This window comes from Streptomyces sp. L2 (genome assembly GCF_004124325.1).
Lineage (GTDB): Bacteria > Actinomycetota > Actinomycetes > Streptomycetales > Streptomycetaceae > Streptomyces.
The window spans coordinates 2114976-2172646 of record NZ_QBDT01000001.1; the positions used below are offsets into that span (position 1 = coordinate 2114976).

The 57671-nt window shown below is 70.1% G+C and carries 35 protein-coding genes and 1 pseudogene (1 of these 36 only partly in view); 22 read left to right on the forward strand and 14 right to left on the reverse strand.

All coding sequences use genetic code 11. The annotated features are described in order from the left end of the window. Window positions 1-805 precede the first annotated feature (805 nt). Both DBP14_RS08850 and DBP14_RS08855 read left to right on the forward strand, forming a co-directional pair. Window positions 806-1264: a winged helix-turn-helix domain-containing protein gene (locus tag DBP14_RS08850; protein WP_347239642.1), complete on the forward strand. Its 459-nt coding sequence runs from the start codon at window positions 806-808 to the stop codon at window positions 1262-1264. Further along, complete coding sequence (locus DBP14_RS08855; RefSeq protein WP_241740845.1) at window positions 1204-1821, forward strand: IS630 family transposase; 618 nt, start codon at window positions 1204-1206, stop codon at window positions 1819-1821. Before DBP14_RS08850 ends, DBP14_RS08855 begins: the two co-directional genes overlap by 61 nt. A 621-nt stretch (window positions 1822-2442) precedes the next feature. Here the strand turns inward: DBP14_RS08855 and DBP14_RS08865 are convergent. After that, window positions 2443-8517, reverse strand: a complete 6075-nt coding sequence (locus tag DBP14_RS08865) for a polymorphic toxin-type HINT domain-containing protein (protein WP_241740846.1) — start codon at window positions 8515-8517, stop codon at window positions 2443-2445. A 19-nt stretch (window positions 8518-8536) separates the two neighbouring features. On the opposite strand from DBP14_RS08865, the gene DBP14_RS36735 reads away from it, so the two are divergent. Continuing rightward, complete coding sequence (locus DBP14_RS36735) at window positions 8537-8848, forward strand: hypothetical protein (protein WP_241740847.1); 312 nt, start codon at window positions 8537-8539, stop codon at window positions 8846-8848. Window positions 8849-9555: 707 nt separating this feature from the next. Here DBP14_RS36735 and DBP14_RS08870 read toward each other — a convergent pair. Then, window positions 9556-13176: a LamG domain-containing protein gene (locus DBP14_RS08870; protein ID WP_129306469.1), complete on the reverse strand. Its 3621-nt coding sequence runs from the start codon at window positions 13174-13176 to the stop codon at window positions 9556-9558. A gap of 319 nt (window positions 13177-13495) precedes the next feature. On the opposite strand from DBP14_RS08870, the gene DBP14_RS08875 reads away from it, so the two are divergent. From DBP14_RS08875 to DBP14_RS08905, 7 genes are all read left to right on the forward strand, one after another. Then, window positions 13496-15361: an ABC transporter ATP-binding protein gene (locus tag DBP14_RS08875; protein WP_129306470.1), complete on the forward strand. Its 1866-nt coding sequence runs from the start codon at window positions 13496-13498 to the stop codon at window positions 15359-15361. Further along, on the forward strand, window positions 15358-17220 hold the full coding sequence (locus tag DBP14_RS08880; RefSeq protein WP_129306471.1) for an ABC transporter ATP-binding protein: 1863 nt from the start codon (window positions 15358-15360) through the stop codon (window positions 17218-17220). Before DBP14_RS08875 ends, DBP14_RS08880 begins: the two co-directional genes overlap by 4 nt. A 20-nt stretch (window positions 17221-17240) precedes the next feature. Then, window positions 17241-18974, forward strand: a complete 1734-nt coding sequence (locus DBP14_RS08885; RefSeq protein WP_129306472.1) for an ABC transporter ATP-binding protein — start codon at window positions 17241-17243, stop codon at window positions 18972-18974. Between the two features lie 38 nt (window positions 18975-19012). Beyond that, window positions 19013-20743, forward strand: a complete 1731-nt coding sequence (locus tag DBP14_RS08890; RefSeq protein ID WP_206739433.1) for an ABC transporter ATP-binding protein — start codon at window positions 19013-19015, stop codon at window positions 20741-20743. A gap of 333 nt (window positions 20744-21076) precedes the next feature. Continuing rightward, window positions 21077-23131, forward strand: a complete 2055-nt coding sequence (locus DBP14_RS08895; protein WP_129306474.1) for a M4 family metallopeptidase — start codon at window positions 21077-21079, stop codon at window positions 23129-23131. A gap of 232 nt (window positions 23132-23363) precedes the next feature. After that, window positions 23364-25022, forward strand: a complete 1659-nt coding sequence (locus tag DBP14_RS08900) for a M4 family metallopeptidase (RefSeq protein ID WP_129306475.1) — start codon at window positions 23364-23366, stop codon at window positions 25020-25022. Between the two features lie 74 nt (window positions 25023-25096). Continuing rightward, complete coding sequence (locus DBP14_RS08905) at window positions 25097-25618, forward strand: DUF1990 domain-containing protein (protein ID WP_129306476.1); 522 nt, start codon at window positions 25097-25099, stop codon at window positions 25616-25618. Window positions 25619-25720: 102 nt separating this feature from the next. Here the strand turns inward: DBP14_RS08905 and DBP14_RS08910 are convergent, their stop codons facing one another. Together DBP14_RS08910 and DBP14_RS08915 are read right to left on the reverse strand one after the other, a co-directional pair. After that, the gene (locus DBP14_RS08910) at window positions 25721-26467 is read right to left on the reverse strand and encodes a class I SAM-dependent methyltransferase (protein ID WP_206739233.1); all 747 of its coding nucleotides are present in this window, start codon (window positions 26465-26467) and stop codon (window positions 25721-25723) included. Continuing rightward, on the reverse strand, window positions 26464-27597 hold the full coding sequence (locus DBP14_RS08915; RefSeq protein WP_241740848.1) for an asparagine synthase-related protein: 1134 nt from the start codon (window positions 27595-27597) through the stop codon (window positions 26464-26466). Before DBP14_RS08915 ends, DBP14_RS08910 begins: the two co-directional genes overlap by 4 nt. 221 nt (window positions 27598-27818) lie before the next feature. On the opposite strand from DBP14_RS08915, the gene DBP14_RS08920 reads away from it, so the two are divergent. After that, window positions 27819-28655, forward strand: coding sequence for a transcriptional regulator (locus tag DBP14_RS08920; protein ID WP_241740849.1), 837 nt, complete (start codon window positions 27819-27821; stop codon window positions 28653-28655). A 173-nt stretch (window positions 28656-28828) separates the two neighbouring features. On the opposite strand, the gene DBP14_RS08925 is transcribed toward DBP14_RS08920, so the two are convergent. From DBP14_RS08925 to DBP14_RS08935, 3 genes are all read right to left on the reverse strand, one after another. Beyond that, the gene (locus DBP14_RS08925) at window positions 28829-29320 is read right to left on the reverse strand and encodes a SitI3 family protein (RefSeq protein ID WP_129306477.1); all 492 of its coding nucleotides are present in this window, start codon (window positions 29318-29320) and stop codon (window positions 28829-28831) included. An 84-nt stretch (window positions 29321-29404) separates the two neighbouring features. Further along, window positions 29405-30772 carry a lipase family protein gene (locus DBP14_RS08930; protein WP_129306478.1) on the reverse strand — a complete coding sequence of 456 codons (1368 nt, stop codon included), beginning with the start codon at window positions 30770-30772 and terminating at the stop codon, window positions 29405-29407. 157 nt (window positions 30773-30929) lie between these two features. Next, window positions 30930-33548, reverse strand: coding sequence for a glycosyltransferase family 1 protein (locus DBP14_RS08935; RefSeq protein WP_129306479.1), 2619 nt, complete (start codon window positions 33546-33548; stop codon window positions 30930-30932). Window positions 33549-34009: 461 nt separating this feature from the next. Between DBP14_RS08935 and DBP14_RS08940 the strand changes: the two genes are divergently transcribed. From DBP14_RS08940 to glgB, 4 genes are all read left to right on the forward strand, one after another. After that, window positions 34010-36193: an alpha-1,4-glucan--maltose-1-phosphate maltosyltransferase gene (locus DBP14_RS08940; RefSeq protein ID WP_129306480.1), complete on the forward strand. Its 2184-nt coding sequence runs from the start codon at window positions 34010-34012 to the stop codon at window positions 36191-36193. Next, the gene (treS, locus tag DBP14_RS08945; RefSeq protein ID WP_129306481.1) at window positions 36190-37890 is read left to right on the forward strand and encodes a maltose alpha-D-glucosyltransferase; all 1701 of its coding nucleotides are present in this window, start codon (window positions 36190-36192) and stop codon (window positions 37888-37890) included. Before DBP14_RS08940 ends, treS begins: the two co-directional genes overlap by 4 nt. Window positions 37891-38004: 114 nt before the next feature. Continuing rightward, the gene (locus tag DBP14_RS08950; protein WP_164992285.1) at window positions 38005-39429 is read left to right on the forward strand and encodes a phosphotransferase; all 1425 of its coding nucleotides are present in this window, start codon (window positions 38005-38007) and stop codon (window positions 39427-39429) included. Next, window positions 39426-41753, forward strand: coding sequence for a 1,4-alpha-glucan branching enzyme (gene glgB / locus DBP14_RS08955; RefSeq protein ID WP_129306483.1), 2328 nt, complete (start codon window positions 39426-39428; stop codon window positions 41751-41753). The genes DBP14_RS08950 and glgB overlap by 4 nt, the downstream gene beginning before the upstream one ends. 10 nt (window positions 41754-41763) lie before the next feature. Here the strand turns inward: glgB and DBP14_RS08960 are convergent, their stop codons facing one another. The 5 genes from DBP14_RS08960 to DBP14_RS08980 all read right to left on the reverse strand — a co-directional run bounded on the left by DBP14_RS08960 (window position 41764) and on the right by DBP14_RS08980 (window position 47243). Next, on the reverse strand, window positions 41764-43995 hold the full coding sequence (locus DBP14_RS08960) for an AAA family ATPase (RefSeq protein WP_129306484.1): 2232 nt from the start codon (window positions 43993-43995) through the stop codon (window positions 41764-41766). Between the two features lie 194 nt (window positions 43996-44189). Further along, complete coding sequence (locus DBP14_RS08965; RefSeq protein ID WP_129306485.1) at window positions 44190-44522, reverse strand: thioredoxin domain-containing protein; 333 nt, start codon at window positions 44520-44522, stop codon at window positions 44190-44192. Then, a complete protein-coding gene (locus DBP14_RS08970; protein ID WP_129306486.1) occupies window positions 44519-44947 on the reverse strand; it encodes a MerR family transcriptional regulator in 429 nt (142 codons plus the stop codon). Before DBP14_RS08970 ends, DBP14_RS08965 begins: the two co-directional genes overlap by 4 nt. Before the next feature lie 29 nt (window positions 44948-44976). After that, complete coding sequence (locus DBP14_RS08975) at window positions 44977-45747, reverse strand: DUF2127 domain-containing protein (RefSeq protein WP_129306487.1); 771 nt, start codon at window positions 45745-45747, stop codon at window positions 44977-44979. A gap of 104 nt (window positions 45748-45851) precedes the next feature. Next, on the reverse strand, window positions 45852-47243 hold the full coding sequence (locus DBP14_RS08980; RefSeq protein ID WP_129306488.1) for a cation:dicarboxylase symporter family transporter: 1392 nt from the start codon (window positions 47241-47243) through the stop codon (window positions 45852-45854). A 152-nt stretch (window positions 47244-47395) separates the two neighbouring features. Here DBP14_RS08980 and DBP14_RS08985 point away from each other — a divergent pair, with 152 nt between their 5' ends. Both DBP14_RS08985 and DBP14_RS08990 read left to right on the forward strand, forming a co-directional pair. Further along, window positions 47396-49090 carry a sensor histidine kinase gene (locus tag DBP14_RS08985; protein WP_129306489.1) on the forward strand — a complete coding sequence of 565 codons (1695 nt, stop codon included), beginning with the start codon at window positions 47396-47398 and terminating at the stop codon, window positions 49088-49090. Further along, window positions 49087-49785, forward strand: a complete 699-nt coding sequence (locus tag DBP14_RS08990; RefSeq protein ID WP_129306490.1) for a response regulator — start codon at window positions 49087-49089, stop codon at window positions 49783-49785. Before DBP14_RS08985 ends, DBP14_RS08990 begins: the two co-directional genes overlap by 4 nt. A gap of 566 nt (window positions 49786-50351) precedes the next feature. Here DBP14_RS08990 and DBP14_RS37255 read toward each other — a convergent pair. Next, window positions 50352-50882 (reverse strand): annotated as a pseudogene (locus tag DBP14_RS37255) (hypothetical protein); the annotation flags it as partial. Between the two features lie 26 nt (window positions 50883-50908). Here DBP14_RS37255 and DBP14_RS09000 point away from each other — a divergent pair. Together DBP14_RS09000 and DBP14_RS09005 are read left to right on the forward strand one after the other, a co-directional pair. Next, on the forward strand, window positions 50909-51769 hold the full coding sequence (locus tag DBP14_RS09000; RefSeq protein WP_129306491.1) for a 5'-methylthioadenosine/S-adenosylhomocysteine nucleosidase: 861 nt from the start codon (window positions 50909-50911) through the stop codon (window positions 51767-51769). A 116-nt stretch (window positions 51770-51885) separates the two neighbouring features. After that, entirely contained in the window at window positions 51886-52605 is a 720-nt protein-coding gene (locus tag DBP14_RS09005; protein ID WP_129306492.1) for a helix-turn-helix transcriptional regulator, read from the forward strand. Between the two features lie 66 nt (window positions 52606-52671). Here the strand turns inward: DBP14_RS09005 and DBP14_RS09010 are convergent, their stop codons facing one another. After that, window positions 52672-53697 (reverse strand): ATP-dependent 6-phosphofructokinase, encoded by a 1026-nt coding sequence (locus DBP14_RS09010; RefSeq protein ID WP_129306493.1) that lies wholly within the window; start codon window positions 53695-53697, stop codon window positions 52672-52674. 186 nt (window positions 53698-53883) lie between these two features. Between DBP14_RS09010 and pta the strand changes: the two genes are divergently transcribed. From pta to pyk, 3 genes are all read left to right on the forward strand, one after another. After that, the gene (gene pta, locus DBP14_RS09015; RefSeq protein WP_129306494.1) at window positions 53884-55998 is read left to right on the forward strand and encodes a phosphate acetyltransferase; all 2115 of its coding nucleotides are present in this window, start codon (window positions 53884-53886) and stop codon (window positions 55996-55998) included. Further along, a complete protein-coding gene (locus tag DBP14_RS09020) occupies window positions 55995-57206 on the forward strand; it encodes an acetate kinase (protein ID WP_129306495.1) in 1212 nt (403 codons plus the stop codon). The genes pta and DBP14_RS09020 overlap by 4 nt, the downstream gene beginning before the upstream one ends. Before the next feature lie 111 nt (window positions 57207-57317). Beyond that, window positions 57318-57671 carry the beginning of a pyruvate kinase gene (gene pyk / locus DBP14_RS09025; protein ID WP_129306496.1) on the forward strand. Its footprint extends 1077 nt past the window's final position, so the window shows 354 of its 1431 coding nt (coding positions 1-354); the start codon lies at window positions 57318-57320; the stop codon falls past the right edge of the window.

Genomic DNA, 57671 nt, shown 5'->3' on the forward strand with positions numbered 1-57671 from the left:
CCGGGGTGGCGCGATAGGAGAAATCGTTCCAGCTGGCCAGGATATCCAGCCCATGTCGAGCAGAGGCCCACCCCAAGCTGGCAAGCGCGGCAGCATCTGACGAGCCGCAGTTCCGTCAATCTCCATCGCCACGTGACTCCCGTTCCTGGCTGACGGCTTGACGATAGTCAGCGTAGATCGAAAACCTCGGCACCCTGCACAAGGTTTTCCACAAGAACTTCACTCTCGCCCCACTTGTCTTCGCCGTATAGCGCCATCTGTCGAAGTGGATTTCCTGGGGTCGGAAGAGAAATTCTGAGAATCACGCCCGGAGTTTCCCCGTCACGCACCCCCATGGCATACCTTCGCGCAACCTCAGGGCTGGTCGTCCACGAGGTGTATATGCTCTCCGTGTTGTTGTCATTGTGTTCCACCGATGTTGCCTTGCCGCCCCGCGGCGCTGCCCGCCCCTCCAGAGCGTTCTGAAAACCGGGATGCCCCTCAGGTACGCCTCGGTAAAGATATCGCCCGCCAGGATGCTCGGCTTTGAGGCTGCCGAACGTGTCACAATTGTGAACGAGGACCGGGGTATGGCCCGCAAGCACATAGCACGTGTGCTACGCGGCACGTCTCTACCTGCTTTTTCGCTGGTCAGCGCGGTGTTTGCGTTCCCCTGGCGTCCGTGGTTGTGCGGGGAAATCCGTGGCTGTTGCCGCTGACGTTGAAAGGGTGGGGTGACAGCGGGCGTTGGTGGTGCTACATCCTCGTCATGAGGTACGCGGATGGCGGCGGCTTGACCGCTGTGGGGCGGGCGAAGCGTGAAGCGGTGCGCTTCGGGGCCGCGGAGATGTTCGAGCAGGGGGTGCGGCCGCCGGAGGCGGCCCGCCGGTTACGAGTGTCGCGGAAGTCGGCGTACGCCTGGCACGCTGCCTGGCGCAAGGGCGGCAGAGCGGCTCTGGTGTCCAAGGGGGCCGGCGGCTTTCCGTGTCAGCTCAGTGACGGCCAGGCGGAACGCCTGCAGGTCGGGTTGGAGGCTGGCCCGGCCGCGCACGGCTGGATGGAGGATCAGCGGTGGACCCTTGCCAGGGTCGCGGAGCTGATCCATCGCCTGTTCGGCTACCAGTACACCCCGCGTGGGGTGTCGTATCTGCTGCACCGGCTGGGCTGGTCGCCGCAGGTGCCCGCGCACCGGGCGGTCGAACGCGACGAGCAACCGGTCGCGCGGTGGCGGACGGAGCAGTGGTCGCGGGTAAGAGGACGGCCCAGCTCCTGGGCGCGTGGATAGTCTTCGAGGACGAGGCCGGGCAGGACCTGAAGCCAGCGAAGGGCCGTACGTGGTCCCGGCGTGGCCGGACTCCGGTGATCAAGGTGACGGGGAAGGGCTCGGGCCGGGTCCTGATGGCCGGGATGATCTGCCTCAGACCGGGCCGCGAGACCCGTCTGATCTACCGGACGCAGACATATCGAGGCCGTACGGGCGAGAAGAAGGGCTTCAGGGCTCGCGAGTTCGCCGCCCTTCTCACCGATACCCACCGACGACTCGGGGCGCCGCTGATCGTGGTGTGGGACAACGCCAGCACCCACCACGCCAAGGCCCTGCGGGAGTTCTGCGACCGCAACAGCGACTGGCTCATCATCGTCAAGCTCCCGCCCTACGCGCCCGACCTCAATCCCGTCGAAGGTGTCTGGGCCCATGTGAAGAAGTCCCTGGCCAACCCTGCACCCCGCGCGATCGAAGACCTCACTCCGCTCGTGAAGAACCGACTACGCGGCATCCAACGTCGACCCGAGGTCCTCGACGGACTTATCGCCGAGACCGGACTGGCGCCGGAGCCCCCGTAACCCAGTCACCCCACCCTTTCAACGTCAGCGTCAACTACTGCCGTCAGACCGCCCTGAAAAGCCGCAGCAGCCCTCTCCGGAAAAACGGCGGGGGCTGCTTTCTTGCACACTCTTTGGTTAGCCGCCCGTACACCTCAGGCCAACGAGAAGACGGAATTCAGGCCCGGTTCCGCGATGAACCAAGAAACCCGAATAGACCATCATTAACCATTCCCCTCACCCGCAAGCAGGGCCCGGAGACGCCTAACCTCTTCCACGAGGCGCGGCACAGCCTCCCGCGCCATTACAATGAAGGCTGCGTTCTCATCCCAGCGTTCGTCGCCAGAATCGACGTATCGCGGATGCTGAACCAAAGTTGCGGCAATTATGTCTCGATGATCAAAATTCGGCCACCTCTCGGCAGCGCCAGTGTCGGGAGCCGTGCTCACCGCCACAAGATTCATGGCGGAGTCATCGTCCAAGGTCCTAACGAACCAAGGCGCCGGAGTGGCCGCAGAGCACAACTCCTCGATATCCTCGAGTTCATCTTCACGCATGTGGCCACCTTCTACCAGCCCGTTTACCCGGTCTGGGGTGCCCCGCAAGCTAGCAAGCGCGGGGCACCCCAAACAACATGATCAACTAATATCGCTCGCTCGAATATCCGAGTCTTTCGATATTCTTATAGAATCTCTTGTCGTTTGTAATGATCGGCAATCCATCCTGTATCGCCGAATGCAAGACCGAAGCATCGTCGTCGGCAATCATCGGATTGAATGACTTACCCTTCCACATGCCCCTGAGGCGAGCCTGGAGCGAAGCAACGCCTTCGCTGGTGGAAGCCGGTCCCATGCGTCCTCCCCGCTCCGACAACCAGCTACCAATGGCATCTGCCGAGTGTCCACCTTCGAGTAGTTCGCGATGAGCAGTCGGCGAAAGCACCGGGGCACGCCCCGCCAAGGCGGCATCTACTTCAGCGGTCCTTGCGCCCGAGAGGGCATCCGTCACCGCATTCGTGTCGACTGCCACCTCGCCGCAATTGTGAACCAGGACCGGCGTGGCCCCCGCCAGCACATAGTACGTGTGGAGGGTGTCAACGGTCAGGTTGTACATGTCACGGTCGCCGGGGCGGACCGTGACTGCGGCGACGCGTACATGGTGGTTGGTGGCGGTGTTGAGGGCGTGGCCAGGCTGGAGTTGGCCGGCGGGGACCCAGGTATGGAGGGTGTCGTCCCAGAAGGGGTGTTTGGCGTTGGTGTGGACGGTGGCGGTGGTCCCGTCCGTGCGGCGGATGCGGAGGTCTATGAGGTCGTAGTCATGGTTGACGTGGGTCGCGGTGACGGTGTGCGGGTTCCTGTGCTTGCCGGTGGCGGGGTCAGCGGCTTCTACCTTGTCGCCGGGTTTGATCTCGGCGATCGGTTTCGTCTTGCCGTGATCCATGAGGACCGGGGTGTCCGGGGTGAAGCTGCACCCGGTGCCCTCGGGCTCACCATGGCGTGCCGTTTTGCCCGCGTCGGCAACGTCGCCGGCCGCGTCCTCGACCGCCTCGCCTGCTTCCTCGGCTCGCTTCAGCTTCTTCAGCTTGAGCAGCTTGAGAGCTTTGAAGTACTTGGTGGGGAGCGGCAGGTCCGTCGCGGCCCAGCCGCAATGGGAATTCAGGCCGGGATTACCGGCGCATGCCTTCCACTCGCCGATGTCCGGGACGACCATCTTGATGGCCAGCGTGAGGGCCGTTACGGGGTAGTGGTTGTACGTGACCTTCGTGCCGACAGTTGGCTGGTCGCTGCCCCGCTTGACGATGCTGTGGACTCGGTTCTGCGAGTCGTAGAGGTAGTGGTCGTTCTCCCAGTGATAGCCCCAGGTTCCGTCGCTGTTCGGGCTAAACCAGTCCCGGTAGGTGTCGGTGCCGTCTGTACATCCCCTGTCGCAGGTGGAGACCGGCTTGAGTCCCGTGGGGTCGCTGGCGGTGGTGGGGTTGTTGGCGGCGTAGCTGTAGCCGTTGAGGCTTTGGACGTCGTTCGGGGAGAGGAGTGGGTCGGTGCTGAGGAATTGACCGATGGTGGGGTCGTATTCGCGGGCGCCGATGTGGGTGAGGCCGGTGTTTGTGTCGCGGGTTTTGCCGAGGAAGCCCTTGTCGTCGGGCCATGGGCCGTAGGCGGGCGTGCCTCGGTCGGCGCCGAAGGGGGTGGTGTAGCGCTTGGTGTAGGTCTGGGCGGTGTCGGGGGTGAGGGCGAGGCTGGAGGTGCCGTGCCGGTCGCCCGTGAGGAAGGTGAGCTTCTCGTGGCCGGTCTGGTTGGAGCGCATGGCCGCGGTGATGCCGGCGGCGGAGTAGTAGCGCTGGGCCCAGGTGGTGCCGTCGGCGCGGAGGTGGAGTTCGGTTGCGCCGTCGTAGAGGACGCGTTCGCCGTCCTGGGTGGAGCGGATCAGCAGGTTGCCGCCCGCGTCGTAGATGTAGTCGGTCGAGGTGCCGGCTTCAGTGAGCTTGGTCAGCTTGCCTTCGGGCGACCAGATGAGTTCTTGTCCGGCGGAGCTTCCGGGACGTGTCTTGGTGTTGCCCGTGGCGTAGTAGCTGTACGAGCGCTCGGGGCTGGTGCAGTCGCTCTTGGTGGTGGTGCCGGTGAGGGTGTGGGGCTGGGTGGTGCTGGTGTAGCAGTAGGTGGTGTGTTTGTCGCCGGTGCCGGTGTGGGCGGTTTCGGTGAGGCGTTGTCCGGCGGTGTTGTAGGTGTAGCTGGTCCAGTACGGGGCCGGGCCGGTCAGGGTGGCGGTGTCGCGGGTGTCGGTACAGTTCTGGGATGCGGGGGTCCAGGCTTCGGTGAGGCGCTGGTGGGCGTCGTAGGTGAAGCACTGGGTGTCGGCGCTGGTGTGGCCGCCGAGGGTGGTGGGGTCGTTGATCTCGGTGACGTTGCCGGTCTGGTCGTAGGTGTAGTTGAGGTCCTGCAGCATGTACGGGTGGGTCTGGTCCGTGACATGGCTGCGGGCCAGGCGGCCGGTGCCTGCTTCGTAGGTGTTGGTGACGTAGACGTCCTTGGTGCCCTCACCTCCGGTGCCCGAGGTGAGCTGTTCGGGCTGGCCGAGGGCGGAGTAGGTCGCATTCCGCAGGTAGCCGGGCATCGAGGTCAGATCACCCAGGTCGTCGTACCGGAACTCGATGATCTCCGACTCAAGGCCGCCGAGTGCGGGTTCCTTCTCGTACTGCTGAGTGCCGTCGATGTTGTAGTACGTCTCGTGCGCCAGTGTGGACGGCACGCCCGCCTTGACGAACGGGTCACTGTCCGGCAGACGCAGCTCGGTCGCGGTGGGCCGGCCCAGGGTGTCGTACTGGGTGATCTCCCGGGTGTAGGCGGCCCCGGTCTTGCCGCCGACGTAGCGGGTGGACGTGGTGGGTAGGCCCTTGAGGACCGTGTCGTAGGTGTAGGCGGTCTGCTGGTTGGCGTCCGTCTTCGAACCCGTCCAGGTGCCCGTGGGCCGGCCGAGTTCGTCGTAGGCGGTCAGGAGCGACGTGCCACGGGAGTCGGTGGTCTTGGTGACCTGGTCGAGCGCGTTGTACTCGGCGGTCGCCTTGCCCTTGTCGGGGTCGTCGGCGCTGGTCTGCCGACCGAACAGGTCATATCCGTAGGACCACTTCGCGCCGTCCGGGCCGGTGACCGACGCCTGCTTGCCGTCGGGCGCGTACGTGAACTTCACCGACGTGTACGAGGCCCCGGGGCCGGTGCCGAACGCAGTGTCCGCCGGACTCACCGACGCGTATTCGCGCGTCTCCGTAGCCTGGCCCCGCACGTCGGTGATCGTCCGCTTGGCCGAGCCGCCGTCCAGGGCTGTGGTGGCCGTGGAGTCACCGGTGTAGCTGGTGGTCGTGGACCACTTCTTCACCCCGAACACGTACAGAGTGCTGGACGTGGCACGGCCCGCCCCGTCGAACACGGTCTCCGTCTGTCTCGGGGCCTCACCGGAACTGACACGGGTGTAGGTGCCGTTCGGTGTACTGGTGGTGTCGAAGATGTCCGCGTGCGTCTCGTACGCCAGACCGCGAGTGTCGTACCGCCTGTCGGTCAGCAGACGGCCGCCCTGCGGGGTCGGCGACTGCGTCTGTATCGGGCGCAGGAGCGAGTCGTACAGCGCGTAGCCGGTGTTGTAGGTGACGCCGTCCTTCTTCAGTGTCGAGGTCGACACCCAGGACGGTTTGGTGTTGCCCGGGTGGTAGGTGAAAATCTCGCTGGCCGCGTCGCCGGCGCCTCGGCTCCGGTCTGGTGTCCAGACCGCTGTGAGGCGCCCCAGAGCGTCGTAAGAGTTTTCGGTCTTCTTCAGATTGATGTCGTAGCTGCGCAGGGCCAAGCCGCGCCGCGGATCGAGGAAATTGACCGACCGGTAGCCCTTGGCGTCGGTGGAGATGGTCTTGGTCAGCGGGCCCGCGTCGACCGGTGTGTACGCGATGGATGTAGTGTGACCCGCCGCATTCGTCTCCGACAGGAGGCGGCCGAGCGGATCGTACGAGGCATTGGCTACCGTCTGCCACCCTGTCGGCAGGCGCTCACCCGCGGTGTCCGCCGTGACCGCGTATCCGGTGACCCGGCCCATCCAAGTGAGCTCGTCCTTGGTCGGTTTCTGCGCCGCTGACCATCCCGCGGCCTTCGGGTTGTCGAAGACAGCGGCCACGTCCAACAGGACGTCACCGCGAGTGCTGGAAGACGCGGGAAGGCCGAGTTTGCTGTCGGTCACCGTGCACGGCTGTGCGACTGTCCGCTTACGGGAGACGAGGCTGGTGATGCCGAGGCCGGAGTTGCGGGCGTACCAGGTGCGGGTGCAGGTCTCGTCGCCGCCCTTGCCGACCTGCCCGTAGTCGTCGGACGAGGTGACCATGCCGAGGGTGTCGTAGTGCTGGTTGGTGGCCCGGCTGCGCCAGGTCTTCGAACCGGTCAGGTAGGTGCTGGTGTACGTCGTGGTCGGGCGGACCCACAGCGCGAGCCGGCCGGCCGCGTCCGGGACCGTCTGTACGGCCGTCTGCCGGTAGGTGTAGTTGTTGAAGGTGCTGGCGATGGGCTGGTTGCCGTTGTAGGTGACCTGCTGGCGCAGCACACCTTTGTAGCGGTCGCGGTCGACGGCGGGGCCGAAGTCGACGTCCGTGTCCAACAGCGGGGCCACGCTCACCGACTTGGTGGTGCCGTCCTTCTTCTTGTCGCCGTCCATGCCCTGCATGTACAGAGAGACCGTCTTGGAGCGGGTCACCGCGGTCGCACCGGTCCAGGCGGTGACCTTCTGGTAGCCGCGCCAGTCCGACCAGGTCCGCTCGTCCTTCGGGGTGAACGGGTCGTCGCTGTAGTGCCAGGCCGCGCCGCTGTAGTCATATGCGTACTCGACCGCGTCATTGCCCGCCGCCTGATCGGCGACGTCGACGGCCAGCACCCGGTACTTGTTGAACCAGTCGATCGCCGCGTCTTCGGCGCCGTTGATGTGCCAGAACTGCGGATAGCACGAACGGGCGTTTGAGTCCGGGGCCGCGTCCAGAACCTTGCTGCGCGTGCACTCCGGCGACGACAGGGTCACCGTCGTGATCGCACCGGTCTCCGAGGTGACCGTGGAGATCCTCGGGCGGGTCAGCGGCAGGATGTCGTCCGTAGCGTCGACCCGGTTCGGGCGCATCTGATACGTGAAGGACACCGGGTCCAGTACGACGCTCTTCTCACCGGCCTTCCCGGTGTGTTTGATCGACGTCAGCGTCAGTACCTGGTCGGAACTGTCACCGATGTCCCCACCATCGAGATACCGCTGGGTCAGGACCCAGGAGTCCACCGGATCATAGGCAGCCGTGGCGGCGTTGTACGAGTAGGTATTGATCCCCGTCAGACGCTTACGAGAAAAGAACGAGGGGGTCTCGGCACGGCAGTCAGTGTCGTCCTTGGAGCAGATCGCGTCGAACGGCACGTCCGGCCAGTTGTCCGCCGTGTCCTTCGTCAGACTGGAACAGTCCGAGGCCGTGCACCGCTCGGCGTGGTCGAAGGTGACCTTCGCATCCGCCTTGTCCGTGAACAATGCGCCCTTGCGCAGCCCGTACTCGATCCGGGTCAGATACCCGCCCCGCGTGTACGAGGCGCTCGCCTTGGCCGCCTTGTTCTTCTTGTAGTAGTTCGACTCCTTCGTGTACCAGTACGTGGCCGCGTTCCCGCGGGTGTCCTCGACATAGTCCAGGTTCCACCGCCATGCCTGCGTCAGGGACCGGTCCGCGAAGGTGTCGCCCTTGGAATAGCCGGGCTCGCCGGAGTCGTCGCCGAACACCGGGACGGTCCACACCGAGTTGGTGCGCTGCGTGGTCGCGCCGTCCAGCTTGTCCAGACCGAACACGTACTTCGTGCCGTCCCCGGTGATGACGGTCCAGTACTCGCCGTCGTCGTCGCCGTTGTCCGCGCCCGTGGACCGCGTCACAGTTGATGCGTCGTCATCGGCGAGGTGCCACGTGCCGGTCTTGTCGTCCTTGATCAGCTGGGTGGAACTGCCGTTCAGGACCAGACTGGCGTTGTCGTACTTCCAGCACTGATCGAAGACATCCGCGTGACCGTCGTCGTCACACGAGCCGTAACTGCGCTCGATGTAGGACTCCGTGAGACCGAAGCCCTCACCGACGGACGTGCCCTGATTGTTGGTCGTCGCCGTCTGGCCGTCAATGCTGCCGGAGTCGTACGACAACCCCAGCGACGGCGTCGGGCCGGCTGCAGCCGGCGGCATGGTGAACCCGTAGGACCAGGTGAACGAACCCGAGTTACCACCCGCCTGCCACGACGACGACGGCGACAAGGGAGTTGCCGAGAAGTCCCCGGAACCGTTGGCCGACTCGCCTGAACCCGAGCCGGACGCGGTGACCGCGAGAACCGTCACAGCCTCGTTGGAGGAACCGAACGACCTTGTCAGGCGCGTCGACGGGCCACCGTTTGAGGTGTCGGCCAAGTGGACCCTGGCCGACACCGACTGGTGTTCCATGTCATTGCCAGAGGCCAGCGGAGTTTGCTTGCGGCAGCGTGCCTTCTCGGGCGTGGTCAGCGCACATGCCGGAAGCTGAACCAGGCGCAGCCGCTGCGACCAGCCGCCCCCGACTGCCGACGCGAAACCGCTGTAGTCAACACTCACGTCTGCCGCGCCCGGCCGGTCGGCCGAGGCGGTCAGCAGCACACCCGTGATGCCCGCCCTGCGGGCGACCTTCTGATCCAGCACGCTGATCCGCGCCGTCCCTGCCGCCGAAGCCTCCCGCTTCGCAACGGTCCCGGACAACGGGCTCATCGCCATCGGGAGACCGCCCGGCGAAGCCTTGCCCACCCGGCCCGGCTTCAGACCGACCGCGACTTCGCCGTGCTTGGGCCAGCCGGCCCTCCGTTCCGCCCGAGCCCGCCGCGCCTGAGCCGCGTTGGTCCTCTCGTCCTGGGCGACCCTCTGCCGCGCGTTCTTCGCACCCGGACCCTCGAACGCCTTCACCTTGCTCACCGGGGTCCCCGGTACATCCGGTCGCCCCAGACCGTCCGGCGACTGCGCGTGCGCCGCCTGCGCCAGGCCTAGGGGCACCACCAGAGCCAACGCCAGCGACTGCACCAGCAGCCGACGCCGTCTGTCTCGCAACACGCCAATGCGGGACTTTGTTGTGCCTATGCCAAAGACCATGCCCTGCGCTCCGCCCAGTCCCAAAAGAAAGGTCAGCAATTTCGTGCGTGAACGGTCTGCCTGATCTTCACGGATAGAAGGCGGCGTCGTCTCGACTGCCGCTACGTCCGAGTGTCAGTCGCCCACGGTTTCCTCGACCTGGTCAATGCCGGCCATGGCGCCGGCCCACAGACGCACGTCCCAGACCCTGGCCGGCACGTAGTGCTGCCAGGCACCGTTGGTGAAGCCCTTGCCAACGGCGAAGTCGCCGCTGCCGAGCTTGACTGTGAACGCCTGCGCGTCGCCGTCCTGATGGTGACCGAGATACAGACTGATCTTCCCGTTCAGGGAGTTGTAGATGCCAGTCAGGCGCACGGGGCTGTCCAGTACCGCTGTCCCCGCAGAAGCTACCGCGGACAGGGTTCCGTCGTCGTTCAGACGACCGAACTGCCACTTACCGATAGGGACCGTGCGTTCCTCGCCGGTGACGTCATCAAGAAAGGACTCTTTCCCAGTCAATTTGTACCACAGCCCCCATGACGACCCGTCCGCTGTGCGCTGACCCAACACCTGTCCTATATAGCCGACGTCTTTGGACAGGAGTTTCGCCGAGTCCAGTTGCACCAGTGTTGTGACGGTGAACGAGGCGTGCTCCGACACCAGCGGGCCGCTCGTGCTCGCCGTACCGTCGTTGCCGTCGAACAGCATGGCGCCATCGTCCAGCGTGGAGCCGCCGGTCAGTGTCAAGTTCTTGCCGTAGCCAGAAGTGGTGTCGGGAACCGTGGTGCCACTGCCCTGGTCTGGGCTCCAGTCAGCCACCAGTTCCACACCCGCGAATGAGTCGGAACTGAACAGCTGAGCCTCACGCGCGATCTCTTCGGGTGTCAGAACACGTTGCCAGACCGCCACCTCGTCGATCGAGCCTGGGAAGTAGTTCGTGTAGCTGCTGGTGCCGGTCTGGGTGCGCCCGAACTGGAGAGGCTCGGTCGACGGCCATGAGCCTTCCGTCGTGACAGCTTTGTACTGCAATCGGCCATCGACGTAGAACTTCAACTGCTTCGTGGCCGGATCATACGAACCCGCAAGAAATGTCCACACACCTGTTTGCGCCGGGAAGACGGCGGGCGTCCCCCAGTAGCCGCTGCCGTCGGCCTTGCGAATGCCGAAGTACCAGTTCTTCAGAGCGCCCGAATACCAGAACGCGAACGGATCGCCGTCGGGTCCCCGCTGAGACAAGACGGTCGCATAGCCAGCCTTCTTTTCCAGCCTCACCCACGCCGACAGCGTGAACGCCGACCGGGTCTCCAGTACTGGCGCCCCGGTCTGGGCATACCCGGTGGTCCCGTTCAGGGAGAGACCCCGATCAGTGACCGGCGTTCCCAGAGGGAGCCCCTGGGAATCGTGGGTGATCAGCCCACGCCGGCCCCGGTCGTCCCGTACAGCGCCGCCTCCCAGCGTGGCGTCGTGCCTGTCGCCGGCGGTTGCCGAATCCACAGCAACACCACTGGACTCGCCGAAATGCCATCGGCCTACCGGCCCTTGACCCGCCGCAACCAGGAAATCCACCACGCTCTGCGTACCCGGACGACCCAAGCCAACGTCATCCACAGCCAGTACGTACAGCCTGTGCGTACCCGCCACCTGCGGAGTGATCACGACATTCACTGTCGAACCCTTGAGCGTGGACCAGGCCGCGCCATCGGTCAGCTTGTACTTGTAGGCAACGACGTTTCCATCTCCGGCCGCCGCCTTGAACGTGAACGTCCCCGCCACACCCGGCCCACCGTGCGGCGCGCACGCATTGGTCGTACACTCCGTGTATGGAGCACCGAAAGTCACTTGAGGTGCTTTGGGCGCGCTCGCATCTATCTTGAAGTAGCACCAGCCGTTGACAGTCTCGCTGGACGGCCCCTCCAAGTAGCTCTTGGCGCCGTTGTAGTATGACAGCACCCACGCGCGGTACCGGTACAGCTTTCCCTCGGTGAGCGCCGACCACGTCAGGGTCCGGTTGGAGCCGTCACCGACATAGCCGGTCGAAGGACTCGTGTCCCCGCCGGACTCCGCGGCGTCCGCCCAGGTCGTGCCCGACTTGACATCGACGTCGAAGTACATCCGCAGCTGGGCGTCCTTCTCCCCGCCCGGCTTCGTCTGCGTCGTAGCCATCAGCTGCGGCCTCACCGTGTCCACGATCTGAGGATCCGACTCGTGGTGCTCGCACACCGGCTTCTTGTTCACGTTCAGGCCGACCCCGGTCGCCTTGTCCGGCAGACCAACGAACGTGACCGCGAGGACCGCGTCGTTCCTGAACCGCTTCCACGCCGAGGTGTCCGACTCGTCATGCGCACGCAGCTCCAGCGTCAGGCGGGAGAACTTGCCCGCCGCGAAGTCGGCCACCGTCGGCGTCAGGTTCTCGTTCGGCTCCTTGGCGCTGTCGTTGAACTCGATCGGCGCCTTCGGCGAGTCCGGGTCGCACAGCGAGCCGCGACCGGCCGACACATACCGGTCCACCATCCAGTCCAGCTCCTTCGGCCGCGACGACCACGTCGTGGACGAGGAGATGTTGTTCGTCCGCACCAAATCCACCCAGCGCGGATCACACTGGAACGCCCACGGCTCCGTCACCCGGAACGTGGCATCCAGCACCTTCTTCCCCTTCAGACTCGACGGGGAGAACTCGAAATACAGCTTCTGCACATACCCCGGCCCGCAGTAGTAGCCGCTCCAGGACCCGCACTTGCCCGCGCCCTTGCCCTGGTCGTCGTCGCCGTTGCCCCACCCGTAGGACTCATAGCCGTCACTGCGCAACAAGGTGCGCTCCGACTCGCCCCACGTCACCGTCGGGTCGATGAACACCGGGAACGCCGATGCATCCGTCGAGTCGAGCATCCGCGCGTCCGGGACCACGGTCAGCGAGTTCTTGCCGACCTCCACGTCCATCCGGGCCACCGTGTCGCCCTGGCCGGGTTCCACACCCTCGTCCGCCAACGCCGCCCCCGTCGCCGACGTACCGGACGGTCCGGAACCATTCGTACCAACAGCCTCGGTCCGCATCAGTTTTGTCTGTGTCCCCGTCGCCTGGCCGGCCGAGTCCCACATCCGGGCCGGCGGGGCCTTGAACACCGTCTGCCCACTGGCATCCACCGCCACCAGGTTCCCCGACGGGCCCTCACGCACCTGAAGCCCGTCCGCCTTCAGCCCGAACGTCAGCTTCTTCAGCTGATCGTTCGCCGCCGCCTCGGCCGTCTTCACCACGAACACCGGCTGGAAACTCTCCGGCGTCGCGTTCAGCTGAAGATCCACGCCCGGCAGGACATCCGGGTACAGAGCGCTCGTGCCGTCCAGCGTGGGAGCCGGCAGGCTGCCCGGCCAGGACAGCTCCATAGACCGGCCCCGATCGGTGATCCTCGCCAGCGGCGTCCTGTCCCCGCCACCGGAGAACGTCATCCCCACGGCTGCGGCCTTCGGCGCCACCGACCCGTCGGACCGCCTAACCAGCGTGGCATCAGGCGCCTGCCAGCCACCCCCCGCCGTCCCCACCCGGACCGGGACAGCCGACTCCTGCAACGTGAACGAATAGCCGTCCGGGTTGGCGAACACCGTCGTCCGGTCCGTGCGCTGACTCATCACCTCGACCTGATGACCGGACTGCCGCGCATCCGCCAACGCCTGCTGCCCCTCCGACAACGGCGCCGGATCCGACTCGCCCAGCGCCGCAGACGCCTGCTGCGCGGGCAGCGACAACACGGCCGCGAACACGGCGAAGGCGGCAACCGAAGCCCTCAGACCCCGACGCCGCCCAGATCTGCCAAAACCGGCCGAACCACGTCTTCCCCACCCTGCCCACACAGAACCCAACCCCCCACAACACAAGATCTACATGGCGCCAGCATTAAAACTTCCTTAAGAAGACCCGTTCAAGAGTGATTTTCGGACTACAAGGTGTGACCAGGGCATCGGAGCCCTCAGAAGAAGGTCGTACGACCGGTCGAACGTGCTGGTCGTAGGACCAGCGACCGAGCCGGGTCCGGCCAAAACTCGGTGGGCGTTGTCAGTGGCGGTCCGTACGCTCGCGATGATGGCCACGACAGACGCACCCACCCAGAAGCGGTCCGCCGTACGCACCCTGCTGCGGCTGTGGCCGTATGTCCGGCCCGTGCGGGCGCGGCTGTTCGGCGCCGCGTTCGTCGCGGTCGTCGCCTCCTGCACGGGGCTGGTGATCCCGCTCGTGCTGAAGTGGATGGTCGACGGCCCCGTAGCCGACCGGGACCCGGCGGGGGTCTGGCTCGGGGCGCTGTACCTGCTGCTCCTCGGGATCGCCGAGGCGGTGCTGTTCGGGATACGGCGCTGGCTGGTCGCGAGGCCGCTGTCGCACGTCGAGGCGGAGCTGCGGGCCGACCTCTACCGGCATCTGCAGCGGCTGCCCGTGGCCTTCCACGACCGCTGGGCGTCGGGCCAGCTGCTCTCCCGGGGCACGACCGACCTGATGCTGCTGCGCCTGTTCCTCGCCTTCCCGATGACGTTCCTGCTGGTCAACGGGGTGACGATCCTGGTCGGCGTGGCCATCATGCTGGCCCAGGACTGGCTGCTCGGGCTGGTCATCCTCGGGCCCGCGATCCCGGTGATGTGGACGTGCGCGGTCTTCGAGCGCCGCTACGCGCGGGTGGCCCGGCAGGCGCAGGACCAGGTGGGCGACCTGACCACGGTGGTCGAGGAGAGCGTGCTCGGCATCCGCATCATCAAGGGCTTCGGCCGCCACCGCACCCAGGCCCGCGCCTTCCGCGCGCTGTCCGCCACCCTGCGCGGCACGGAGCTGCGCAAGGCCCGGCTGCTCGCCTCGATCTGGGGCGTCATCGTCACCCTCCCCGAGGCGGCGATCGGCGCGGCCCTCGTCCTCGGCACCGTCCAGGTGGCCGACGGCGACCTCTCGGCCGGCACCCTGGTCGCCTTCCTCAGCACCGCCCTAGCCCTCCGCTGGCCCATCGACTCCATCGGCTTCCTCCTCGCCATGACCCAGGAGGCGGCCACGGCGACGGAGCGGTACTTCGAGGTCCTGGACGAGGCCCAGGAAGACCCCGTAGCTGCGGGCAGTCGTGCCGCTGGGGCGGCACGGGTGGGCGCAGCGGCACGCCCCAGCGGGGCAAGCGAAAACCCACCCCGGGCCCGCACCAACACCGGGCAAGCCGCCGCAGGCCTCCGCTTCCACGCCGTCCAGTTCCGCTACCCCGACGCCGACCCCACCTCCACCCCCCTCCTCCACCACATCGACCTCCACATCCGCCCCGGCGAGTCCATGGCCCTCGTCGGAGCGACCGGCAGCGGCAAGACCACCCTCACCGCCCTGGTCCCCCGCCTGCACGAGACCACCGCCGGCCGCATCACCCTCAACGGAGTGGACATCACCACGATGCCGAGGGAGGAACTGCGCACCAGGGTCGCCGTGGCCTTCGAGGAACCCACCCTCTTCTCGGCCAGCGTCGGCGAGAACGTGCTGATGGGCGCCGGCGCCGAGGCCGGCCCCCGGGACCTGGACCGGGCCCTCGCCGTCGCCCAGGCGGACTTCGCGCACGCGCTCCCGCAGGGCACCGACAGCCAGGTCGGCGAACAGGGCCTCAGCCTCTCCGGCGGCCAGCGCCAGCGCCTCGCGCTGGCCCGCGCGGTCGTCGGCCGACCCGAGTTCCTGGTGCTGGACGACCCGCTGTCCGCGCTGGACGTGCACACGGAGGCCGCCGTGGAGGCCGCGCTGCGCCGGGTCCTCAGCGACACCACCGCACTGATCGTGGCCCACCGGCCCTCCACCGTCCTGCTGGCCGACCGGGTGGCCCTGCTGTCCGAAGGACGGATCACCGCCGTCGGCACACACCACGAACTGCTGCGTGACAACGCCGAGTACGCCCATCTCATGTCCGGCGCCGGGGCCGAGGAGGACGAGGACCACCGATGACGACGACCGCCTCCGCGCCCACCGCCACCGAGGACGAAGACCCGCGCGCCAAGCCTGCGACCGGCGCCGGCGACCCGTTCGACCGGGACGTGCTGCCCACCCCGCCGGGCGCCACCTCCGCGCTGCTCCGCTCCCTGCTCGCCCCGATGAAGGCCAGGGTCGCCCTGACCACGCTCCTGCTGCTGCTCCAGCAGGCGGCGGTGCAGGCGGGCCCGCTGCTCGTGGCGTACGCCATCGACAGCGCCGTCCCCGCGTTCCGGGACCACGACCACGGGCCGCTGATCGCGGTCGCCGTCGGCTACCTGCTGTGCGCCTGCCTGTCCGGGGGCCTGCAGTACGCGTTCATCGTGGTGTCCGCCCGCGTAAGCCAGGACGTGCTGCTGGACCTCAGGGGCCGGATCTTCCGGCACGCGCAGGCACTGAGCGTGGACTTCCACGAGCGGTACACGAGCGGCCGGCTGATCTCCCGCTCCACCACGGACGTGGAGTCGCTGCGCGAGCTCCTCGACGAGGGGCTGCAGGAGCTGGTGACGGTCATCCTGTCCTTCCTCTACATCTCCGCGATGCTGCTCTGGCTGGACCTGGGCCTCGGCGCGGTCGCGGTCGCCTCGTTCGTGCCGCTGTACCTGCTGGTGCGGATGTACCGGCGGCGCGCGGGGCGGGTGTTCGGGGCGCGGTCCACGGCGATCGCCGCGGTAATCGTGAAGTTCGTGGAGACGATGAACGGCATCCGCCCGGTGCGCGCGTTCCGCCGGGAGGCCGTGAACGACGCCGAGTTCGCGATGCTGAACCGGCGGCACGAGCGGACCAACGGCAACGCCATGCTGGAGATGGCCCGCTATGTGGTCGGCTCGCGGCTGGTGGCCACCACGGCGGTCGCCGGGATCGTGCTGTGGGGCGCCTACCGGGTGGCGTCGGGCTCGCTGGCGCTGGGTGTGCTGGCGGCCGCGGTGCTGTATCTGCGGCGGCTGTACGACCCGATCGACCGGCTCGGCATGTTCCTGAACTCCTACCAGTCGGCGGCGGCCTCCCTGGAGAAGATCGCCGGGCTGCTGGCGCAGACCCCGTCCGTACCCGAGCCGTCCCAGCCCCGGGAACTGCCCGCGACCGCGTCCGGTTTCCCGGGCCGGGAGGTCGTGTTCGACGGCGTCGGCTTTGGCTACCGCACCGGCGGCGAGGTGCTCCCCCGCTTCGACCTCACCCTGGCGGCGGGGCGGACGGTCGCGGTCGTCGGCTCCACCGGCGCCGGCAAGTCGACGCTGGCCAAGCTCCTCGCCCGGTTCTACGACCCCTCCGCCGGCCGTGTCCTGCTGGACGGCGTCGACCTGCGCGAGCTGGCGACGCCCGAACTGCGGCGCGGGGTGGTGATGGTGACGCAGGAGGCGTTCCTGTTCTCCGGCACGGTCGCCGACAACATCGCGATCGGCCGTCCCGAGGCGAGCCGGGAGGACATCGAGCGGGCGGCGAAGGCGATCGGCGCGCACGAGTTCATCAGCGCCCTGCCCGACGGCTACGACACCGACGTACGCAAGCGGGGCGGCCGTATCTCGGCCGGGCAGCGGCAACTGGTCGCGTTCGCACGGGCGTTGCTCGCCGACCCGGCCGTGCTGATCCTGGACGAGGCGACCAGCTCCCTGGACGTGCCCGGGGAACGGGCGGTGCAGCAGGCCATGTCGACGGTCCTGCGGGGCCGTACCGCCGTGGTGATCGCGCACCGGCTGTCGACCGTGGAGATCGCGGACCGGGTGCTGGTCATGGAGCACGGCCGGATCGTGGAGGACGGACGGCCGGACGAACTCATCGCCGGGACGGGCCGGTTCGCGGATCTGCACAAGGCGTGGCGCGACAGCCTGGCATAGGGCCTGAGGGGGGAGTCAGGATGATCGACGCCTACGAGGATCCGGGTACGCCGGACGTCCGGGGCGGCTGGCACTACCTGGGCTGGCTGGTGCGCCGGCAGCTCGGGCGGGCGGTGGCCGGCGCGGTGCTCGGCAGTGTGTGGCTGTCGCTGATGGCCGCGCAGCCGTACATGATGGCGCGGGCCGTGGACGACGGGCTGGTGCCCGGCCGGACGGCGGTGCTGGGCGGCTGGACGGCGGCGATGTTCGTCGTGGGCTCGTTCAACGCCTGGCTGAGCATCATGCGGCACCGCACGATGACCCGGGTCCGGATGGACGCCAACTTCCGCACGGTCAAGGTGGTCGTCGGCCACACGGCCCGGCTGGGTGCCGTACTCCCGCGCCGGGCTGGCGCCGGGGAGGTCGTGACCATCGGGGTCGGTGACGTCGAGAAGGTCTCGCAGGCCCTGACCCTGGCCGGGCCCGGGGTGGGCGCGGTCGTCGTCTATCTGGTGGTGGCGGGGCTGCTGCTGGACGTCTCGGCGCCGCTCGCCGCGGTCGTGCTGCTCGGGCTGCCGGTGATCGGGCTGATCACCGGGCCGCTGACCAGGCGGTTGCAGGGTGCGGAGAGCGAGTACCGGGAGCGGCAGGGCGTGCTGACCGCCCGGATCGGGGACCTGGCGGGCGGGCTGCGCGTTCTCAACGGGCTCGGCGGCAAAACGCTGTTCGCGGACGCGTTCCGCACCGACTCCCGGCGGCTGCGGGAACAGGGCTACCGGGTGGGCGCGGTGACCAGCTGGGTGCAGGCGCTCGGCGTGGGCCTGCCGACGCTGTTCCTGGCCGTGGTGACCTGGCTCGGCGCCCGGCTGGCCGCCCAGGGGTCCATCAGTGTCGGTGACTTGGTCGCGGTGTACGGCTATGTGGCGGTGCTGGTCGGCCCGGTGGCGTTCTTCCTGCAGATGGCGTACGAGCTGAACGTCGGTGTGGTGGCCGCCCGCCGGATCGTGGGGCTGCTGCGTCTGGAGCCCGAGCCGGACCCGGGCACCCTGCCCGCGCCGGACGGCCCGGCGGAGCTGTACGACCCGGTGTCCGGGGCGCGGGTGGCGCCGGGTCGGCTGACCGTGCTGGCCGGCGCCCGCCCGGCCGAGACCGCCGCCGTGGTCGACCGCCTCGGCCGGTACGCGCCCACGGACGTCACCTGGGGCGGCGTCCGGCTCGACCTGGTACCGCTGGCCGAGGTGCGCTCGCGGATCCTGGTGGCCGACAACGAGGCGGACCTGTTCGCCGGGCCGCTGCGGGACGTGGTGGCGGCGGAGCGGGCGGGCGACGAGGAGGCGCTGCGCCGGGCGGTGTCCGCGGCCGCCGCCGACGACATCGTCCGGGGGCTGCCGGACGGGCTCGATTCGATGGTCACGGGGCAGGGGCGCAGTCTGTCGGGCGGGCAGCGGCAACGCGTGCGGCTGGTGCGGGCGTTGCTCGCGGACCCGGAGGTGCTGATCGCGGTGGAGCCGACGTCGGCGCTCGACGCGCACACGGAGGCGACGGTCGCGCAGCGGCTGCGGGAGGCGCGGGCCGGCCGTACGACGGTGCTGACGTCCACCTCGCCGCTGGTGCTGGACCGCGCGGACACGGTGCTGTTCCTGGCCGAGGGCAGGGTCGCGGCGAGCGGCCCGCACCGCCGGCTGCTGGCCGACGAGCCGGGTTACCGGGCCCTGGTGGCCCGGGACGCCGACGTCGTGTCCGACGTCATGGACACGGAGGGGGTCGTACGGTGACGGCGGTCGAGGGGGCTCTGCCGGTCGCGGACCGGGCGATGGTGCGGCGGGCGGTCGTACGGCTGGTGCGGGCCGACGGGCGGGCGTTCGCGTGGGCGGCGCTGCTGAACGCACTGGCGGCCGGTGCGGGGCTGGCGGGGCCGTGGCTGGTCGGGCGGATCGTGGACGAGGTGCGGGCCGGGCACGGGGTCGGCGCGGTGGACCGGCTGGCGCTGTGGATCCTGCTGTGCGCGCTGGCCCAGTCGCTGCTGGCCCGCTGGGCGCGGTACGTGGGGCACCGGTTCGGGGAGCGGACGCTGGCCCGGGTGCGGGAGGAGTACGTCGACCGGGTGCTGGCGCTGCCCGCGTCGGCGGTGGAGCGGGCGGGCACGGGTGACCTGACGGCGCGGGGTACGGCGGATGTGGCGACCGTCGGCACCACGCTGCGGGACGCCGGGCCCGAGTTGCTGGTGTGCACGGTGCAGGCGCTGTTCGTGCTGGGCGCGGTGTTCGCGCTGGCTCCGCTGCTGGCGCTGCTGGGGGTGGTGGGGCTGACCCCGATCTGGCTGGCGCTGCGCTGGTACCTGCGGCGGGCCCGCGCCGGTTACCTGGCCATGCGGGCGGCGACGTCGGAGGTCACCGAGATCGTCGCGGCCACCGCCGCGGGGGCCCGGACCGTGGAGGCGTTCCGGTTGCGGGGGCGAAGGACCGCGGCGAGCCGGGAGGCGCTGGAGACGTCCCGCCGGACCCGGCTCCACACGCTGTTCCTGCGGTCCGTGCTCTTCCCGGCGATCGAGGTGTCGTACACCATTCCGGTGGCCGGGGTGCTGCTGGCCGGCGGGTGGCTGCACGCGCGCGGAGCGGTGGGTCTTGGCGCGGTGGTGGCGTCGGCGCTGTATCTGCGCCAGCTCACCGAGCCGCTGGACCAGATCCTGATGCGGGTGGAGCAACTCCAGTCCAGCGGGGCGGCGTTCGCCCGGGTGGAGGGGCTGGCGGCGGCGCCGAGGAGTGAGCGGGCCGGCGGGCCGGCCGCCCCGGTGGACGACCGGATCGAGGTGCGCGGGGTGCGGTACGCGTACGAGCGGGGCGGGGAGGTGCTGCGCGGGGTGGACCTGACGGTGCGGCCGGGGGAGCGGCTCGCGGTGGTCGGGCCGTCCGGCGCGGGGAAGACGACGCTGAGCAGGCTGCTGGCGGGCGTGGACGCGCCGGGGGCGGGTTCGGTGACGGTGGGCGGGGTGCCGGTCGCGGCGCTGGAGCCCGAACGGCTGCGCCGCCAGGTGGTGCTGGTCACCCAGGAGCACCACGTGTTCCTCGGCACGGTCCGCGACAACCTGCTGATCGCCGAGCCGGCGGCCACCGACGCGCGGCTGTGGGCGGCGCTGGCGGCCGTGGGTGCCGACGACTGGGCGCGCGCCCTGCCGGACGCCCTGGATACGCGGCTCGGGCCGGGCGGCCACCCGGCCGACGGCAGCCGGGCCCAGCAGCTGGCCCTGGCCCGGGTGGTGCTGGCCGACCCGCACACGCTGATCCTCGACGAGGCGACGGCCCTACTGGATCCGGCCACGGCCCGGCACACCGAGCGGGCGCTGGCCGCCGTCCTTAAGGGCCGTACGGTCATCGCGATCGCGCACCGCCTGCACACCGCCCACGACGCGGACCGGGTGGCGGTGATGGAGGACGGCCGGCTGACCGAACTCGGCAGCCACGAAGAGCTGGTGGAGGCGGGTGGCGCCTACGCGTCCCTGTGGCGGACGTGGCACGGGGACGAGGGCGCCGACGCCGCCGTCTGACCTGGGCCGGAAAAGGACGCGTTCGTTTTTCGCCGCCCGACGGGGGCGAACAGTTCGCATAGCGGACATGAACACCCGGCGAACGAACGATTTTCAGCCAACCTGGTGACGCGACCCTGACAATACGCACCCTCTCCTGTCACTCTTCCCCACGGTCGCCCCACAGCCACCCCACAGGAGCCCCCACGCTCCCCCGGCCACGGCGACGACCGCTGTTCCACGACCGCCCCGCCGCGGCGGTTGCTCTGCGCACCACCAGTTCTGCCCGGACGGGCCACCCCTCGTCCGGTCTCCCCATTGGCCGTGGGACCCGCGGCCACGCAGAAGGAGTACGTGTTGAGTAGCAGCACCTCCCCCATATCCCACCGCCGGGCGGCAGGCGTCGCCCTGGCCGGTGTCGCGGCCCTCATCGCCACGGCGGTGCAGGCGGGCGCGGCGAGCGCCACCCCCACCGACGCGGCCCACCACGCGAAGCCGGACCAGGCCCACGTCGCCCTCAAGCTCACCCCCTCGCAGCGCGCCGAGCTGATCCGGGACGCCGACGGCGCCAAGGCGCACGCGGCCAAGGAGCTGGGCCTCGGCTCGCAGGAGAAGCTGGTCGTCAAGGACGTCGTCAAGGACCACGACGGCACCCTGCACACCCGCTACGAGCGTACCTACGCCGGTCTGCCCGTCCTCGGCGGCGACCTGATCGTCGACACCGCCAAGTCCGGTCAGACGGAGCACGTGGCCAAGGCCATGAAGGCGAGCGTGGCGGTCAAGGACCTCACCGCCAACGTGTCGAAGGCGAGCGTCCAGCAGAAGGCCGTCGGCCAGGCCAAGGCGCTGGGCAGCAAGAAGGCGGACGTCGACCGGTCCTCCCGCAAGGTCATCTGGGCGGCGAGCGGCAAGCCGGTGCTGGCGTACGAGACGGTCGTCGGCGGCTTCCAGGACGACGGCACCCCGAACCAGCTGCACGTCATCACCGACGCCAACACGGGCAAGGAGCTGTTCCGCTACCAGGGCATCGAGACCGGTGTCGGCAACACCCACTACAGCGGCCAGGTCTCGCTGACCACCAGCCAGTCGGGTTCGGGCTACACCCTGACCGACACCGCGCGCGGCGGCCACAAGACGTACAACCTCAACCACGGTACGTCCGGCACCGGTTCGCTGTTCTCGCAGGCCGGCGACACCTGGGGCGACGGCACCAACTCCAACGCCGCCACCGCGGGCGCGGACGCCGCCTACGGCGCGCAGGAGACCTGGGACTTCTACAAGAACACGTTCAACCGCAGCGGCATCCGCAACGACGGCGTCGGCGCCTACTCGCGCGTCCACTACGGCAACTCGTACGTGAACGCGTTCTGGGACGACAGCTGCTTCTGCATGACCTACGGCGACGGCTCGAACAACGCCGACCCGCTGACCTCGCTGGACGTGGCCGGCCACGAGATGAGCCACGGCGTCACGTCCAACACCGCCGGCCTGGAGTACAGCGGTGAGTCCGGCGGCCTGAACGAGGCCACCTCCGACATCATGGGCACCGGCGTCGAGTGGTACGCCAACAACTCGTCCGACAAGGGTGACTACCTGATCGGCGAGAAGATCGACATCAACGGCGACGGCACGCCGCTGCGCTACATGGACAAGCCCAGCAAGGACGGCGGCTCCGCCGACTACTGGTCCTCCGGCGTCGGCAACAAGGACGTCCACTACTCCTCCGGCGTCGCCAACCACTTCTTCTACCTGCTGTCCGAGGGCAGCGGCGCGAAGACCATCAACGGCGTGAACTACGACTCGCCCACGTCGGACGGCCTTCCGGTCACCGGCATCGGCCGGGACAAGGCGCTGCAGATCTGGTACCGCGCGCTGACCACGAAGTTCACCTCCACCACCGACTACGCGGGCGCCCGTACCGGCACCCTCGCGGCCGCGGGCGAGCTGTACGGCACGTCCAGCGCCGAGTACAAGGCGGTGCAGGACGCGTGGGCGGGCGTCAACGTGGGTGCGCGCTCCGGCGGCACCGACCCGGGCGACCCGGGCGACCCGAGCGGCGGCTCCACGTTCGAGAACAGCGCCAACGTCGCGATCCCGGACCACGGTTCGGCCGTCACCTCGTCGGTCAGCGTCACGGGCCACAGCGGCAACGCGCCGGCCAACCTGCAGGTGTCGGTCGACATCGTGCACTCCTACGCCGGTGACCTCCAGATCGACCTGGTCGCCCCGAACGGCGCCTCGGCCCGGCTGAAGAACGCCAGCTACAGCGACTCCTCCAGCGGCGTGCACCAGACCTGGACGGTCGACGCCTCCAGTGTCGCGGCCAACGGCACCTGGAAGCTGCGCGTGCAGGACATGTACTCCGGCGACACCGGCTACATCGACGACTTCAAGCTCGTCTTCCCGTAAGCCGCAGCAGTCGTCGCACCAGTGCGTGAGCGCCGTCCGGGGGTGACCCCGGGCGGCGCCCGCACGCTCAGGACCTTCGCCAGCCGTGACCCTTTAGCCAAGGCTCTGTGAAGATCCTGACATGTACGCGCCGTGAATGTGATGCTCTGTAGACCGCCGCAGGAGAGCACCACCGCACCACCGAAGGGCAGCTGCTCCGCGCTGCCCCGACCCCCCACGACAAGGAGCTTCTGTGAGCCCCGTCCACGCGCGACGCAAGCGCACCACACTCGTCGTCTCCACCGCGGTCGCCGCCGGCGCCCTGGTCTCCGGCGCGCTGGCCGCCGGTGCCTTCGCGGACACCCCCGCCACGCACACCACCGCCTCGGGCGCGGCCCCGGCCGCCCTGACCGCCGGCGCCCGCGGCACGCTGATCCAGGACGCCCAGGCCGACGCGGCGGACACGGCGCGGTCCCTGGGCCTCGGCGCCAAGGAGAAGCTGATAGCCAAGGACGTCGTCCGCGACACCGACGGCACCGTCCACACCCGCTACGAGCGCACCTACGCCGGACTGCCCGTCCTCGGCGGCGACCTGATCGTCCACACCGCCAAGTCCGGCAGGACCGAGGGTGTCACCAAGGCGACCACGGCCAGAATCAAGGTCGCCTCGCTCACCCCGAAGATCACCCCGGCCAAGGCCGAGAAGCAGGCGCTCGGCGCCGCCCGGACCCTCGGCTCGGCCAGGACCGCGGCGGACGGCGCCCGCAAGGTGATCTGGGCCGGCTCCGGCAAGCCCGTCCTCGCCTACGAGACGGTCGTCGGCGGCCTCCAGGACGACGGCACCCCCAACGGCCTGCACGTCATCACCGACGCCGCCACCGGCAAGAAGCTCTTCGAGCACCAGACCATCGAGACCGGCGTGGGCACGGGCAAGAGCCTGTACTCCGGCACGGTCGGCCTGAACACGCAGAAGTCGGGCTCGTCGTACCAGCTGTACGACACCACGCGCGGCGGCCACAAGACGTACAACCTCAAGCACAGCAGCAGCGGCGCCAAGGGCACCCTGTTCACGGATGCCGACAACGTCTGGGGCACCGGCAAGGCGTCCAGCTCGGCCACCGACCAGACCGCGGCGGTCGACGCGGCCTACGGCGCGCAGGAGACCTGGGACTTCTACAAGAAGACGTTCGGCCGCAACGGCATCAAGAACGACGGCAAGGCCGCCTACTCGCGCGTGCACTATGGCAACTCGTACGTGAACGCGTTCTGGGACGACAGCTGCTTCTGCATGACCTACGGCGACGGCGAGGGCAACGACCACCCGCTCACCGCGCTGGACGTCGCCGGGCACGAGATGAGCCACGGCGTCACGTCCAACACCGCCGGCCTGGAGTACAGCGGTGAGTCCGGCGGCCTGAACGAGGCCACCTCCGACATCTTCGGCACCGGCGTGGAGTTCTTCGCCAACAACGCCACCGACAAGGGCGACTACCTCATCGGCGAGAAGATCGACATCAACGGCGACGGCACGCCGCTGCGCTACATGGACAAGCCCAGCAAGGACGGCGGCTCCGCCGACTACTGGTCCTCCGGCGTCGGCAACAAGGACGTCCACTACTCCTCCGGCGTCGCCAACCACTTCTTCTACCTCCTCGCGGAGGGCAGCGGCGCGAAGACCATCAACGGGGTCAAGTACAACTCCCCGACGGCCGACGGCTCCAAGGTCACCGGCATCGGCCGCGCCAAGGCACTCCAGGTCTGGTACAAGGCCCTGACCACGTACATGACCTCGACGACCGACTACAAGGCCGCCCGCACGGCGACCCTGAAGGCGGCGTCCGACCTGTACGGCGCCACCAGCACCGAGTACAAGACGGTGGCCGCGGCCTGGACCGCGGTGAACGTGAAGTAACCGGGGGGTTTCCGATTCCCCTGGGCGGCACCCGGCGAAAGATCACTCCGGGTGCCGCCCTACCCTTGTGACCCATGTCATCCGCGTCCTTCTCCTACGAGCCGGTCGGCGCGACCCGCGACGACCTGACCGTCTGCCCGCCCGGCTTCCATCCCATGCTCGTGCGCACACGCATCGGCGAGGGACAGGAGGTCTTCGACCGGGCCGCCGAGGCGGTCCTCACCTGGGAGATGCACCGCGCGATGGGCGTGGGCATCGACGCGAGCGCCGAGCGCGCCGCCTCCGGCGTCAACGTCACGGTCACCCTGGCCGGCCTGATAAAGGCACCCTGCCGCATCATCTGGACCATAGAGCACCCCCGCCGCAGCGGCTGGGCCTACGGCACCCTGGAGGGCCACCCCGAGGCCGGCGAGGAGGCCTTCATCGTCGACCGCACCGGCGACGGCACGGTCTGGCTCACCGTCGCCGCCTTCAGCCGCGGCGCCAAGTGGTACGCCCGAGCCGGCGGCCCCGCCACCCGAGGCCTCCAACACGCCTACGCCCGCCGCTGCGGGGTCGTACTGCGCAAGCTGAGCTCGGGGGCGGAGGAGGACTGAGGTCCCCCCAGTCCTACGACTGACTCTCCCGCGGCACGGCCGCCCAACCGACTGCCGTCAGGAGTCGGGCGGCGGTGCTGGTGCCATTTATCGTTCCGCCGGTCACCGCGGATTTTGTCGGGCCACCGTGTACGCGGTGGGGCCAGTGAGCCCAGCACCTGTGCCGTCGAGCATGTCCAGGACCTCGAAGCCGGCGCCCTCCGCGTAGCGTTCGAGCTCTTGGGGGAACAGGACACGTCTGCGGATCTCGTCTCGGGCCTCGTCGCCCGAGGGGAGCATCCAGTGCCGGTACATGGTGTTGATCTGGGTCCGCAGATCCCACGTGTGGCGGATGGTGACGGTCGCGGATCCCGTCGGGGTGTCGACCGTGGCGGTGGTTGCCTCTGTCCGGGTGATCGGGGCGATGGGGGAACAGAGCACGAGCAGCGCTCCTGGCCGGGCGTGGGCGGCGAAGGTGGCGAAGACCTGGCTGATCGCCTCGTTACCGTGCACGTAGGCGAGGCTGTTGCCCATGCACGTCACCACGTCCATGCGGCTGCCGAGTCGTGCGGTGCGCATATCGCCGGTGCGGATGTCCAGCCCGGGCCGGGCCTGATGGGCGTAGTCGACCATGCCGGGCTGGAGGTCCACGCCGATGCACTCGAAGCGCTTGGCGAGGATCCCCAGGTCGCGGCCGGTACCGCATCCGAAGTCGACAAGGGTTCCGGCGTCCGGCCTGTGCAGCTCGATCAGGGTCTCGCACATTGCGGAACTCGTGCTGTCGGACTGGACCACGTCGTAGAGTGCCGGATCGCGGTACAGCAGGTTGGTGGCTTCCACGTGCTCCGCTTCCGTGATGGGGCTGGTCACATGAGGCTTCGCAGGCCGATCTCCAGGGCGACCACATCGCACAGCAGATCGGGAACGACCAGCACGGAGTCGGCGTTCCTCCGTGCCTGGGCGAGAGCTCTACCGTCAACGTAGCCGAGGTCCACCAGGATGGACTCCTTCATCATGTCGTCCAAGACCGACAAGCCGTACGAACGCAACCCCTTTTCCAGAACGGCCAGGAGGTTCTCCGGTTCGGCCGGATTGGCCACCCACTCGGGCAGCCCGGCCCGCCGGATCCGCTCGCGGAACAGCGCCTTGCCACGCTTGTGTTCGTGCGGTAACTGCTCCATGAAGCGCACAATGCGTGGGTGTGCGAGCGGGCTCACCGGCCAGATTCCGGCCCTGAGGAACCCGGGGTTGTGCATTCCGAACGCCATCAGGGTCGGTAGGGGCAGCACCGGAATGGGGGCCAGGTGCTCGTTGACGTCGGTGAGCGCTCGGATTGCGTTGCCGCCGAGCCACGGCACGGGTTCCGGCGTCGGCAGTTCGGCCTGTGTCCTGGAGTGGTGGGCGTTGACCTCGTCCCCACCGCTGCCCGTGAACATGACCTCGCACCGCCGGGCGGCTGCCTGCTCGCGCACGACGTCGAACGCCTCCTGGTAGAAGGCTCCCGCCGGATCGTGCGGCTTGCACAGATCGCGCACGCCTCCGGCGCAGAAGGGTGGGTGCCGCATGGCGGGGGTGGCCGTGTCCCGGAAGCCGCAGTGCTCCACCAGGGCCCGGCGCCGCTCGCGCTGCTTCCTGCCAATGCTTCCTCCCACCAGCAGGCCGAAGCTGTACACCTCAGGGAAGCGGCCTGCCTTCAAGGCCAGGGCGACGTTCCCGGAGTCCGCGCCACCGGACAGCTCCACGCCCACGCATCCGGTTGCCGTCGGCGCCTGGCGGCTCACGTCAGTCAGCAACTCGTCCAGAGCGGCGAGTGGATCAACGCCGGGACGCAGCGTACGTGGCTCAAGTACGTGTTCGGCGGGGTCGGGGTAGTGGATGCTGAGTCCCGAAGGGGTGAATGTGGCCGCTGCCCGTTCGGTGAGGCGGTAGACGCCTTGGAAGAGCGTCTCGGACGTGTAGCGGTGCTGCCTCGTCAGCGTTCGGGCGACAACGCGCGGCACCAGACGGTCGGCCCGCAGATGCGGTCGCAGCAGTGCCAGGTCCCACGAAGCGTGCAGCTCACCGGCCTTTTCTGTCAGATAGAGCGGGGCCGTGCCGAAGACACCCGTCGACAGACGGGCTTCCCCCCGGCTCCATGGTGAGTGCGACGAAGTCGGCCTCGCCCCGCTTGCACTCCTTCACGCGGACCCGTACGCAAGGTGCCTGGTCGTCGCTGACCTCCATGACCAACGTGGACACGTTCGCGGGCTCGATCCAGCTCTCGCCGTTGATCCAACGGCCGCCCTGCGATCTCCACTCGGGCTCCTGGAGATCGGCCAAGCGCAGACGCATCGACAGCATGTCGTCCCTTTCCGATGTCGTGCGGCGGGGCGGGGCCGCGTACGGCTCCGCCCCGCCTGGCGTCAGCCCTAGATCACTCGAACTGGCGGGCGCCGCCGAGGACCATCTGACCTACTGCACCACCCTGCGCGGCATGAGCGTCCAGGCGATCGACCTCCGCCATGGGACGAAGGCCATGGAGCTGGCCGACGTCGCTGCTGCGGCCTCCCCGAAAGCCGGGCCCCGTATGCGGGCCTTCCTCGCCGGTCAACAGGCGCACGCCGCCGCGCAGACAGGCAACCGGGCAGCCGCAATGCGGTACATCCGAGAGGCTGAGGAAGCCATGGACCGCGCCGAGTCGCGCGGCAAGGCGTTCGGTTCGTATGATCCTGCGGCACTCAACTACCACATCAGCCAAGTCCGTTACGAACTCGGTGACGTTTCCGGCGCCATCGAAGCCATGCAGGAGTCGGACAAGGTGCGCTACAGCGTCTACCGACGCGCCCGTGTACGGCACCGCGGCACCCTGGCTGAGCGCAAACTGGAGATCGGTCACCTGGATGCGGCCTGCGCTATCTGGCACCAGGCGCTCGACGACTACCCGATGGTGCAGTCCGCTCGCGCCGACGACCGGATCAGGACCATGTTCGGCCTCCTGCGACCCCATCTGAAGAACCCGACGGCGCACGACCTCTATGAGCGAGCACGGACGATCGCACCACCGTCGTTGGTCACCTGATCCCGGTCATGCCGAGGGACGCGACGATGAAGCCAAGGGACACGGGACGCAAAATCCCGTGATCTGAGGTGCTGAACGCATGCGTGACCTCGGCGCTGGAACACCCTAGTGCGGGCTGGAAGCTCACCGGCAGGGAAGCGAAACGCCATGGCCCGCTCCCCCGCCGACCCCCATCAGAAGGAGTCGAACATGTGGGTTTGCCGTCGGTAGGGCTGTTGCAGCAAGGAGAGGCGCTCGGGACGCCAGATGTCGTCCCGTTCGTTGAGGTTCAGTTCGCCGTTCTTGCGGAAAAGCCAGATCACCTCGTACTGGAAGTGCAGTACCGCATCACCGTCGACCCGGGCCAGCAACGGCGCCACGAGACGGATCATGTCGTCTTGCTGAATCCAGGTTTCCGTTTCCTTCCCCATACGGAACGCCACCGCCGCAGTCCGGGTCAGGCCGAGATCAGTGACGATGGGGTCCCAGGGGTGTGGGGGTTCCTCCTCAAGAACGCGAACCCACATGCCCTGCGGGGTGTACAGGAACACCTGTTTGTTCATCAGTCGCTCGCCGGTGAATTCGGCGCCGAACACACCGGTGTCCCTGCCGATCTCAGCGAGCCGGCCCGCGACATCGGCCGCAGGCAGCTGTGTCGCAAGGTTGAGGTCCATGTCGATCGCCATGAGCGGCAATCCTTCCAACAAGGGGCCCTGCGAGGAAGCGCGAGAAGGCACGTGCGGCCCCGCCGCGTGGAGTCGGTGCGGGGGTCAGGAAGGATCCGTCGGCTGTTCCGGGGTGAGGTCGTTGCCCGCCGGGATGCTGCCGCAGCTGGTGGGGGCCGGCTTCGTGGTGAAACGGGCGTTGAGGTAGGCGAGGGCCTGGGGGGCCCAGGCGGCGGCCGTGCCGATGTGGCTGAGGAGGTCGTACTGGTGGTACTTGAGGGGGGCCTTGCCGGTGGCGCAGTACTGGCGGGCCAGCGCCCGGACGTCGCCGGAGACCATGACGCCGTCGCCCCTGCCGATGCCGGGCGGGTTGCCGAAGGTGCCCTCGAAGACGCCGCCGTTGCCCTCGGCGATGAAGCCGGGGATCGTCGGGGTGGGCGCCGAGCCGAGGTTGACCTTGTTGACCGCCTCGACGAACTCGGGGATCGAGTCGGGGTCGCTGTATGCCGGCTTCGTCAGCTTCTTCCAGGTCAGGCCGGGGTAGTGGCCGAGCGCGTCGAGGAGGGAGCCGTGCTCCAGGGAGGAGTACACCTTCAGGCCGTAGTCGTTGAGGTAGGGCTTGAGGTCGATGCCGTAGGAGCGGGCGACCCCGATGACGGCCATGGGGATGACGCCGGACCAGACGAGGGAGCCGTTGACGTACTTGAGGTTGTGCGCGGGGTCCACGAGCAGCCCGCCCTCGGCGTAGCCGACCAGCCGCTCGTTGACGTCGGGGGCGTAGGAAGGGGCCAGCGCCGAGGCCCAGTTGGTGGCGATGGCCCCGCCCGAGTAGCCGATGAGGCCGACCCGCGTGTCCGTGGTCATGCCCGTGTCCGCGGCGGGGTCCGAGGCCGCGCGGATCGAGTCCAGGGTGTTCCGCGCGTACTCGGGGCCGGCCGCGAAGTCGGCGCTCTGGCCCTCGGTGTCGGGGATGACGACGGTGTAGCCCTGCGCCACCAGCGGCGCCAGGAACAGGTTCTCGGTGTTCGCGATGAGCCCGCCCAGGCTGACGTCGCCCGCGATCGCGCGGGACGGTCCGTCGGCCGGGTTGAGGGAGTCGTAGAACGACTGGTACGACACCGCCTTGCTGCCGTCACCCGTGATGCTGCGCACCACCGTGGTCACGTTGGCGGCCGGGCGGCCCTGGGCGTCGGTGGTCCGGTAGAGCAGCTGGATGGCCTTGAGCGGTGTGGGCACGCCCACGATGTGGTACGTCAGCGTCCGCCTCTTGAGCACGGCGCCCGGCGCGTACGAGGACAGCGGCTTGCTGCCGTCGTACGTGTAGAACGCGTCACCCGACGAGGACGAGGACGACGACGTGGGCGAGGACGACGGTGACGTGGTCGCCGCGGCGGCGGTGGCGGCCGGTACGGCTGCCGAGGCCAGTGCCGCTACGACCGCCGTCGCCAGGACCCGCTTGCTGGTTTTGGGCATGACTCTCCCCCGCAGATCGTGAGCACCTGGTGAACTGGATCACAAGGAGGTGACCCGCGAGTAAGTTACCTAGGCGTAGGGTCGCTGCCTAGGGTCTTGAACGGTAAATATTTCGGCATGGGACGAGAGTCGGGCCCGGGCCGGACGGGGGCGGCCCTCAGCGCAGCAGTACCCCGGCGCCCTCCCCCGTCTCCTCCGACGGCGCCGTGACCAGGCCCAACTCCGCGCCGGACGCGAGCAGCCGATGGCTGGGAAGGATGCGCACCGTGTAGCCGTAGGGGCCGGTGCGGTCCAGCGCCAGGGGCCCCTCGTAGACGCGGCGGCCCTCCAGGTCGGGGGTGCCCGTCGGCTTCAGGGGGACCGTGACCGCGTCCGTGATGCGGTCCTCGGCGTCCACCCGGCCGGAGACCGCCTGCACCTCGACGTCGTCCGGGGTCAGCTCGCCGAGGCCGACCCGGACCCGCAGACCGACCGTCGTGCCCAGTTCCGCGGTGGCCGCGGTCGCCGTCGTCTCCACGTGATCGACCGTCACCCCGTGCCAGGCCGCGCGCACCCGCGCCTTCCACGCGGCCAGTTCGGTTGCCGCGTCCGGCGTCAGGGAGCGGTGGGAGACGGCGGCCGGCGTGTAGAGGCGGTCGACGTACTCGCGGACCATGCGGCCCGCCAGCACCTTGGGGCCGAGCAGGGTGAGGGTCCGGCGGACCATCTCGATCCAGCGGTCGGGCAGACCGCCGCGCCCGCGGTCGTAGAAGCGCGGCGTGACGTGCCGCTCCAGCAGGTCGTACAGCGCCGCCGCCTCAAGGTCGTCGCGCCGGTCGGGGTCGGTGCCCGCGCCGTCCGCCGTCGGCACCGGCCAGCCGAAGTCCGGCTGGAACCATTCGTCCCACCAGCCGTCCAGCACCGAGAGGTTGAGGCAGCCGTTGAGGGCCGCCTTCATCCCGCTCGTGCCGCATGCCTCCAGCGGGCGCAGCGGGTTGTTCAGCCAGACGTCGCAGCCGGGGTAGAGCTTCTGCGCCATCGCCATGCCGTAGTCGGGCAGGAAGACGATGCGGTGGCGGACCCGCGGGTCGTCCGCGAAGCGCACCAGTTCCTGGACGAGCCGCTTCCCGCTGTCGTCGGCCGGGTGCGCCTTGCCCGCGACGACGATCTGAAGGGGCCGTTCGGGGTGCAGCAGCAGTTCTGTCAGCCGGTCCCGGTCGCGGAGCATCAGCGTGAGCCGCTTGTACGACGGGACGCGGCGGGCGAAGCCGATCGTCAGCACGCCGGGGTCGAGCACGCCGTCGATCCAGCCCAGCTCGGCGGCCCCTGCGCCGCGCTGCCGCCAGGAGGCGCGCAGCCGCTGCCGTACCTCTTCCACGAGCTGCTCGCGCAGGCACCGGCGCAGCTCCCAGATGTCCTGGTCGGGGATGTCCGCGACGGAGTCCCAGCGGTCCGAGCCGCCGACGGTCAGCGCGTCCTCGGCCCGCTGGGCGCCGATCTGCCGGGCGCCGAGCCGGAACACCTCGGGGGCGACCCAGGTCGGCGCGTGCACCCCGTTGGTGACGGAGGTGATCGGCACCTCCTCGGGGTCGAAGCCGGGCCAGAGGCCCGCGAACATCTCGCGGCTGACCCGGCCGTGCAGCACGGACACCCCGTTGGCGCGCTGGGCCAGGCGCAGCCCCATCACGGCCATGTTGAACAGGTTCGGCTCGCCGCCCGGGTACGTCTCCATGCCGAGCGCCAGGATCCGCTGCACCGGAAGGGCCGGCAGTTCGGCGTCGGGCCCGAAGTGCCGGGCGACCAGCTCCCGGTCGAAGCGGTCGATGCCGGCCGGGACCGGGGTGTGCGTGGTGAACACCGTCCCGGCCCGTACGGCCTCCAGGGCGGCGTCGAAGTCCAGGCCCCGCGCGCACAGTTCGGCGATCCGCTCCAGGCCGAGGAAGCCTGCGTGCCCCTCGTTGGTGTGGAACACCTCGGGCTCGGCGTGCCCGGTGAGCCGGCAGTACGTGCGCACGGCCCGTACCCCTCCTATGCCGAGCAGCATCTCCTGGAGCAGCCGGTGCTCGCTGCCGCCGCCGTAGAGCCGGTCGGTCACCCCGCGTTCGCCGGGGCCGTTCTCCTCCACGTCGGAGTCGAGCATCAGCAGTGGCACCCGGCCCACCCGCGCCAGCCAGACGCGGGCGTGCAGCGCGGTGCCGCCGGGCAGCGCGAGGGAGATCCGGGCGGGCGAGCCGTCGGGCTCCTTCAGCAGGGTGAGAGGCAGTTCGTTGGGGTCGAGCACCGGGTAGTGCTCCTGCTGCCAGCCGTCCCGGGACAGGGACTGCCGGAAGTAGCCGTGCCGGTAGAGCAGTCCCACACCGATCAGGGGCACGCCGAGGTCGCTGGCGGCCTTGAGGTGGTCCCCGGCGAGGATGCCGAGGCCGCCGGAGTACTGCGGCAGGGCGGCCGTGATGCCGAACTCCGGGGAGAAGTAGGCGACGGCGGCGGGCAGGCCGTCGCCCTGTGCCTGGTACCAGCGGTCGCCGGTCAGGTAGTCCTTCAGGTCGTCGGCGACCGCGCCGAGCCGGCGCCGGAAGCGCCGGTCCCCGGCGAGTTCGGCGAGCCGTTCGGGCCGCACACTGCCCAGCAGCCGTACCGGATCGCCCTCGGTGGCGGCCCAGCGCTCGGGGTCGACGGCCTGGAACAGGTCGCGCGTCTCCGTGTGCCAGGACCAGCGCAGATTGCGCGCCAGGTCGCTCAGTGGCCGGAGGGCGTCGGGGAGTGCGGGACGGACGGTGAACCGACGGATCGCCTTCACTTTCCACCTCGGGCGCGTCGCGGGGTGAGACGGCACGGCAGGGGGCCGCGCGGACCGTACGGCGGCACGGGCCCCGTGGGGCGTACGGCCCCGACGTGTACGTCTCGACGTCACTGTCGACCGTAGCCGCTGACGGGCCGTCGGCGGGGACGCGGCGGGGCGGGTGTCGGGCGCACCGGACGCACGCACGGGGCGCGGACCCCCGCGCACCGGGAAAGGCACGGGGGCAATCCCGTTCATACGAACGGGGCTTGGACACCGGCGCGTCGGGCACCCGGAAAAAGAGGCCGGACTTGTGTGTCGACATACGCGCGAGTAGTTAACAATGTTCCGGATTGCCCACCCGAGCGGGGTGGGAAGGCTCCTCCGGTACACCCCACAGCCGTACCGCAGCACACCCGCAGGACCCACCTCCCCAGAGTCATCCGCCCACACCCTCGTTGACGCGGACAGGAGCGGTCATGCCCGCCACGCACCACTCGTCAGCACCCCCGACAACCAGCACGGCAGCGGACCCCGCGGACAGGACGGCGGACCACGCCGGCCGGGCCGCGGACAGCCCCCGCAAGCCGGCGCGGCGGAGAGCGCCGGGCGGGAAATCGAGGAAGCCCGCACAGGACGCCCCCGCCCCGGCCTCGTCCGGGCGGCGTCCCGCCCCCGCCGCACCCGTCATCGGCCGCATCCCGGTCCTCGACGTCCGCCCGATGGTCCAGCAGGGGCGCAAACCCGCCAAAGCGGTGACCGGTGAGTCGTTCGAGGTGTCGGCCACGGTGTTCCGGGAGGGACACGACGCCGTCGCCGCCAACGTCGTCCTCCGGGACCCCAAGGGGCGCCCCGGCCCCTGGACGCCGATGCGCGAACTCGCCCCGGGAACCGACCGCTGGGGCGCGGACGTCACCCCGGACGCCCCCGGCCGCTGGACCTACACCGTGGAGGCCTGGTCGGACCCGGTCGGCACCTGGCGGCACCACGCGCGGATCAAGATCCCGGCCGGGATCGACACCGAGCTGGTGCTGGAGGAGGGCGCGCGGCTCTACGAGCGGGCGGCCGAACAGGTGCCCGACGAACGGCGCGCCCTGCTCCTGGACACCGCGGCCGTCCTGCGCGCGGAGGACCGCCCGGCGGCCTGGCGGCTCGCGGCGGCGCTGGCGCCGGAGGTGGCGGAGGTGCTGGCCCGCTATCCGCTGCGGGAGCTGGTCACCGTCTCGGAGCCGATGCCGCTGCTGGTGGAACGCGAACGCGCCCTGTACGGCTCCTGGTACGAGTTCTTCCCCCGCTCCGAGGGCACCCCCCAACAGCCCCACGGCACCTTCCGCACCGCCGCCCGCCGGCTGCGCCCCATCGCCGACATGGGCTTCGACGTCGTCTACCTCCCCCCGATCCACCCGATCGGCACCACCTTCCGCAAGGGCCCCAACAACAGCCTCGACCCCGGACCGCATGACGTCGGCGTGCCCTGGGCGATCGGCTCCCCCGAAGGCGGCCACGACGCGATCCACCCCCAGCTGGGCACCCTGGAGGACTTCGACGATTTCGTAGGTGAGGCCCGCACGCTCGGCCTGGAAGTGGCCCTGGACTTCGCGCTGCAGTGCTCCCCGGACCACCCCTGGGTGCACAAGCACCCCGAGTGGTTCCACCACCGCCCCGACGGGACGATCGCCTACGCCGAGAACCCGCCGAAGAAGTACCAGGACATCTACCCCATCGCGTTCGACGCGGACATGGACGGCCTGGTCGCCGAGACCGTGCGCGTGCTGCGGTTCTGGACGGGGCACGGAGTGCGGATCTTCCGCGTCGACAACCCCCACACCAAGCCGGTGGTGTTCTGGGAACGGGTCATCGCCGAGGTCAACGGCCGCGACCCGGACGTCATCTTCCTGGCCGAGGCGTTCACCCGCCCGGCGATGATGCACACCCTGGCCCAGATCGGCTTCCAGCAGTCGTACACCTACTTCACCTGGCGCAACAGCAAGCAGGAGCTGACGGAGTACCTGACCGAACTCTCGGGTGAGGCCGCCTCCTGGATGCGGCCGAACTTCTTCGCCAACACCCCCGACATCCTGCACGCCTACCTCCAGCACGGCGGCCGGCCCGCCTTCGAGGCCCGTGCCGTCCTCGCCGCGACCCTCTCCCCCACCTGGGGCATCTACAGCGGCTACGAACTGTGCGAGAACACCCCCCTCAGGGAGGGCGGTGAGGACTACCTCGACTCGGAGAAGTACCAGCTCAAGCCCCGCGACTGGGACGCCGCCGCCCGCGAGGGCCGCACCCTCGCCCCCCTCATCACCCGCCTCAACACCATCCGGCGGCAGAACCCGGCCCTGCACCGGCTCCGCAATCTGCGCTTCCACCACACCGACAAGGACGCGGTGATCGCCTACTCGAAGCGCAGCGGATCGAACACGGTTCTGGTCGTCGCGAACCTCGATCCCCACCACACCCAGGAGGCGACGGTCTCGTTGGACATGCCGCAACTCGGCCTGGGCTGGCACGAGTCGGTGCCGGTGCGCGACCTGCTCACCGGCGAGACCTATCACTGGGGCAGGACCAACTATGTGCGACTCGAACCGGGTCATAGTCCCGCGCATGTCCTCACGGTCCTGCGACCGTCCACCCCGCAGACCGGAGGGGCACCCACCACATGATCGTCAACGAGCCCGTGCCGGACACCTTCGAGGACACGCCTGCCAAGGACCGGGATCCGGAGTGGTTCAAGCGCGCCGTCTTCTACGAGGTCCTGGTCCGCTCCTTCCAGGACAGCAACGGCGACGGCGTGGGCGACCTCAAGGGCCTGACCGCCAAGCTCGACTATCTGCAGTGGCTCGGCGTGGACTGCCTGTGGCTGCCGCCGTTCTTCAAGTCCCCCCTGCGCGACGGGGGTTACGACGTCGCCGACTACACCGCCGTCCTGCCGGAGTTCGGTGACCTCGCCGACTTCGTGGAGTTCGTGGACGCCGCCCACCAGCGCGGCATGCGCGTCATCATCGACTTCGTCATGAACCACACCAGCGACCAGCACCCGTGGTTCCAGGAGTCGCGGCGGGATCCGGAAGGCCCGTACGGGGACTACTACGTCTGGGCCGACGACGACAAGCAGTTCCAGGACGCGCGGATCATCTTCGTCGACACCGAGGCGTCCAACTGGACCTTCGACCCGGTCCGCAAGCAGTACTACTGGCACCGGTTCTTCTCGCACCAGCCGGACCTGAACTACGAGAACCCGGCCGTGCAGGAGGAAATGATCTCCGCGCTGAAGTTCTGGCTGGACCTGGGCATCGACGGGTTCCGGCTGGACGCGGTGCCGTACCTGTACCAGCGGGAGGGCACCAACTGCGAGAACCTGCCGGCGACGCACGAGTTCCTGAAGCGGGTCCGCAAGGAGATCGACACCCAGTACCCGGACACGGTGCTGCTCGCGGAGGCCAACCAGTGGCCGGAAGATGTCGTCGACTACTTCGGGGACTACGCCTCGGGCGGCGACGAGTGCCACATGGCGTTCCACTTCCCGGTCATGCCGCGCATCTTCATGGCCGTACGCCGGGAATCGCGCTACCCGGTCTCGGAGATCCTGGCCAAGACCCCGGCCATCCCCTCCAACTGCCAGTGGGGCATCTTCCTGCGCAACCACGACGAGCTGACCCTGGAGATGGTCACCGACGAGGAACGCGACTACATGTGGGCCGAGTACGCGAAGGACCCGCGTATGCGCGCCAACATCGGCATCCGGCGGCGCCTGGCCCCGCTCCTCGACAACGACCGCAACCAGATCGAACTGTTCACCGCCCTGCTGCTCTCCCTGCCCGGCTCGCCGATCCTCTACTACGGCGACGAGATCGGCATGGGCGACAACATCTGGCTCGGCGACCGGGACGCGGTGCGGACGCCGATGCAGTGGACACCGGACCGCAACGCCGGGTTCTCGTCCTGCGATCCGGGTCGGCTGTTCCTGCCCACGATCATGGACCCGGTCCACGGCTACCAGGTCACCAACGTCGAGGCGTCCATGTCGTCGCCGTCGTCGCTGCTGCACTGGACCCGCCGCATGATCGAGATCCGTAAGCAGAATCCTGCCTTCGGACTGGGGTCCTACACCGAGTTGCCGTCCTCCAACCCAGCAGTGCTCGCGTTCCTCCGGGAATACGAGGACGACCTCGTGCTGTGTGTCCACAACTTCTCCCGGTTCGCGCAGCCCACCGAGCTGGACCTCAGCCGGTTCGGCGGCCGGCACCCGGTCGAACTGTTCGGCGGGGTCCGCTTCCCGGCGATCGGCGACCTGCCGTACCTGCTGACCCTCGGCGGCCACGGCTTCTACTGGTTCCGGCTGCGGCGCGAAACCCCCTGAGAGCCCCGGCGGTGGGGCGGTTTGCGCCGTCCCACCCGGGCGGCGGTTTCCGGCGTCCGGACCGGGGCACGCATCAGTGACACCCCGACCACGGGGGAAAAGGACGTGACGCCCATGGCGGAAACGGTCACCCTGTTCGGCACCACCTCCGGCTCGACCAGTCCCGGCCCCCTCCTCGCGTCGCTCGATCCGCTGTTGCGGGAGTGGCTGCCGAGGCAGCGCTGGTTCGCGGGGAAGGGACGCCCGGTCACCGGGTTCACCCCCGTGGCCGCCACCGAACTCCTCCCCCCGGCCGGCCGGCTGGGCCTGTACCACCTGCTGCTGCGCGTGCACCAGCCGTCCACTCCGGACGCACCGACACACCCCGGCGACTGCTACCAGCTGCTGATAGGCGTGCGTGAGGCGCTGCCGCCCCGGCTGGCGCCCGCGCTGATCGGACACGTGGACGAGGGGCCGCTCGCCGGACGCACGGTGTACGAGGCCCTCTACGACCCCCGGCCCGCCGAAGTGCTCCTGGAGGCCCTGCGCACCCGGGCGCGCGTCGGCGGGCTCCGTTTCGAGGGGGACCCCGGGCAGGAGATACGCGCCGGGCTGGTGGCCCGGCTGCTGACCGCCGAGCAGTCCAACTCCTCGGTGGTCTACGGCGACACGTTCATCCTGAAGCTGCTGCGCCGGGTCGTGCCCGGCGTCAACCCCGACCTGGAGATACCCCTGGCCCTGGCCCGCGAGAGCTGCCCCCGGGTGCCGGCGCCGACCGCGTGGATACGTCAGGAGCTGGACCCGGAGCCGTACGTCCTCGGGGTGCTCCAGCCGTTCGTGCGCGGCGCGAGCGACGGCTGGGAGCTGGCGCTGCGCGAGCTGGCCAAGGGCGAGGACTTCACCGCCGAGGCGCGGGCGCTGGGCCGGGCCACCGCCGAGGTGCACACCGCGCTGGCCCGCGCCCTGCCCACGGTGACGCTCGGCCAGGCGGCGCTGAGACTGCTGGTGGACGGCATGACCGAGCGGCTGGCGGCGGCCGTACAGGCGGTGCCTCTGTTACGGCCGTACGAGGAGGGGCTGCGCTCCGCCTACGAGGCGCTGGCCGAGCTGGCCGCCGAGGGCAGCACCTGGACCGCCCAGCGGATCCACGGCGACCTGCACCTCGGGCAGTGCCTGCGCTCCCCCTCCGGAACCTGGTCGCTGATCGACTTCGAGGGTGAGCCGGCCCGGCCGCTGGCCGAACGGCGCATGCCGCAGCCACCGGTGCGCGATGTCGCCGGGATGCTGCGCTCCTTCGACTACGCGGCCCACTCCGTGAGCCCGCCCGCGCCGGACTGGGCGCACGCGTGCCGCTCCGCGTACTGCGCGGGGTACGCGGAGGCCGCCGGCCGGGACCCGCGCACCGATCCGGTCATGCTGCGGGCCTGTGAGACCGACAAGGCCGTCTACGAAGTCGTCTACGAGGCCCGGCACCGCCCCGAGTGGCTGCACGTACCGCTGTCGGCGGTCCGCCGCCTCGCCACGTCCGACCCGACCCTCGCCCGGGAGACCCGTCCGTGACGTCCAAGAAGTCAGCCAGTGCGAAGAGCAGGACCGGTAAGACTGGTAATTCCGGTAAGACCGGCAAGGGCGCACAGAAGGCTGCCCGGGTTCCGGCGGCCCGCGCGCCTCAGCCGCCCCCGGCCGAGGCCGCCAAGGTCAGCCCTGCCCTGGGCGCGACTGACCGTGAGCGGCTGTTGTCCGGCACGCACCACGATCCGCACGCGGTGCTCGGCGCGCATCCGGTGCCCGGCGGGGTCGCGTTCCGCGCGTTCCGGCCGTACGCCCGCTCGGTCGCCGTCGTCTCCGGTGAGCTGCGGGCGGATCTGCACGACGACGGCGACGGGTTCTTCTCCGCGCTGCTCCCGCTGGCCGAGGTCCCCGCCTACCGGCTGCTGGTGGCGTACGACGGCCCCGCCCGGGAGACTGAGGACCCCTACCGTTTCCTGCCCACGCTCGGTGAGCTGGACCTGCACCTGATCGGGGAGGGCCGGCACGAGCAGCTGTGGCGGGTGCTCGGGGCGCACGTCACGACCCACCAGGGCGTGACCGGCACCGCGTTCTCCGTGTGGGCGCCGAACGCGCGGGGCGTGCGGGTCGCCGGTGGCTTCGACTTCTGGGACGGCACTGGTCATCCGATGCGCTCCCTCGGCTCGTCCGGGGTGTGGGAGCTGTTCGTGCCCGGCGTCGGCGAGGGCGAGCTGTACAAGTTCGAGATCACCCGCCCGGACGGGACCCGCACGCTGCGCGCCGATCCGCTGGCCCGCCGTACCGAGGTCCCGCCGGCCACGTCCTCGATCGTGCACGCCTCGCACCACGCGTGGGAGGACGCGGAGTGGATGGCGCACCGCGCGGACACTCCGGTGCACGAGGCGCCGTTCTCGGTGTACGAGGTGCACCTGCCGTCCTGGCGGCCGGGGCTCTCGTACCGCGAACTCGCCGAGCAACTCCCCGCGTACGTGAAGGACATGGGCTTCACGCACGTGGAGCTGATGCCGGTCGCCGAGCACCCGTTCGGCGGCTCCTGGGGCTATCAGGTGACGGGCTTCTACGCGCCGACGGCCCGCCTCGGCACCCCGGACGACTTCAAGTACCTGGTGGACCGGCTGCACCAGGCGGGTATCGGCGTGCTGATGGACTGGGTGCCGGCCCACTTCCCGCGGGACGACTGGGCGCTGGCCGAGTTCGACGGGCGTCCGCTGTACGAGCACCACGATCCGCTGCGGGCCGCGCATCCGGACTGGGGCACGCTGGAGTTCGACTTCGGGCGGCGGGAGGTGCGCAACTTCCTGGTCGCCAACGCGGTGTACTGGTGCCAGGAGTTCCACATCGACGGGCTGCGGGTGGACGCCGTCGCCTCGATGCTCTACCTGGACTACTCGCGCGAGCCGGGCCAGTGGACGCCGAACGAGCACGGCGGCCGGGAGAACCTGGACGCGGTGGCGTTCCTCCAGGAGATGAACGCCACGGTCTACCGGCGCTGCCCGGGGGTGGTGACCGTGGCCGAGGAGTCGACGGCCTGGGACGGCGTCACCCGGCCCACGCACCACCAGGGGCCGAGCGGGTTCGGCGGACTCGGGTTCGGGCTGAAGTGGAACATGGGCTGGATGCACGACTCGCTCCAGTACATGAGCCGGGAGCCGGTGCACCGGGCGTACCACCACGGTGAGTTGACGTTCTCGATGGTGTACGCGTACAGCGAGAACTACGTGCTGCCGATCTCCCACGACGAGGTGGTGCACGGCAAGCGGTCGCTGGTGTCGAAGATGCCGGGCGACTGGTGGCAGCAGCGGGCCGGGCTGCGCGCCTATCTGGGCTTCATGTGGGCGCATCCCGGCAAGCAACTCCTCTTTATGGGACAGGAGTTCGCCCAGGGCGCGGAGTGGTCGGAGGCGCACGGCCCGGACTGGTGGCTGCTGGATCCGGCGTACGGCGCGGAGGCGGACCACCGGGGCGTGCGGGACCTCGTCCGGGACCTGAACGCGCTGTACCGGGCGGCCCCGCCGCTGTGGCGGCGGGACACCGACCCGGCGGGCTTCGAGTGGATCAGCGGGGACGCGGCGGACGACAACGTCCTCGCGTTCCTGCGCCACGACGCCGACGGCACCCCGCTCCTCGCGGTGTCCCACTTCGCCCCGGTGGTCCGCCACGACTACCGGATCGGGGTCCCCGACGACGTCCCGGCCTGGCACGAGTGCCTCAACACGGACGCGGTCCGGTACGGCGGCGGCGGGCTCACCGGCACGGACGTCGTCAAACCGGAGCCCCGGCCCTGGCACGGCCGCCCGGCGAGTGTCCGCCTCACCCTCCCCCCGCTGTCCACGCTCTGGCTGCGGCCCGCCTGACGGCCGCCCTCTACGATCCGGCGGCCGCCTCGGCCAGCGCCTGCGGGAGCGCACCGGTGTGCAGCACCCCGAGGCGCTGGGTGGCGCGGGTCAGGGCGACGTACAGGTCGCTGGTGCCGTAGCGGGCCGGTTCCACGACCAGGACCGAGTCGAACTCCAGGCCCTTGGACTGGCGGGGGTCGAGGAGGACGACGGTGTGGGTGAGGTCGGGTTCCGGGCCGGCGCCCACCCCGTCCAGATGAGCGGCGAGGGAACGGTGCAGTTCGCGCGGGGCGATGACGGCCAGCCGGCCCTCGGCGGGGGTGAGTTCGGCGACCGCCTTGGCGACCGCGCCGGGCAGGTCGTCGCCGGCGTCCCGCACCCAGGGCCGTACGCCCGTGGAGCGGACCGAGCTGGGCGGCTCGAAGCCGGGGTTCCCGGCGCGCACCACGGCCGCCGCCAGGTCCATGATCTCGGCCGGGGTGCGGTAGTTGACGCCGAGCCGGGTGTGCTCCCAGCGGTCCTCGACGTAGGGGGTGAGGATGTCCGCCCAGGAGCCGACGCCGGCCGCCTCGGCGGTCTGCGCGGGGTCGCCGACCAGGGTCATGGAGCGGGTCGGGCTGCGCCGCATCAGCAGCCGCCAGGCCATGGGGGAGAGTTCCTGCGCCTCGTCGACGATGATGTGCCCGAACGCCCAGGTCCGGTCGGCGGCGGCGCGTTCGGCGGCACTGCGGTGGTCGGCCTCCTCGTGCCGTTCGGCGAAGCGTTCGGCGTCGATGATGTCGTGCGCGGACAGGACCTCGGAGTCCTCCTCGTCCTTGTCCTCGAACTCGTAGGTGCGGGAGGCGTACGACACGTCGAGCACGCCCTGCGCGTAGGCGATCTGGGTGTCCCGGTCGCGTTCGGCGCGGGCGCGGGCGAGGCGGTCGTCCTCGCCGAGGAGTTCGGCGGCCTCGTCGAGGAGGGGGACGTCGGCGACGGTCCAGTGCCGGGTCACCGGGCGGCGGATCGCGGCCGCGTCTGCGTCGGGGACGTAGCCCGCGGGGTCGGCGAGGAAGTCGGCGACGAGCCGCCGCGGGGTGAGCCGCGGCCACAGCTGGTCGATGGCGGACCAGACCTCGGGGTTCTCGGCGAGTTCGTCGCGGATCTGGGTGATGTCGGCGGGCGCGAGGAGGCTGGAGCCGTCGTAGGGGTCGGTGCCCACGCGTTCGGCGTACAGCTCGGTGAGGGTGTTGAGGATGTGGCCCTCGAAGTGCTCGCGGGCCACGTTGTGCGGCAGCCCGGCGGCGCGGGTGCGGTCGCGGGCGACGGCCACGAGACCGTCGTCGAGCATCAGCACCTCGCGCTCGTGCTCGACGGTGACGACCGGGTCGGGCAGGGCCTGCCGGTCGCGTACGACGGCGGCGAGCACGTCGGCCATGCCGGCGCGGCCCTTGACGGCGGCGGCCTCGGGGGGGTCGGTGGCGGTGGCCTTCACACCGGGGTACAGCTCGCCGACGGTGGCCAGCAGGACGCCGGTCTCGCCGAGCGAGGGCAGTACCTCGCCGATGTAGCCGAGGAAGGCGGGGTTGGGGCCGACGATGAGGACGGCCCGGCGGGCCAGCAGTTCGCGGTGCTCGTAGAGGAGGTAGGCGGCCCGGTGCAGGGCGACCGCGGTCTTCCCGGTGCCGGGTCCGCCCTCGACGACGAGGACCCCGCGGTGCGGTGCCCGGATGATGCGGTCCTGGTCGGCCTGGATGGTCCGCACGATGTCGCCCATGCGGCCGGTGCGGGCGGAGTTGAGCGCGGCGAGCAGCACGGCGTCGCCATCGTGGTCCTCGTGGCCGGTGCGCTCCTGGTCGCCGAGGTCGAGGATCTCGTCGTGCAGGTGGGTCACGGTGCGGCCGTCGGTGGCGATGTGCCGGCGGCGGCGCAGGCCCATCGGGGTGTGGCCGGTGGCGAGGTAGAACGGGCGGGCGACGTCGGCGCGCCAGTCGATCAGGACGGGGGTGCGTTCGGTGTCGTCCGCGCGCAGTCCGATGCGGCCGATGTGGTGGGTCGTGCCGCCGGTGAGGTCGATCCGGCCGAAGCAGAGGGAACCGTCGACGGCGTCCAGCGCGGCGAGCAGCCCGGAGCGTTCGGCGACGAGGATGTCCCGCTCCAGCCGGGCCTGCATGGGTGTGCTGCCCTGGGCGAGCGCGGTCCCGACGGCGGTCTCGGTGTCCCCGCGCAGGGCGTCGACGCGCGCGTACAGTCCGTCGATGAATTCCTGCTCGTGGCGCAATTCATCGTCTGGAAAGCCGGTGTTTGACGTGTTTGACAATTCCACTCCCGCCCGGATATACTCTGCTCAGTGAACTTCTCCGCGACCGTCCAGAATTGAAGTCGCGAATCACCGAATATACGCAGAGAAATCCCCCGAGCGCAATTCCTCGGGGGATTTTTTCGGCTCCGGGCCGCCCGTCTCAGATCACGCGATCACATCACGTCGGCCAGTTCCTCCAGCAGCCGCCGCTTGGGCCGCGCCCCGACCATCGACCGGACCGGCTCGCCGCCGTCGAAGACCATCAGCGTCGGCGTCGACAGCACGTGGTAGGCGACCGTCGTCTCCGGGTTCCGGTCCACGTCGATCTGCACGATCTTCAGCCGGTCGCCCTCCTCGAAGGCGATGTCCCTCAGCACAGGCGCCAGCTGCCGGCACGGCCCGCACCAGTCGGCCGTGAACTGCACCAGCACCGGCAGATCGGCGCCGAGCACCTCCGCCGCGAAGTCGGCGTCCGTCACCTCGTCCAGTCCGCTCACCAAGCTCATCGCGTCAGCCCTCCCAGTTCGCACACGGGCTCCGGACCCCCCGGAGCCAGCGTCTCGGCGGCCAGCTCGTCCCGCGCCGCCTCGGCCCGCCGCAACTGCCCCGCGACCTTCTCCCGGGCCTCCTGGAGCTGCCCGATGAGCGCGTCCAGCTCGTCCAGCTTGCGCCGGTAGACCACGAGCGACGCCGGGCACGAGTCGCCCTCCGGGTGCCCGGCCCGCAGACACTCCACGAACGGCCGCGTCTCCTCCAGGTCGAACCCCACGTCCCGCAGGGTCCGGATCTGGTCGAGCAGCCTGACGTCGTCCTCGTCGTACGTGCGGTACCCGTTCTCGTCCCGCCGCGCGGGCAGCAGCCCCCGGGCCTCGTAGTAGCGCAGGGTGCGCGTGGTGGTCCCGGCCCGCGCGGCCAGCTCGCCGATTCGCATGCCCCCGACGGTAGGCGTTGACGCGGGCGTCAAGGCAAGACGGGCACCCCCGCCGACTCCTCCAGCTCCAGCAGCGACGCGCTCTGGCGTTCCTCGTCGAAGGCCCGGCGGCCGCCGCGGAGGCCGAAGAGGCGCTTGGCGACGGCGATGTAGAGGACGGCGAGGATGTTGAGGACCAGAGTGGCGATCTTCAGCCAGCTGATGTGCTCGGTGAGTTCGTAGACCTCCAGCGGCAGGAAGGCGGCCGTCGCCACCACCGTCAGGTACTCCGCCCAGCGCTTGGCGTACCAGAGGCCGACCGCCTCGATCAGTTCGACGAGCGCGTAGGCGAGGAGCAGGGCGGCGACCAGCAGCAGGGTGCTGTGCTTGTAGCCGAAGGCCTTCTGGATGGAGCCGACGACCGGGGAGTGGTCGAGGTCGTAGTGGAAGTGCTTGAAGACGGGTCGCAGGACGTCCAGGTACTCGTTGAAGAGCCGCCGTACCGCGTCCTGGCTGTTGCTGAACTTCCAGACCGCCACCGCGACCAGCACGATGAAGACGCCGCGGACCGCCCGCTCGATCGCGAGGAAGCGCAGGATGAACAGGTCCCGCAGCACCTTTCCGCGGGGCACCAGCGGCGCGTTCGCGGCCGCGCCGGCGCCGTGCGGCTCGCCGAGCACGAAGTCGCCGCAGCGCAGGCAGCGCCAGACGTCGCCGAGCGCGGTCTGCGCGTGCAGCCGTACCCGCAGGCGCGGGTCGTCGGGCGCGTAGGTCACGTGCCCCTTGCGCGCGCAGGTCCGCCGGTCCCAGTCGATCTTCATCCCCCGTGCCTCCATACACACAGACGTCATGCCTACAGACAGACGCCACAGACGAACGTGCCGTTCCGGTTGATCCGGCACGGCACGTCAGTCTGAACCCACCGCTAGGCCTTGGCCAACTCCTTCTCCCCCTCTTCCCTCTGTTCCGGCACTTCAGCGGCGGGAGCCGCTTCGTGGACGTCGTCCAGCAGCGTCTTCTCGTCGAACGGCAGCCGGCCGGACAGGACCTCCTCCACGCGGGCCTTGTCGATCTCCTTGGTCCACGCGCCGATCAGGACGGTGGCCACCGCGTTGCCCGAGAAGTTGGTCAGGGCGCGGGCCTCGCTCATGAAGCGGTCGATGCCGACGATGAGGCCGACGCCGTCCACCAGGGCCGGCCGGTGTGTCTGGAGGGCGCCGGCGAGGGTGGCCAGGCCGGCGCCGGAGACGCCCGCCGCGCCCTTGGAGGCGACCATCATGAACAGCAGCAGGGTGATCTGCTCGCCCAGGTGCAGGGGCTGGCCCATGGCGTCGGCGATGAACAGGGACGCCATGGTCAGGTAGATCATGGTGCCGTCGAGGTTGAAGGAGTAGCCGGTCGGCACGGTGATGCCGACGACGGGACGGCTGACGCCCAGGTGCTCCATCTTGGCGATCAAGCGGGGCAGCGCCACGTCGGAGGACGAGGTGGACAGGATGAGCAGGTACTCGCGGCCCAGGTACTTCAGCAGCTTGAACAGGTTGACCTTGGCGACGAACCACAGCATCGGGCCGAGCACCACGCCGACGAAGAGCACACAGGTGATGTAGAAGGCCAGCATGATCGTGCCGAGGGCCTTCAGGGCGTCGACGCCGGTCTCGCCGACGACCGCCGCGATGGCGCCGAACGCGCCGACCGGGGCCGCCCACATGATCATGGTCAGGACGCGGAAGACCAGCTTCTGGATGTGCCCGACCCCGCGCAGGACCGGCTCGCCCGCCTTGCCCATCGACTGGATCGCGAAGCCGACCAGCAGGGCGATCAGCAGGGTCTGGAGGACCACCCCGCCGGTGAAGGCAGAGGCGAAGCTGGTGGGGATGATGCTCAGCAGGAAGTCGACCAGGCCCTCGCTGCCGGAGGCCGCCTGGGTGTGGCCGACCTGCTTCACCGACTCGGTCAGGTGCATGCCCTGGCCCGGGTGCAGGACGTTGCCGACGACCAGGCCGATGGCCAGCGCCACGAACGACATGCCGATGAAGTAGGTGAGCGCGAGACCGCCCAGCTTGCCGACCTTCGCGGCGCTGCGGATCGACCCGACACCGGTCACGATGGTGCAGAAGATGATCGGCGCGATCATCATCTTGATCAGGTTGACGAAGCCCGTGCCGAGCGGCTTGAGCTCCTTGGCGAAGTCGGGTGCGGCGAATCCGACGGCGATACCGAGGGCGACCGCGATGATCACCGCGATGTAGAGGAGATGGGAGCGGTCCCGCTTGGCGGGGGGTGCGGCAGGTGCCGTAGCTGCTGCGCTGGTCACGGCGGCCCTCCTTGACGTCTTCGTCGGTGTCACCGGCGTGCGGCTCACGTCCGGGGGTTTTCGGGGATGCCGTGACTATGTCGCGCCGCTGTGAGGGCGGTCACCCTTCCGTACATTTAGTTCACGCCACAACCGAGAGGCAGACTGACGGCATGCGCCTCTCCGTCCTCCCGAGACCTCGCAGCCTGGCGGGCCAGCTGTTCGCCATGCAGGCCGTGCTGCTCGCGCTGGTCGTGGCCGGATACGCGCTGTTCACGTTCGTCAGCGACCGGGGGCAGGCCGAGGGCGCGGCCCGCCGCCAGGCCACGGCGGTGGCCCGCTCGATCGCCGACTCCCCCTCGGTCCGCTCCGCGATCCACACCCCGGACCCCTCGGCGGACCTCCAGCCGTACGCGCTGAAGGTGCAGAAGGACACCGGGGTGGACTTCGTGACGATCATGACGCCGGGGGGCATCCGCTGGACCCACCCCAAGCCCGGCGAGATCGGCCGGCACTTCATCGGCACCATCGCGCCCGCCCAGCACGGCGAGACCTTCACCGAGACCTACACCGGCACGCTCGGCCCGTCCGTCCGCGCGGTCACCCCGATCGCGGAGAACGGGCACGTCATCGGCCTGGTCAGCGCCGGCATCAAGGTGGAGGCGATCAGCAACCGGATCCAGGAGGAGGTCACCGCGCTGTTCGGAGTCGCGGGCGGCATCCTGGTGCTCGGCGCGATCGCCACCTACGTCATCAACGCACGGCTGCGCCGGCACACCCACAACATGAACGCCGACGAGCTGAGCCGGATGCACGACTACCACCAGGCCGCGCTGCACGCCGTGCGCGAGGGGCTGCTGATGCTGGACGCGCAGTACAGGGTGGCGCTGATCAACGACGGCGGGCGGGAGCTGCTGGGCGTGGCCCAGGACGCGGACGTCGTCGGCGGCTCGCTGACCGGGCTGGGCCTGCCCGCCCCGCTGACCGGGGCGCTGCTGGCGTCCGAGCCGCGCGTGGACGAGGTGCATCTGGCGGCCGACCGCGTGCTGGTGGTGAACACCTCGCCGGTGTCGGGCGGGGAGCGCCGCGGCACGGTCGTCACCCTGCGGGACGTGACCGAACTCCAGTCACTGATGGGCGAGTTGGACTCGGAGCGGGGCTTCACGCTGGCGCTGCGCTCACAGGCGCACGAGGCGGCGAACCGGCTGCACACGGTGGTCTCGCTGATCGAGCTGGGGCGGGCCGAGGAAGCGGTGGACTTCGCGACGGCCGAGCTGGAGCTGGCGCAGGCGCTCACCGACCAGGTGGTGGCGGCGGTCGGCGAGCCGGTGCTGGCCGCGCTGCTGCTGGGCAAGACCGCGCAGGCCAACGAGCGGGGCGTGGAACTGGTCGTGTCACCGGACAGCCGGCTCGACGACGGGCTGCTGCCGCCCGACCTGACCGCGCGGGACCTGGTGACGATCCTCGGCAACCTCATCGACAACGCGGTGGACGCGGCGCAGGGCAGTGTGCGGGCCCGGGTGACGGTGACGGCGTACACGGAGGCCGCCGAACTCGTCCTGCGGGTGTCCGACACGGGGACGGGTGTCGACCCGGCCCACGCCGACCTGGTATTCCAACGGGGGTTCTCGACGAAGCCGGCCGGTCCCGGCGGGCGGGGCCTGGGGCTGGCCCTGGTCCGCCAGGCGGTGGGCCGGCACGAGGGCACGCTGACGGTCGCGGAGGCCGAGGAGGGTGGCGCGGTGTTCGAGGCACGTTTGCCGTTGCACACGATGGTGGGGCCGACGCAGGCGCCGGGGGGGCGAGGCATGAGCCAGGACGGGCACACGGTCGCGGGGCCGGCCCCGGTGCCGGGAGGCCACGCGTGAGCGGGGACCGCCCGATCCGGGTCCTCGTGGTCGAGGACGACCCGGTGGCCGCCGACGCGCACGTGATGTACGTCGGCCGGGTGCCGGGGTTCGTCGCCGTGGGAAAGGTGCACTCGGGAGCGGAGGCGCGCAGGTTCCTGGACCGGACGCCCGTCGACCTGCTGCTGCTCGACCTGCACCTGCCGGACGTGCACGGGCTGCAGTTGGCGCGGTCGCTGCGCGGGGCCGGGCATCACGCCGACGTCATAGCGGTCACCTCGGCGCGGGACCTCGCGGTGGTCCGGGAGGGGGTGTCGCTCGGCGTCGTCCAGTACGTCCTGAAGCCGTTCACGTTCGCGACGCTCCGGGACCGGCTTGTCCGGTACGCCGAGTTCCACGCGGCGGTGGGCGAGGCGAGCGGGCAGGACGAGGTCGACCGGGCCCTCGCGGTCCTGCGCGCCCCGACCCCGGCGGCCCTCCCGAAGGGCCTCAGCGGACCCACCCTGGAACGCGTGACCGGCGCCCTGCGCGACGCCCCGGAAGGCTTCACGGCGGCCGGCGTCGCGGAAGCGGTCGGCATCTCCCGCATCACCGCCCGCCGCTACCTGGAACACCTGGTGGAAGCGGGCCGCGCCGAACGCAGACCGGTGTACGGCCAGGTGGGCCGCCCCGAACTGGTGTACCGGTGGGTGCGGGGGGTGCCGCCGGGACGGTGACGACCGCGGCCCCGCGCCTCACTGAACCACCGACCGGACCCTCACTGAACCGCCGCCCCGCTCCCCGTCCCAGCCGCCGGCCCGCTCCCCGCCCCGGCCCCAGGTCCGCTGGCCACCCCGCCCCCTGCCGGGCCTCCGGCGCTCGACCCAGCCGCCGGCCCATTCCCCGTCCCAGCCGCCGGCCCGCTCCCCGCCCCGGCCCCAGGTCCGCTGGCCGCCCCGCCCCCTGCCGGGCCTCCGGCGCTCGACCCAGCCGCCGGCCCATTCCCCGTCCCAGCCGCCGGCCCGCTCCCCGCCCCGGCCCCAGGTCCGCTGGCCGCCCCGCCCCCTGCCGGGCCTCCGGCGCTCGACCCAGCCGCCGGCCCATTCCCCGTCCCAGCCGCCGCCCCGCTCCCCGTCCCAGCCGCCGGCCCGTTCGCCGCCCCGGGCCCAGGTCCGCTGGCCACCCCGCCCCCTGCCGGGCCTCCGGCGCTCGACCCAGCCGCCGGCCCATTCCCCGTCCCAGCCGCCGGCCCGCTCCCCGCTCCGGCCCCAGGCCCGGTGGCCGGCTCGCTCGCCGGCCGGAGCGGCAGGGCGTACTGGACGATGTACGCGGCCAGCGCCAGGACCGACAGTGCCTCCAGGGCGGACAGCAGGAGCAGGCCGGTCGACGAGTCGCCCGCCACCCAGTGGACGACGAGGGCGCTGAGCGGGACGGCGCAGAAGGCGAGGAGGTCGACCGCGCACTGCGCGGCCTTGCGGGAGAAGCGGCGGGGGTCCGAGCGGTGGGCGGCCTCCCACCGGAAGACGTCGGCGCCGTCCCGGCCGGCCGCCGTGGCGAGCCGGGGTCCCAGGTCGCCCCGCACATAGGCCCCGATGGCCGAGATCTTCTGGTCGTTGACCAGGTAGGTCCAGCCGAGGACGACACACACCGGCGGCAGCGCGAGCAGCATCTCCGTCCGCTTGGCCTGGGCCGCGGCGGCGATGACGGCGGCCACGACGGTGAGGGTGACGTACAGCAGGTTGTCCCGGAAGCCGATGCGGGTCTTCTGCTCGTCCTTGATCGTCTGGTACTCGGCGAGCAGCAACTGCCCGACCGTCACGTCCCGTTCCGCCACTCGAACCCCTTCCCCGGCAGTACTTTATGAGTGTGCCGGATACGCAGCCCACTGTTCTGGTCCTGACCGCACTCGCGCTGGAGTACGCGGCGGTGCGCGCCCACGTCGAGGAGCGGGAGGAACGCACGCACCCCGGCGACGGGACGATCGTCGAGCTGGGCCGGCTGCCCGGCACGCCCTGGCGGATCGCGGCCGCCGAACTGGGCGAGGGCGCCCGGAACTCGGCCGCGCTGACCGCCTCGCTGATCGGCTGGCTGCGCCCGCGGGCCGTGCTGTTCGTGGGGGTGGCCGGGAGCCTCAAGGACGACATCGATCTCGGGGACGTCGTCGTGGGCACCAAGGTGTACGCCATCCACGGCGGCAAGCAGACCCCGGAGGGGCTGCTGGTGCGCCCCGAGGCCTGGTCGGGCTCCAACGCGCTGGTGCAAGCGGCTCGTTCGGCCGTGCGGGACATGCCGGACGTGCGGGCCCACTTCAAGCCGATCGCCACCGGGGACGTCGTCCTCGCCGATGACGCCTCCGGGATCACGCGGCACATCCGCCGGCACTACCAGGACGCGGCCGCCATCGAGATGGAGGGCTCGGGCGCGGCCCACGCGGCCCACCTCGGCGGCGTCGAGGCCCTCGTCGTCCGGGGCGTCAGCGACCACGCGGACGCCGGGAAGAGCGCGGACGACGGCCGGGGCTCGCAGCAGCGGGCGGCCGAGCGGGCCGCCGCGGTGGCGTGCGCGCTCCTGCGCAAGTACCGGCCGCGCGGCGGGGACCCGGAGCACCCGGCCGGTTCCGGGGAGGGCGGCGCGCGGGAGGACCGCCTGGGTGACCACATCGACTTCCGGGGCGGCACGTTCTACGGCCCGGTCACCGGGAAACGCACCGGCGACGGCTGAGGCGTCCGGTACGTACCGAACAGACGGAACGTACCGAACGGACGGAATCGTACGTTCATACAATCAGTGATCCTGGCGGAACGGCCCGTAGTCATCGCGCCCGGCCCGCCCCTACCTTGTGCCGAGTGCGTCAACCCTCGACTCAACCCCAACCCTCCACGCCCCCGTTCAACGCCCCGGCCGCCCGCCGGCTGCGCGCCGCGCTCGGCATGGGCCCCGAGCACGTCGCGTACGGCATGCGCGTGTCGTACGGACTGCCGTACGTCACCCCCGACCTCGTGGTCGCCTGGGAGCGCGGTGTCACCGCGCCCACGAGCCCGGAACTGACCGCCCTCGCGGGCGTGTTGTGGTGCTCGCCGGGCGAGTTGATCGGCCGGCCCCGGACCCTGCGGGAGCACCGGATCGCGCGGGCGCTCGCTCCCGAGGACGTGGCCCGTGCCGTCGGCGTCGACCTGCGCGGGTATCTGCGCATGGAGGAGAGCGGCGACTGGCGCGGCACCGACCGGCAGGCCGCCTCGCTCGCCGACATCCTGGACCTGTCGCCGCCCGACTTCGTCGTCGTGACCGGCCGCGAGGACCGGCTCGCCGACCTGCTGCGCAGCGCTGTCTCCACCCGCTGGCAGGCCTACGTCCGGCCGGTCGCGAAGATCGCCCCGGTGGAGCGGGAGCCGCTGGAGCGGGTCCTCCAGGAGCTCTACGACGACTACCAGGGGCAGATGGTGGCCAGCCTCAGCTGGGGCGGAAACGTCGCGGCCCGCGCGTCGAGCGACGCCGGCCGCGACTTCCTGGACCGGATCGTGGACGCCTTCTGGGACAGGATCGAGGCCGAGGGCTGACCGGCGGATCCGGCGGGTCCAGCGGGTCCGGCGGGACAGGGGTTCCAGAACACCGGCGCAGGGGTTCTAGAAGACCGACTCGGCCTCGTCCATGCGGTCCTTGGGGACCGTCTTCAGCTCCGTGACCGCCTCGGCGAGCGGCACCATCACGATGTCGGTGCCGCGCAGCGCGGTCATCTTCCCGAAGTCGCCCCGGTGCGCGGCCTCGATGGCATGCCAGCCGAAGCGGGTGGCGAGGACCCGGTCGTACGCCGTCGGGACGCCACCGCGCTGGACGTGGCCGAGGATGACCGGCTTGGCCTCCTTGCCGAGGCGCCGCTCCAGCTCGTACGCCAGCGCGGTGCCGATGCCCTGGAAGCGCTCGTGGCCGTACTGGTCGATCTCGCCCTTGCCGTAGTCCATGCTGCCGTCGGCGGGGTGGGCACCCTCGGCGACGCAGATGACCGCGAACTTCTTGCCGCGCGCGAAGCGTTCCTCGACCATCTTGACCAGATGGGCCGGGTCGAAGGGGCGTTCGGGCAGGCAGATGCCGTGGGCGCCGGCGGCCATGCCGGACTCCAGGGCGATCCAGCCGGCGTGCCGGCCCATGACCTCGACGACCATGACGCGCTGGTGGGACTCGGCCGTGGTCTTCAGGCGGTCCATGGCCTCCGTGGCCACGCCGACGGCGGTGTCGAAGCCGAAGGTGCGGTCGGTGGAGGAGATGTCGTTGTCGATCGTCTTGGGGACGCCGACCACGGGAAGGCCCGCGTCGGACAGCATGCGGGCGGCGGTGAGCGTGCCCTCGCCGCCGATCGGGATCAGCGCGTCGATGCCGAACTCCTCGACCATGTCGGCCGCGCCCTCGCAGGCCTCGCGCAGCCGGTCGCGCTGCAGCCGGGAGGAGCCGAGGATGGTGCCGCCGCGGGCCAGGATGCCGCTGACGGCGTCCAGGTCGAGGGTGCGGTAGTGGCGGTCGAGCAGACCCCGGTAGCCGTCCTCGAAGCCGATGACCTCGTCGCCGTACTGTGCGACCGCGCGGTGCACGACCGACCGGATCACGGCGTTCAGGCCGGGGCAGTCGCCGCCTGCGGTGAGCACTCCGATGCGCATCGTGCTGTGTCTCCTGCTCGCTGTCGGTACCGGTGAGACGTTTCCGATTGTTTCACGTCCGCCGGACCGGCGAAGTCCTGACGGGCGCCTTACCTAGCGCCAGGGGTATTGTCAAGAGGGTTCTGCTCACCCTGGTGGGCGATTTTTGTGTCACGCACGAGACGGACAAGACAGAGGGGTGCGCACGTGACGCGCAGCGTGTACGTCACCGGAATCGACCGCGGCGACGGCCGCCAGGTCGTCGACCTGGGGGTCATGGAGCTGCTGACCCGGCAGGTCGACCGGGTGGGGGTGTTCCGGCCGCTGGTGCACGACGTACCGGACCGACTCTTCGAGCTGCTGCGGTCCCGCTACCGCCTGGCCCAGGACCCGTCGACGGTCTACGGCATGGACTACCACGAGGCGTCCGCGCTCCAGGCCGAGCAGGGCTCGGACGAACTGGTGTCGACCCTCGTCGACCGCTTCCACCGGGTGGCCCGGGACTACGACGTCGTCCTCGTCCTCGGCACCGACTTCTCCGACACGCAGCTGCCGGACGAGCTGTCGCTCAACGCCCGCCTGGCCAACGAGTTCGGCGCGTCCGTGATCGCGGTGGTCGGCGGCCGCAAGCAGAGCGCCGAGTCGGTGCTCGCGGAGACGCGCAACGCCTACCGGGCGTACGACGGGCTGGGCTGCGACGTGCTGGCCACGGTCGTCAACCGGGTGGCCCGCGAGGACCGGGACGAGATCGCCGAGCGGCTGGCCGACCGGCTGCCCGTGCCCTGCTACGTGGTCCCGGACGAGCCCGCGCTGTCGGCGCCGACGGTCGCCCAGATCACCCACGCCCTCGGCGCGAAGGTGCTGCTCGGCGACGACTCGGGGCTGGCGAGGGACGCGCTGGACTTCGTGTTCGGCGGGGCGATGCTGCCGAACCTGCTGGCCGCCCTGACCCCGGGCTGCCTGGTCGTCACCCCCGGCGACCGGGCCGACCTGGTCGTCGGCTCGCTGGCCGCGCACAGCGCCGGCACCCCGCCGATAGCCGGGGTGCTGCTCACCCTGGACGAGGTGCCGCGCGGGGAGATCCTCACCCTGGCCGCCAAGCTCGCCCCGGGCACCCCGGTGGTCTCGGTGTCCGGGACCAGCTTCCCCACCGCCGAGCAGCTGTTCTCGCTGGAGGGCAAGCTGAACGCGGCGACCCCGCGCAAGGCGGAGACCGCGCTCGGCCTGTTCGAGCGCTACGCCGACACCGCCGAGCTGGCCGCGCGCGTGAGCGCCCCCAGCAGCGACCGGGTCACCCCGATGATGTTCGAGCACAAGCTGCTGGAGCAGGCGCGCTCGGACAAGCGCCGGGTGGTGCTGCCGGAGGGCTCCGAGGAGCGGGTGCTGCACGCGGCCGAGGTGCTACTGCGCCGGGGGGTGTGCGACCTGACGCTGCTCGGGCCGGTGGACACCATCCGCAAGAAGGCCGCCGACCTGGGCATCGACCTCGGCGACACGCAGCTGATCGACCCGGCCACCTCCGAACTGCGGGACTCCTTCGCCGAGAAGTACGCCCAACTGCGCGCCCACAAGGGCGTCACGGTCGAGCTGGCCTACGACGTCGTCTCCGACGTGAACTACTTCGGCACCCTGATGGTCGAGGAGGGCCTGGCCGACGGCATGGTCTCCGGCTCGGTGCACTCCACGGCGGCGACCATCCGGCCGGCCTTCGAGATCATCAAGACAAAACCCGAGTCGTCGATCGTGTCGTCCGTGTTCTTCATGTGCCTGGCCGACAAGGTGCTGGTCTACGGCGACTGCGCGGTCAACCCCGACCCGGACGCCCGGGCGCTCGCGGACATCGCCGTCCAGGCGGCGGGCACCGCCGCGCAGTTCGGGGTGGAGCCGCGGATCGCGATGCTGTCGTACTCCACCGGTACGTCCGGCACCGGCGCGGACGTCGACAAGGTGCGCGAGGCGACCGAGCTGGCGCGCTCGCGCCGGCCCGACCTGAAGATCGAGGGACCGATCCAGTACGACGCGGCCGTGGAGCCGTCGGTCGCCGCGACCAAGCTGCCCGGCTCCGAGGTCGCCGGACAGGCCAGCGTGCTGATCTTCCCCGACCTCAACACCGGCAACAACACGTACAAGGCCGTGCAGCGCTCGGCCGGCGCGATCGCCGTCGGCCCGGTGCTGCAGGGCCTGCGCAAGCCGGTCAACGACCTGTCCCGGGGCGCGCTCGTCCAGGACATCGTGAACACCGTCGCCATCACGGCGATCCAGGCCCAGAGCACCTCTTCGCACACCTCCCCGACCCCGGACCAGAAGGCAACCGAGCAGTGACCTCCGCGACCCGTGTCCTCGTCCTCAACTCCGGCTCCTCGTCGGTGAAGTACCAGCTGCTGGACATGCGCGACGCGAGCCGGCTCGCGGTCGGTCTGGTGGAGCGCATCGGCGAGCAGACCTCGCGGCTGAAGCACACGTGCCTGGGCACCGGTGAGAGCCGCGAGCAGAGCGGGCCGATCGCCGACCACGACGCCGCGCTGAAGGCCGTCGCCGGGGAACTGGCCCGGGACGGGCTGGGCCTGGACTCGCCGGAACTGGCCGCGATCGGCCACCGGGTGGTGCACGGCGGCATGTTCTTCACCGAGCCCACCGTCATCGACCAGGCCGTGCTCACCGAGATCGAGCGGCTGATCCCCGTCGCCCCGCTGCACAACCCGGCCAACCTCACCGGCATCCGCACGGCCATGGCGCTGCGCCCCGACCTGCCGCAGGTCGCGGTGTTCGACACCGCGTTCCACACGACGATGCCGGAGTCGGCGGCGCGCTACGCGATCGACCCGAGGATCGCCGACCGGTACCGGATCCGCCGCTACGGCTTCCACGGCACCTCGCACGCGTACGTGGCCCGGGAGACCGCGCGGCTGCTGGGCAAGGACCCCGCGGACACGAACGTCATCGTGCTGCACCTGGGCAACGGCGCCTCGGCGTCGGCCGTGCGGGGCGGCCGGTGCGTGGAGACCTCCATGGGGATGACGCCTTTGGAGGGGCTGGTGATGGGTACGCGTTCCGGGGATCTCGACCCGGCCGTCATCTTCCATTTGGCCCGTGTCGGGGATATGTCCATGGACGAGATCGACACTCTTCTCAACAAGAGGAGCGGGCTGTTCGGTCTGTGCGGGGACAATGACATGCGGGAGATCCGGCGCCGGATCGACGAGGGCGACGAAGAAGCCGCGCTGGCCTTCGACATTTACATTCACCGGTTGAAAAAGTACATCGGCGCCTATTACGCGGTGCTCGGCCGGGTGGACGCGGTGGCGTTCACGGCCGGGGTCGGGGAGAACGCGGCGCCGGTGCGCCAGGCGGCGGTCGCGGGCCTGGACGGGCTGGGCCTGGCGGTCGACGGCGGGCTGAACGCCGTGCGCGGCGGGGAGGCGCGGCTGATCTCGCCGGCGTCCGCGCGGGTGGCGGTCGCCGTGGTGCCGACCGACGAGGAACTGGAGATCGCCACGCAGACGTACGAGCTGGTCGGAAACAGGAGTTGAGCAACGAGTCGAGCAATACACCGGAGTAACACGCCTGAGCGCGGGTCCGCCCATTTGTATCTTCCGCCAGACGGAATATTCCGCAGCGAAACAAACCGATAGGATCGCCCCATGCGCCGTTCGAAAATCGTCTGTACTCTCGGCCCCGCGGTCGACTCCCACGAGATGCTCGTCGCCATGATCGAGGCGGGCATGAATGTGGCCCGGTTCAACTTCAGCCATGGCACGCACGCCGAACACCAGGCGCGGTACGACCGCGTCCGGGCGGCGGCCAAGGAGACCGGCCGGGCCATCGGTGTCCTCGCCGACCTGCAGGGCCCGAAGATCCGTCTGGAGACCTTCGCCGAGGGTCCGGTCGAGCTGGAGCGCGGTGACGAGTTCGTCATCACGACCGAGGACGTACCGGGTGACAAGCAGATCTGCGGGACGACGTACAAGGGGCTGCCGGGCGACGTCACGCGCGGT

Bases quoted from the DNA above. Each gene is read 5' to 3' on its own strand.
- DBP14_RS08930 (WP_129306478.1), bottom strand. From the start codon at position 30,772: ATGCCCAAAACCAGCAAGCGGGTCCTGGCGACGGCGGTCGTAGCGGCA.
- DBP14_RS08905 (WP_129306476.1), top strand. From the start codon at position 25,097: ATGTCATCCGCGTCCTTCTCCTACGAGCCGGTCGGCGCGACCCGCGAC.
- treS (WP_129306481.1), top strand. From the start codon at position 36,190: ATGATCGTCAACGAGCCCGTGCCGGACACCTTCGAGGACACGCCTGCC.
- DBP14_RS08890 (WP_206739433.1), top strand. From the start codon at position 19,013: ATGGTGCGGCGGGCGGTCGTACGGCTGGTGCGGGCCGACGGGCGGGCG.
- DBP14_RS08965 (WP_129306485.1), bottom strand. From the start codon at position 44,522: ATGAGCTTGGTGAGCGGACTGGACGAGGTGACGGACGCCGACTTCGCG.
- DBP14_RS08885 (WP_129306472.1), top strand. From the start codon at position 17,241: ATGATCGACGCCTACGAGGATCCGGGTACGCCGGACGTCCGGGGCGGC.
- DBP14_RS08880 (WP_129306471.1), top strand. From the start codon at position 15,358: ATGACGACGACCGCCTCCGCGCCCACCGCCACCGAGGACGAAGACCCG.
- DBP14_RS08975 (WP_129306487.1), bottom strand. From the start codon at position 45,747: ATGAAGATCGACTGGGACCGGCGGACCTGCGCGCGCAAGGGGCACGTG.
- DBP14_RS08865 (WP_241740846.1), bottom strand. From the start codon at position 8,517: ATGCCGCCGGCTGCAGCCGGCCCGACGCCGTCGCTGGGGTTGTCGTAC.
- DBP14_RS08925 (WP_129306477.1), bottom strand. From the start codon at position 29,320: ATGGCGATCGACATGGACCTCAACCTTGCGACACAGCTGCCTGCGGCC.
- DBP14_RS08970 (WP_129306486.1), bottom strand. From the start codon at position 44,947: ATGCGAATCGGCGAGCTGGCCGCGCGGGCCGGGACCACCACGCGCACC.
- DBP14_RS08985 (WP_129306489.1), top strand. From the start codon at position 47,396: ATGCGCCTCTCCGTCCTCCCGAGACCTCGCAGCCTGGCGGGCCAGCTG.
- DBP14_RS08920 (WP_241740849.1), top strand. From the start codon at position 27,819: ATGACCAACGTGGACACGTTCGCGGGCTCGATCCAGCTCTCGCCGTTG.
- DBP14_RS08940 (WP_129306480.1), top strand. From the start codon at position 34,010: ATGCCCGCCACGCACCACTCGTCAGCACCCCCGACAACCAGCACGGCA.
- DBP14_RS08950 (WP_164992285.1), top strand. From the start codon at position 38,005: ATGGCGGAAACGGTCACCCTGTTCGGCACCACCTCCGGCTCGACCAGT.
- DBP14_RS08875 (WP_129306470.1), top strand. From the start codon at position 13,496: ATGGCCACGACAGACGCACCCACCCAGAAGCGGTCCGCCGTACGCACC.
- DBP14_RS09010 (WP_129306493.1), bottom strand. From the start codon at position 53,697: ATGCGCATCGGAGTGCTCACCGCAGGCGGCGACTGCCCCGGCCTGAAC.
- DBP14_RS09000 (WP_129306491.1), top strand. From the start codon at position 50,909: ATGAGTGTGCCGGATACGCAGCCCACTGTTCTGGTCCTGACCGCACTC.